Genomic DNA, 57671 nt, shown 5'->3' on the forward strand with positions numbered 1-57671 from the left:
ACCACGGGATTGCTGGTCACTGAAGATCAAAACTGTAGGAGCGAGCCTGCTCGCGATGGCGGTGGGTCAGGCTATGGAGGTGTTGCGGCTGCCGGCCTCATCGCGAGCAGGCTCGCTCCCACAGGGATCGCGGGTGACCACGGGCTTGGTGGGCACTGAAGATCAAAACTGTGGGAGCGAGCCTGCTCGCGATGGCGGTGGTTCAGGCAGTAAAAGGTATCGGTGCTGATCAGGCCTTTGTGGTCAGTGGATAGAGCGCCTCATCGAACTGCGACAGCTTCGGAAATTCCAGCGGCTGATCGTCACTGAGGTGTTGCAGACGCTGGGCGTAGTCCTTGAGGAATTGCTGGCGCGCTTCTTCGCTGATGTACGGCACATGCCAGGCCACGAACGGTTCGAGCACATCGAAGCCGACGTACGCCAGGGTCCCGCGCAGGATCGGCCGCAGCATGTCTTGCAGGGGACCATGGATCGCATCCTCGCCAAACATGTGCTCGCGCCCGCCCAGGGTCACGGTCACCAGTGCCTTTTTGCCCGCCAGCCCGCCCTGGTCGTAGAAGCGCTTGCCGCCATAGCAGATCCCCGACACCAGTACCCGGTCGATCCAGCCCTTGAGCATGGCCGGGGCGGAGAACCAGAAGATCGGGAAGTTGAGGATCAACAGGTCTGCCCACAGCAGTTTGTCCAGTTCACCCTGGATGTCCGCCGCCAGTGACTGGCTTTTCACCCCCAGGCGTTGCTCCAGCGCATACACCAGGTACTCGGGGTTTTCCCGGGAGGAGAAGTCGGCGTCGCTGGCCACCGGGTTCCAGTTCATCTTGTACAGGTCGCTGACCTGCACTTCGTGGCCCTGGGCTTCGAGGGTCGCCACGGCCTGGTCGCGCAGGGCCGCGGTGAAGGATTTCGGCTCGGGATGAGCGTGGACGATCAGTACTTTCATGGTGGTTCCTTAGACTTTTTCCAGCGTAGGGTTTGAGTTCGTTGCGCGACTGGCCAGCAGGCGGTCGAGCCAGTCCGGGTCCATCTGCGGTTCGGAGGAGAACAGCAGCCCGGTGTAATCCTGATGCGGCGGCGTGAAGATGGCGCTGCGCGAGCCATGGTCCACCACCCTGCCCTTTTGCATCACCAGCACTTCATCGGCAATCGCCCGCACAGTGGCGACGTCATGGGTAATGAACAGGTAAGCGACACCGAGCTGTTGCTGAATGCGATTGAGCAGCTTCAATACGCCTTCGGCCACCAGTTGATCAAGGGCCGAAGTGACTTCGTCGCAAATGATCAACTGCGGATCGGCCGCCAGTGCCCGGGCGATGCAGATCCGCTGTTTCTGCCCGCCGGACAGTTCGCGGGGCTGGCGATCCATGTATTTGGCCGGGTCCAGTTCGATCATTTCCAGCAGTTCGGCGACCCGCGCGCGCATCGCCTTGCCCTTGAGCCCCAGGTAGAACGTGAGCGGCCGGCCAATGATGTCGACGATGCGCTGGCGTGGATTGAGCGCGGTGTCGGGGATCTGATAGATCATCTGGATGCGCCGCAATTGCTCCTTGCTGCGCTGGCGGAAGTTCGCCGGCAGCGGCTGGCCGTCGTACAGCACTTCACCGTAGGTCGGCGGCAACAAACCGGTGATCAACCGCGCCGTGGAGCTCTTGCCGCTGCCGGACTCGCCGATCACCGCCAGGGTCTGGCCCTTGTACAGCTTCAACGACACGTCATGCAGCACCGGATGATGACCGTAGCTTGCGCAGCTGTTGCGCAACTCCAGCAGCGGTTTTTCCTGTTCCGGGCAGGCCTTGGGTTCGGTGCGGAAACTGCGCACCGCCCACAGCGACTTGGTGTACTCCTCCTGCGGATCGCCGAGCATCTGGCGGGTCTCGGCCTCTTCCACCAGTTTGCCGTGGCGCAGCACCATGATGCGGTCGGCCATCTGCGCTACCACCGCCAAGTCGTGGCTGATGTAGATCGCGGCGCTGCCATAAGTCGCCACGGCATCACGGATCGCCGCCAGCACCTCGATCTGGGTGGTGACGTCCAGCGCGGTGGTCGGTTCGTCGAAGATGATCAGGTCCGGGTGGCAGGCCATGGCCATGGCGGTCATGACCCGCTGCAACTGCCCGCCGGACACCTGATGCGGATAGCGTTGGCCGATCGTCTCGGGGTTGGGCAGGCGCAGCACCCGGTACAGCTCCACCGCTTCGGCCATCGCCTGCTCGCGGCTCATGCCGCCGTTCTTCACGGCGGTTTCCACGTGCTGGTCGATCAGCCGGTGGGCGGGGTTGAAAGAAGCCGCGGCACTTTGCGCGACATAGGCAATGCGCAGGCCGCGCAACTGGCGCAGCGCTTCGGGTTTGGCGTTGAGCAGGTCGATGCCGTCGAAATGCACCGAGCCGCCGGTGATGCGGCAGCCATCGCGGGTGTAGCCCATGGCCGACAGACCCAGGGTCGACTTGCCGGCCCCCGACTCGCCGATCAACCCCAGCACCTCGCCCCGTTGCAGGGTCAGGTCGATGCCTTTGATCAGCGGATGCCAGGCGTCTTCGTAGTGACCCTCGATATGCAGGTTGCGGATTTCCAGCAAAGGTTTGTTTGTCGTCATGTTCAGCACTCCTTGAGGCCGCTGGATTTGTGCAGCATCCAGTCGACGACGAAATTGACGCTCACGGTGATCAACGCCACGGCCAGGGCCGGCAGCAACGGGCTGATGTCGCCAAAGGTGATCAGCACGGCGTTGTCGCGCACCATGCTGCCCCAGTCGGCGGTAGGCGGTTGAATGCCAAGGCCGAGGAACGACAGCGCACTGATGAACAGGAACACAAAGCAGAACCGCAGGCCGAATTCGGCAATCAGGGGCGCTGCGGCATTGGGCAGCACTTCCCGGGTGACCAGCCACCACAGGCCTTCACCGCGCAGGCGCGCGGCTTCGACGAAATCCTGCACCACCACGTTCATCGCCACCGCCCTTGAGAGGCGGAATACCCGGGTCGCATCCAGCAGCGCGATCACCATCACCAGGGACGTGGCGTTGGTGCCGACCACGCTGAGAATCAGCAAGGCGAAGATCAGTTGCGGAATCGCCATCAGGATGTCCACTACCCGTGACAGGCCCTGATCGATGGCGCCACCCTTGATCGCCGCGATCAGGCCGCCCAGGCCACCAAGCAGGAACGCCAGCACCGTGGTCAGGAAGGCAATCCCCAGGGTGTTGCGCGCACCGTAGACCAGGCGGCTGAACATGTCGCGGCCCAGGTTATCGGTGCCCAGCAGGAACTGCCCGCCCCACGGAGCGAAGCCCTCGCCCACCACCTGGGTTTCGCCGAACGGCGCCAATACTGGCGCGAACACGGCCACCAGGACGTACAGCAAGATCACCAGCAGCCCGAATTTGGCGCTCAGCGGCGCCCGCAATAGTTGTGTTAACAGGCTCATGGCTTACCCCTTCGGATGCATCAGGCGTGGGTTGCTGGCAATCGACAGCACGTCGGCACTGGTGTTGAGCAGGATGTAGGTCGCGGCGAAGATCAGGCTGCACGCCTGCACCACCGGAATGTCGCGCTTGGCCACCGAGTCCACCAGCAACTGGCCCAGGCCCGGATAGACGAACACCACCTCGACCACCACCACGCCCACCACCAGGTAGGCCAGGTTCAGCGCCACCACGTTGACGATGGGCGCCAGGGCGTTGGGCAAGGCGTGGCGGAAGATGATCCGCGACTGGCTGATGCCCTTGAGCCGGGCCATTTCGATGTAGGGGCTGGCCAGCAGGTTGATCAGCGAGGCGCGAGTCATGCGCATCATCTGCGCGATCACCACCAGGCTCAGGGTCGCCACCGGCAGCACCGAGCGTTGCAGTACTTCACCGAGGGAGGCGTCCGGCGCCAGGTTGGAAATGCTCGGGAACCAGTTGAGCTTCACGGCAAACACCAGGATCAGGATGTAGGCGACGAAGAACTCGGGGAACGACACCGCGCTCAGGGCCGAGGTGTTGAGCAGGCGGTCGAACCAGCTGTTGCGATACAAGGCCGCGAGCATCCCCAGCAACAGGGCCAGCGGCACTGACACCAGCGCCGCCAGCAGCGCCAGGCTGAAGGTGTTGCCCAGGCGCGTGCCGACCAGTTCGGCGATAGGCCGCTGGTTGGCCAGCGACATGCCCAGGTCACCGTGCAGCAGTTGCCAGATCCAGTGCCCGAAACGGGTCAGCGGCGGCATGTCCAGACCCAGTTGCGCCCGATACGCCGCCACGGTTTCCGGAGTGGCGGACTGGCCGAGCATGGCCTGGGCGATATCGCCCGGGAGCATGCCGACCGCCAGAAAAATGATCACTGACACCGCAAACAGCGATAACAGCCCCAATGCCAAACGCTGAAGTAGCAGCTTGAAAATACTGTTCACTGCGTAATTCCTTAAATGGGCACACTCACGAAGACACACGCTTGACCTGTGGGAGCGGGCTTGCCCGCGATAGCGGACTTATGGTCGATAAATTTGTCGACTGATACACCGCTATCGCTGGCAAGCCAGCTCCCACAGGGATCTTCATTGTCCTGAAAACCGCGACGGGCCTTACGCCTGCCACCACCGCTCAATCACCCGCAACCCATCCAGCTCGCCATAGGGCGCGGTCTGCCCGCCATGCACCACGCGGTTGGAGCGCGCCGCCACGGAGCTGGCGAACAGCGGCACGATCGCCCCGCCGTCGTCGCGGCACAGCGCCTGCATTTCGTTGTACATCTCGCGGCGCAGCGGGTCGTTCATTTCGCCGCGGGCGGCGTTGAGCAGCTGGTTGAAGCGCGGGTTGTCCCAGTGGGTTTCGTTCCATGCCGCGCCCTTGGCATAGCCGATGCTGAACATGCGGTCGGCGGTCAGGCTGCTGTACCAGAACGAAGTGGTGAATGGCTGCTTCATCCAGACGTTGGAGAAGAAACCGTCGGCCGGCTCGCGCACCACCTCGATGTCGATCCCGGCGGCACGCGCCTGTTCCTTGAACAGCACCGAAGCATCCACCGCACCGGTGTACGCGGCGTCAGAGGCTTGCAGGCGCACCTTGAGGGAATCCAGGCCGGCCTGTTTCAGGTGGAAGCGCGCTTTGTCCGGGTCATAAGTGCGCTGTTCCAGCGCGGTGTTGATGAAGCGGCTGCCAGGCTGGATCGGGTGGTCGTTACCCACCAGACCATAGCCGTGCAGCACCGACGCCAGCAGGGTTTCGCGATTGATCGCGTGCTTCATCGCCAGGCGCACGTCGTTGTTCTGGAACACCTGGCTGTCGGTGAGCATCGGGAAGGTGTAGTGCTGGGCGCCCTTGGTTTCTTCGATGACCAGGTTCGGATTGCGCTTGAGCAGGGCCACGGTTTTCAGGTCGACCTTGTTGATCACGTCCACTTGCCCGGTGACCAGCGCGTTGACCCGCGCGGCGCCGTCGGCGATGGCGATCAGCTCGGCGCTGGCGAAGTGCGCGCGGCCGGCTTTCCAGTAATCCGGGCTGCGTTCCAGGGTCATGCGCACCCCCGGCTCGAAGTCCTTGAGGCGGTAGCCGCCGGTGCCAACGCCGGCCTGCCAGTCCGGGGTGCCGTCCTTGCTCGGCATGATCACCAGATGGTAATCGGCGACCACATAGGAGAAGTCGGCGTTGCCCGAATGCAGTTCGAACACCACGCTGTCACTGCCATTGGCGCTGACCTTGGCCACGTCGCCCAACACGGTTTTTGCCGCCGAGGTGGATTTTTCCCCGAGGTGATGCTGGATCGAGGCCACCACGTCATCGGCAGTCAGGGTCTTGCCGTTGTGGAAGGTCACGCCCTGGCGAACCTTGAAGGTCCAGACGCGCGCGTCGGGAGTGGAAGTCCAGCTTTCCGCCAGTTCGGGAATCGCGGTGCCGTCGACAGCGATTTCGGTGAGGGTGTTATAGACCGCCGAGAAGCCGACGAAGGTGAAGGTGTCGGCCCAGGAGCCGGGGTCCTTGGAGTCCGTGGTGCTGCCACCGGCCAGACCCAGGCGCAACACGCCACCCGCTTTCGGCGTGGCTTCTGCGGCAAAGGCGCCAAACGGCAAGCCCATGGAGAACGCCCCCGCTACTGCCGCCGCCGCTGCGCTGTACTTCAAGAAGTCGCGGCGCGGGAAGCTGAATTCGTGGTTCGCTTGAGTAATCTTGTTTTTGTTATCGCTCATTGCATTGCCCCTGATAAAAGCTAATGAAATACCTGATCAAAACCACGCAATGCACCGGGCGTGGGCCCGGTGCGCTTTATCCTTGAATCTCCAACGGTCACACCTGGATCGCCTTCACTTCAACGAACTCGTTGAGCCCCTCTTCCCCCCATTCACGTCCATTACCCGATTGTTTGTAGCCCCCGAACGGCGCCTGGTAGTTGAACGCCGCGCCATTGAGGAAGCATTGACCGGCCCGCAGTTGCCGCCCCAGTTCCAGCGCGCGCTCGGTGCTGCCGGCCCAGACGCCGCTGGACAGGCCGAACGGCGAGTCGTTGGCAATCTGGATCGCTTGCGCTTCGTTTTCGTAAGGGATCAGGCACAGCACCGGGCCGAAGATTTCCTCCTGGGCGATGCGCATGCTGTTGTTGACGTCGGCGAAGAGCGTCGGGCTGACGTAGTAGCCACGCTCGAACGCAGGCGTCGCGTCGCCGCCACACAGCAGGCGTGCGCCCTCTTCCTGGCCGATCCTGATGTAGTCGAGCACCGTGTGACGTTGCCCGGCGGAACACATCGGGCCGAGGAAGCTCTGCGGATCCAGCGGGTCGCCCATCTTCAGGCTCAGGGTTTCCTGCAGCGCAATTTCCAGCGCCTCGGCATAACGACTGGCAGGCAGCAACATGCGGGTCAAGGCGGTGCAGGTCTGCCCGGAGTTGATCATCACGTCCTGTACGCCGTAGCGCACCGCAGCGTCCAGATCAGCGTCCTCGGCAATCAGCAGCGCCGACTTGCCGCCCAGTTCCAGGCACACACGCTTGACCGAAGGTGCCGCCGCCTGGGAAACCCGCACCCCGGCGCCGGTGGAACCGGTGAACGACACCATGTCCACGTCCGGGTGCTTGGCCAGGGCTTCGCCGACTTTCGAACCCGGACCGCTGACCAGGTTGAACACCCCGGCAGGCAGGCCGATGTCTTCGATCATCTGCGCCAGCAAAAATGCGTGCAGCGGCGTGTCCTGGCTCGGCTTGACCACCACCGTGCAACCGGCCGCCAGTGCCGGGGCGAGCTTGCCGATCAACTGGTGCAGCGGGTAGTTCCACGGGTTGATGAACGCACAGACGCCCACGGCCTCGCGGATCACCAGCGAGTTGCCGACTTCGCGTACTTCGTCCATCACGCCGGCGAGTTCGACGTACTGTTCCAGGCCAATGATCGGCCCATCGACCTGCACCGAACGCGACCATTGCACGGGCATGCCCAGTTCGCTGGTGATCACCGCGGCCATTTCATCGGCCCGGGCTTTCAGTTGTTCGGCCAGGGCGCGGATGTAACCGGCGCGCACACTGGACGGCGTACGCGACCACGAGGCGAAAGCCTTGCGCGCCGCCGCCACGGCGTTGTCGACATCGCGTTCATCGCCCAACGGCACACTGCCGGCGACTTCTTCGGTGGCCGGGTTGATCACCTCGGCGATGCCCTGGCCGGACGGGGTTTGCCAGCGTCCATCAATGAACAGCGTTTTGTGATTAAGCATGAACCTGGGACTCCATCAATTCTTGTGCGCAACGGGCAATACGCTGGCAGGCATCACGCAATGGCGCGGCGCCGACCACCAGCCCGAGACGGATATGCCCGGCAGCGCTCGGACCGAAGGCCTCGCCCGCCAGTACCGAGACGCCATGGCGATCGAGCAGTCGATCAGCAAATGCTTGGGCGCTAAGCCCGGTTTCGCGGATATCGACCATCACGAACATGCCGCCATCGGGTTTCAATGCCCGCACACCGGGGCAATCGGCCAGGCTGTCGCAGACCAGATCACGGCGCTGGCGATAGGCTTCGCGCATGGCTTCCAGCTCAGGCAGCTGGGCTTCCAGGGCCACCACGGCGGCGTCCTGGATGAAATCCGGTGAGCCGTAAAGCATGCACAGCGCGAGGTTTTCCAGGTGCGCCGACAAGGATGGTGGTGCCACCACCCAACCGACGCGCCAGCCGGTCATGGCGTGGGATTTGGACAGGCTGTTGAGGGTCGCGGTGCGTTCGGCCATGCCCGGCAGACTCGCCGGGCTGACGTGCTCGCCCTCGAACAGCAGTTCGCTGTAGACCTCATCGGAAATCAGCCACAGGTCGTGGGCGATGCACAGTTCGGCCAGCGCCTGCCAGGTGCTGCGCGGCAGGCTCGCACCCGACGGGTTGTGCGGGCTGTTCAGGGCCAGGGCACGGGTACGCGGGGTGATGCGTGCGGCGACGTCTTCGGGCAGTACGCGAAAGCCATTCTCCGAACGCACCGGCACCGGCACCACCACGGCGCCGCAGGCACCGAAAACGGCTTCGTAGGTGACGTACATCGGTTCGGCGACTATCACTTCATCGCCCGGATTGAGCACGCACTGGGCCACGCTGAACAGCGCGCATTGCGCCCCGGCCAGCACCGTGACCTCGTCCGCGGTCACCGGTTGCCCGCTGCGTTGCAGGTGGCGTTTGGCGATGGCTTCGCGCAAGGCACGCTTGCCGCGCACCTCGGCGTAGTGGGTGTTGCCGGACAACAGGCTGTCGATGGCGCCCTGCACGATGGGCTGCGGCGTATCGAAATCCGGGTCGCCCACCGAGAGCAGCAGAATGTCCCGGCCCTGCTCCATCATCGCCAGTGCGCGGTAGTGAATATCCCAGGCGGCAGCGCCGTCGCCGGCGATGCGTTGAGTCAGATCGGAAAAGCGCATGGCCCTATTGCTCCCACAAAAGGTTGAACATCAGCGAACGCACGCATGCTTGAGCTCGATCAGGGTGACGCCGTTGCGATTGAAGCCGTGGCGCAGGTCCGTTTGCAGTTCCGCGAGGTTCTGCGGCTGAGTCACGGTGCAACCAAAGGCGCGGCCAAGGGCAGCGAAATCCGGGTTGCGCGGCAGCACGCCAATCGGCTCGATATCCAGGCCGAGCATGTCGTCGCGAATCTGCCCCAGGGCATCGTTGTTCCACAGCAGCACCACCAGCGGGCTGTCCAGTTCCTCGACCGCCGTCGCCAGTTCCTGCGCGGTGTAGAGGAAACCGCCATCGCCCACCAGTACCAGGCCAGGACGCTGCGGCGCACCGAACTTGGCGCCGATCCCGGCGGGCAAGCCGTAGCCGAGGGTGCCGTAGCCGGTGGGGTGCAACCAGCTGCGGGTGGCCTGGCTGGCGAAGGCGTAGTTGCCGGTGTAGGCCAGTTGGGTCATGTCGGTGCTGATGAAGGCATCGGCCGGCAGTTCGGCGGCGATGCGTTGCAAAATCGCCTGGTGGATCGACTGCAACGGGCCGTGACCGGCCTGAACCGCTTCACGCAGTGCCGCGACCTTGGCGATGGCTGCCTCGGCGTTGCGCACATCCGCCGGCAGGCGTTCCAGCAAGGCCGCCAGCGTCTGCTGTGCATCGCCCTGCAGTGCCACGGCGCAGGGATAGAAGTCGTTGAACTTGCGCGAATCGATGTCCACCCGCAGTACTTCGCCGTTGAGCGGCAGGCGTTCGCGCCAGAAATCGGTGTCGGCCATCTCCGTGCCGACCGCCAGCACCACATCCGCTTCGGCGATCAGGTTCCAGCCAGGCTCCACACACAGGGACGAGCCGGCATTCAGCGGCGCGTCCGGCGGCAGCAGGCCTTTGCCGGCGACGCTGGTGAACAGCGGCGCGGCCAGGCGATTGCTGAGTTCCTGCAACTGCGCGGCGGCATTCAAGGCGCCGCCACCGGCGATGATCATTGGCCGCTTGGCAGCCTGCAGTTTCGCCACCGCCGCCTCCAGCACGCTGGCCGCTGGCGTGCCGCGACCCGGGCGACGCACGACTTCGTTGCTCCAGTCACGGGCGACCGGTGCCGCCAGCACGTCCAGCGGCACGGAAATGTGCACCGGGCGCGGACGCTCGCTATCGAACACCGCGTATGCACGGGCGATCAGTTCCGGCAGGTCTTCGGCGGTCAAGGCAACCGCCGAGAATGCGGTAATGGGCGCGGTCATGGCGCGCTGGTCCTGGCACTCGTGCAGAATGCCCCAGCCCTTGCCGAGGCTGGCGGTGTGGTTGACGCTGGAAATCACCAGCATCGGAATCGAATCGGCATATGCCTGGCCGATACCGGTGGCGGCGTTGGTCACGCCGGGGCCGGTAATGACGAAGCACACGCCGGGTTTGCCGCTGACGCGCGCATAGCCGTCGGCCATGAAGCTGGCGCCCTGCTCATGCCGGGTCAGCACGTGGCGAATGCCGCTGCCGGGCAAGCCGCGATACAGCTCCAGGGTGTGCACGCCGGGAATGCCGAACACGGTGTCGACGCCGTAGTTGGCCAGCAGGCGCACCAGCGCCTGGCCACCGGTCAAGGTTTTATCTTGCATGTTCAGGTCCTCATTCATGGCCGAGGCGAATCAACGCGTCGACCGCGGTCGTGCCATCGGCACCGACCAACAATGGGTTCACATCCAGTTCCAGCAACTGCGCGGCGTTTTCGCAGGCGTAATCGGCCACGGCGCGGATCGCGGTCACCAGCGAGTCCAGATCCGCCTCCGGACGACCACGGAAGCCCTGCAGCAATGCTGCGCTGCGCAGGCTCAGCAAGGCCTGGCGAATCGCCCCGTCGGTGGTCGGCAGCAACAGGCTGCGACTGTCCTTGAGCAACTCCACCAGAATCCCGCCGGCGCCAATCACCAGGGCCAGGCCAAAATCGTTTTCGCGCTTGATGCCGACAATCAGCTCGGCCAGCGGCGGCTTGGCCATCGGCTCCAGCAGCAGTTGATCGAAGGCCACGCCCGGTGCGTAGGCTTTGATACTTGCGCGCATGTTTTCCAGCGCAGCACTCAGGGCGTTGTCATCCTTGAGGTTCAGCGCCACGGCGCCGGCCTCGGTCTTGTGCGGCAGCTGCGCGCTGACCGCTTTGAGCACCAGCGGGTAACCGAGTTTTTGCGCGTCCTTGAGTGCATTCGCCGGCGAACTCAACACACCGTTTGGCGTCGGCAGGCCGAACTCGCGCAGGGCCTGCTTGGAGTCCCATTCGTTGAGCAACCGGCCTTCGCCTTCCAGCGCTTGCGGGTACAGCGGCACCAGTGCAGATTCACCGAGGGCCAACAAGGCCTGACGATTGCGCTGGTAACCGGCGATGCGCCCCCAGGCGGCCAGGCCGTCTTCGACACCCTGCAACGCTGCCACGCCCTGGGCATGCAAACGCTCACGGGCGTGCGGCGGCAGCAATTCAGGGAAGGCCGAGGTGACGAAACCGGTCTTGCCATGACGCTCCAGCGCCTTGCAGTACAGGTCCAGCAACAGGTCGCATTCCTTGCGCTCGCCGGTGAACTCCGCCGGGTAGTCCAGCACCAGCATCGCCGCGTCGGCTTCGGTGCGCAGGGCGCTGTCGAGCATGCGGTTCAAGGCTTCGCCGTCGCCCCAGATCGCCGTGGTGAAATCCAGCGGGTTGACCAGGTTGGCGTAGCTCGGCAGCACCTGGGCCAGCTCGCCGACTTGTCCTTCGTCGAGCTTGGGCAGCGCCAGTTCATTGCGCTCGGAATAGTCGGCGATCAGCCCGGCGTCGCCACCGGAGCAGGCCAGCGCGATCAGGCTGTCGCCCGCCGGCAGGTTGCCGCAGGCGGCAGCCTTCAGGGTTTCGACGAAACTCACCGGGCCACTGACGCGGATCACGCCGAGTCGATCGAACAGCGCGTCGTACAGCGCATCGGAACCGGACAGCGAGCTGGTGTGACTCAGGGCCAGTTCGGCGCCGATCTGCGACACGCCGGTTTTCAGGGCGATGATCGGGATGCCCTTTTCCAGCGCCCTGTGCGCGGCGCGGGCGAAACCCGGTACGTTTTTCAAGCCTTCCAGGTGCAGGCCGATGGCGGTGACCCGAGGCTCATCGAGCAGCACGTCCATCAGTTCGGCCACGCCCAGTTGCGCCTGATTGCCCACCGAAGCCATGTAGGCCACCGGCAGCGAACGGTCGCTCATGGACAGGTTGTAGGCGAAGTTGCCGCTCTGGGTCAGCACCGCCACGCCCTTCTCCACCGCCTTGCCGCCATGGGCCACCGGCCACAGCGCGGAGCTGTGCAGGTAGTCGAGCAGGCCGTAGCAGTTGGGACCGAGCAAGGCCATGTCGCCGGCAGCGTCCAGCAGCTGGCGTTGCAAGGCCTGCCCCTCGGCACCGACCTCGGCGAAGCCCGAGGCGTAGCAGATGGCGCCACCGGTGCCGATGGCGGCGAGTTCGGCGACGCAGGTCAGAGTCAGGTCACGGTTGGTGGCGATGAACACCGCGTCCGGCCCGCAGGGCAAATCGGCAATGTTGCGTACGCAAGGCACGCCTTCGAGGCTGTCATGCTGCGGATTGACCAGCCACATTTGCCCCTGGTAACCGCCCTCGGCACAGCGCTTGAGGGCGCGAGCCATGCTGCGGCCGCCAACGAACGCCACGTGTTTGGGCGCGAGCATGCGTTTGAGGTTGTCACGAATCGATTGCGACATGGGAATTCTCCGGGGCGATCAGCGCAGCAGCGGCCGCAGCAGTTCGCGGGAAATGATGTGGCGCTGGATTTCCGAGGTGCCTTCCCAGATCCGCTCGATCCGCGCGTTGCGCCAGATGCGCTCCACCGGACCTTCGTCCATCAGTCCCATGCCGCCAAAAATCTGCACCGCCTCATCGGCCGCGCGCCCCAGCACTTCACTGGCGAACAACTTGGCCATGCCGGCTTCGCCATCGGTCATGGTGCCCTGGTCCATCTTCCAGGCGGTGTGCAGGGTCAGCAGTTCGGCGGCGCGAATCTGCGTGGCCATGTCCGCCAACTTGAACGACACGCCTTGGTAGGTACCGATCGGCTGGCCGAATTGCTTGCGGTCGGCCGCCCATTGCAGCGACACGTCCAGCGCCCGTTGCGCCTGGCCGACACAGTTGGCGGCAACCATCACCCGGCCTGCGGTCAGCCAGGCGTTGGCCACTTCCCAGCCCTTGCCGACTTCGCCAAGCACCTTGGAGGCCGGCACGCGGCAATCGTCGAAGAACATTTCGAAGGTGTGGTAGCCACGGTTGCTCACGCACTTCGGCCCACGGCGAATGGTCATGCCCGGGGTGTTGCGGTCGACCAGGAACGAGGTCACGGCGTTGCGCTTCTTGCCGTTTTGTTCGTAGGTATCAGTCACGGCGAAGACGATGGCGAAATCGGCGTGGCCGGCGTGGCTGATGAAGTGCTTGCTGCCGTTGAGAATGAAGTCGTCACCGTCACGCACGGCGCGGGTCTTGATCGCGTTGGCGTCGGAACCTGCGCCCGGTTCGGTGAGGGCGAAGCAATCGATCTTCTCGCCCTGGATGCACGGCAGCAGGTAGTCGTTGATTTGGTCGCCCTTGCAGGCCATGAGGATTTTCGACGGCCGCGCGACGAACACGTGCAGCGCCCAGGACACCTTGGACAGCTCACGCTCGATCAGCGCCTGGGACAGGTAGTCCAGACCGCCACCGCCGACCTCTTCGGGCATGTTGAAGGCATAGAAACCGGCGGCGATCGCCTTGCCGCGAATCTGCGCCGCCAGCTCCGGGGAGACTTCGTCGGCACGGTCGACCTGGTCTTCATAAGGCAGCAGTTCCTTCTCGACAAAACTGCGTACCGCGTCCACCAACATTTCTTGTTCTTGGGTCAGTTGGAAATTCATGGTGCTACCTGTTGTTCGTGTGCTGAATGAGGGGTGTGCCGGGGGCTTATCGACCGATGAAGCGCGGCGGGCGCTTTTCCATGGCGGCGCGCAGGGCTTCGTTACCGTCTTCGCTGCGACCGCACAACAGGCCGGCTGCGAGTTCCGCTTTCAGCTGCTCGGACAGGCTGCGGTCGGCGCCTTCGCGCATGAGCTTTTTGGTCTGGGCAAAGGCAAAGGTCGGCCCGGCAGCCAGGCGCGCGGCCAATTCACTGGCGACGGTGTGCAATTGATCGTCGGCGCAGACATCGCTGACCAGGCCGGCGTCGAGGGCACGATCGGCGCCCCACAGTTCGTCGAGGAACAGCAGGCGCTTGGCTTGCTCGACGCCGATCAGGCGTGGCAAGTGCCAGCTGGCGCCCGCGTCCGGCGAATAGGCCATGCTGGTGTAGCCGGCCTTGAAGCGCGCCGATTGCGCGGCGATGCGCAGGTCGCAGCACAGCGTCAGGTCCATGCCCGCGCCGACGGCGGTGCCGTTGATGGCGGCGATGGTCGGTTTTTCCAGGCTGTGCAAACGGGTCATCAGGGCGTGGGCGGTTTCGGTCCAGCCGTAGGTTTCCAGCGCGCCGCGGGCTTCGGCTTCCGCCCATTCGTCGAGATCGGCACCGGCGCAGAAGCTGCGTCCGCTACCGGTCAGCACCACGACGCGAACCGCAGGATCTGCGTTGAACGCGTCGAGCAGTTCGTGGATTTTTTTCAGCGTCGGGATGTCCAGCGCGTTGCGCTGAGCGGTGCGATTGAGGGTGATCCAGGCAACGCCTGCTTCGACCTGACTGAGCAGAGAATCGTGGGTAGTCATGCGAGTCCTCGAATTATTTTGATTGGTCTGAGGTGTTGCGACTTGGGGCCATACTAAACGAGTGTTCAGTAAGGCGGCAATTGGCGGGGAAATACGATGTAACAGGCTGATAAATTACGTATCTATCTGTTTTATATGATGTTTCTATCGATATTCGAGATTGCGCCTGTGGCGCTGTTACAACTTCGAACAACTGCCAACAGGCGGTTATCGATCACCCGCCTCCCCTGTAGGAGCGAGCCTGCTCGCGATGGACGTCAACGAAAACGCGGGCTGCCTGATGCCCCGCGGTGTCCGGACCTCCATCGCGAGCAAGCTCGCTCCTACAGAAGGACGAAAAACAACTGTGGGAGCGAGCCTGCTCGCGAAAGCGGTACATCAGTCAACGGGATGTTGAATGTGATGCCGCCTTCGCGAGCAGGCTCGCTCCCACAGGGGGGATGTGCTAAATCCGGGGTTTATGCACTCGGCAAGCTCGGCGCCAATACCTCTTCACGCTTGCGATGGAACAGGAAGTACGCGCCATAGCACAGCGCAATGAAGCCAAAGCCCCAGTACAGCGACGGCCGCTGGGTTTCGTCCAGCGCCAGGAACACGAAGAGCGAGCAGCACAGGGTGATGCACATCAGCGGCAGCACCGGGAACCACGGGGCGCGGTATTTCAGGTCGCTGAGTTTGCCGCCGTCGCGCAGGTAGGCCTTGCGGAACTTGTACTGCGCCAGGGCGATGACAATCCAGGTCACGGTGCCGGACATGCCGCTCACCGCCATCAGCACCATGAACAGCGTATCGGCGGCGACGAAACTGGTCATCAGCGACACCAGCGCGAAGCACAGAGTGATGCTCAGGGCCCGCAGCGGCACCCCGCGCTTGCTCAACGGCGACAGGCTTTTCGGCGCCATGCCGGTTTTCGACATCGCCCACAGGATGCGGGTCGAGGCGTACAGCCCGGAGTTGCCCACCGAAAGAATCGCGGTGAGGATCACGAAGTTCATCAGGTCAGCGGCGTAGGGAATGCCGACCATGTCGAACACCTGCACGAACGGGCTTTCCATCAGCCCCGCCTGCTGCCACGGCACGATCGCCGAGAGCACGACAATCGCCAGCACATAGAAAATCAGCACCCGGAACACCACGTTGCGCACTGCGCGGGGGATGCTTTTTTCCGGCTGGTCGGTTTCACCGGCGGCCACCCCCATGATCTCGCAGCCCTGGAAGGCATAGACCACGGTCATCATCACCGCGAACACCGCCGACAGACCGTTGGGGAACAACGAGTCGCCGATCAGGTTGCTCGCCATCGGCGCCGGTGCACCACTGCTCAACGGCATCACGCCGAAGATCACCAGCACGCCGACCACGATGAAGCCGAGAATCGCCGCCACCTTGATCCCCGAGAACCAGTACTCCGCCTCACCAAAGGCGCGGGTCGCCAGGGCGTTGATGCCGAACAGCACCACCACGAACAACGCTGACCAGTACCAGATCGGCACCGCCGGGAACCAGCGGGTCATCAGCATCCCGGCGGCGGTGAATTCCAGGCCTACGGTCGTCGCCCAGCTCATCCAGTACACCCAGCCGATCATGAAGCCGGTGGCCGGGCCGATGAATTGGGTGGCGTGGGTCTGGAACGAACCGGAAACCGGCATCTGCACCGACAGCTCGCCCAGGCAGACCATCACCAGATACATCAGGAAACCGGCGACCAGATAGGCCAGGATCGCCCCCAGCGGGCCGCCCTGGTTGATCGTCACGCCGGAGCCCATGAACAGCCCGGTGCCGATCACGCCGCCCAGGGACAGCATGAAAATGTGCCGGCTTTTCAGGGCGCGGGTCAGTTGGATGCCTTTGCGATCAGTGTTTGGGTTCATGTCGGCACCTCAACATTCAATGAGGTGCGAGGCGCATGACAGGACGTCACGGCGCAGGGAAGGATTAGCTTTACGGCGGTTCATTATTATTATCTCCAATAAGCTTCGAAGACCGCGCTGCGGCGGTTGCGTCGATTATTGGAAAGCCATGTAAGGCCCTGTTGAACGTAAAGATCAAAGATGTAAAAAGTCGTAACAACCTTGTACACATTTCCCTGTGGGAGCGAGCCTGCTCGCGAAGGGGACCTGACAGTCGATATTTGTGTTGACTGATACACCGCATTCGCGAGCAGGCTCGCTCCCACAGTGGATTTCGGTGTGCCTGGGATTATCTCGGCAACAGGTCCTCGAGGATTTGCAGCGCCCGCTGCATTTGCGCGTGAACGGTCGGCGCCAGCCCACGGATCGCCGCTTCATCGTTGCCCAGCGCCGCCGTTTCCAGCTCTCGCAATACCGAAGCCAGCCCACAAAAACCCAACGAATCACCACTGCCCGCCAGACGGTGCGCCAATTGCACGACCTCCGTGCAATCGTCGGCCTCGATCGCTTCGTCCAGTGCTTCACGATGCTGGAGGATCGAATCGCGCAACACGGTCAACAAACCCTGCACTTTCTGCTCCCCGAGCAAGGTGCGATGGGTTTGCAGCAGTTGCCAGTCCATGCTCCCGCCCGCTTGCAGGGGTTCCCTGGCCGTGGCCTGCCCCGCCAGCACCTGGCGCAGGCTTTCCAGCTTCAGCGGCTTGGCGAGGATGCCGTCCATGCCGGCGTCCAGGTAGCCGCGGACCAAGGCCGGCTGGACGCTGGCAGTCAGCGCGATCATCGGAGTCTGGCGATTCGGCCCGTCGCTGCTGCGCAATTGGCTGCACAGCTCAACCCCGCTCATGCCCGGCAGATGCACATCCAGCAGGATCAGATCGAAGGTCCGCCCGACACACTGGCGCATCGCATGTTCTGCATCCTCGGCGAGCCACACCCGGTGCCCGTCCCGTTGCAGCAAGCCCTCGGCGACTTCACGGTTGAGCGCCACATCCTCGACCACCAGAATGTCCAGCGCCGCACCCGGCGTACTCACCATCGCCGGCTCGATGACATCGCTGGCCGGCTGCAAGGTCAGCTCGAACCAGAAGCAACTGCCGCGCCCGACTTCGCTGCTGACCCCGATGCTGCCGCCCATGTACTCCACCAGATGTTTGCAGATCGCCAAACCCAACCCGGTCCCGCCGAAGCGCTGGGCGATTTCTTCGCTGGCCTGGGTGAAGCGCTCAAAAATCTTCGCCTGCATTGCCGGCGAAATACCGATGCCGTTGTCCGTGACGCTGACCCGCAGGTGCTGGCCGTCCTGCCCTTCAGCCTGGGTGAGCAAGGCCACCTCGACGCTGACTTCGCCGTCTTCGGTGAACTTGATCGCGTTGGCCAGCAGGTTGCTGAGGATCTGCCGTAAAAATTGCTCGGCACCGTGGTGACGCGGCGCCAGCCGCTCATCGACCCGGCACAGCAGGATGGTCTGGTTGCTCAACGCCTTGGGCTCGAGCAGCGTCAGCACTTCGTCGAGCAATTGGCGGATCGAAAAGTCCACCGGTTCCGGCAGGCTCGCGCCCTCCTCCAGCCTGGCAAAAAACAGCACTTCGTTGAGGATGCTCAGCAGCCCTTCACCGGCCTTGTGCAAGGCATCCAGGCGCTTGCTGTCCTGCTGATTGAGGCTGGCGCCACGGAGCAGTTCGGCCATGCCGAGAATGCCGTTGAGCGGCGTGCGCAATTCGTGGCTCATGGTTGCCAGGAATCGCGACTTGGCCTGGTTGGCCGCCTCGGCTTCTTCCTTGGCGCGCATCAGGCTGGCGGTGCGCCGCTCGACCTTGCGCTGCAGTTCATCGCGATTGTCCTGCAAGGCCAGGCGATCGCTTTCCCGGCGGTCGATGTCACTGAGGATCGCCCGGCGCATGTCATCCAGGGCGTGGGCCACGGTATCGATTTCGTCTGCCTGGGCGCTGCGTCGCTTGTCCAGGCGCAGCGGTTCGTGCCAGTCGCCGCTGGCAATGCGCCGGGCGAAGTCGGCCATGACTTGCAGGTGCCGGGTGACCAGGCGATAGAACAGCCCCGACAGCGCCACCGCCAGGCCGCAAAGAAACGCGCCCATCCACAACAGGCTGGTCAAACCGCTGGCGTACAGACGCTGGTAAACCGCGCCCAGATCGGTGCTGACTTCAAGTTCGCCAAGGTGGCGCAACGGGCCGGATGGCGGCTGGTAGTCGAGGGGGAAACGCTCGATGCGCAATGGTCCGACAGGGTCAGGATTGCCTTGCAGCAAGTCGTAATCGGCACTGGTCAGGTGCACCCGCGCCACGTCGGAGAAATCCACCAGGCCGCGCAATTGCACATTCAACTGTTCCTGGTTCAGATCCCACAGGCTGCGTTCCAGGCTCGCCAGATAGCCGGCGCGGATCAGCTCCATGCGCGAGTCGATATCACGCATTTCCCGACGATATTCGATGTACAGCTGCACGCTGCTGGCGAGTACGGTGAAGCACAGGCTGAACAACAGAATGAACAGCAGCAGGCGCCGTAGCAGACCACCGGGACGGGCCTTGATCATCGCGCATTCGCCGGCAGGTTGATCATGTCGCGGTAGGTCACTTCGCTTTCATTGAGCAGGCGCTCGATGTCGCCGGCATCCACCATGCGCTGCAGTTGCGCATTGATGTCCGGCATGCGCGTGGCCAGCGGCGAAAGACGCGAAACGGCGACCCGCAGGTAATCGACGCTCAGGGCATTGGGCAAGGCGACGATGTCTTGCGCGCCGGGCAGGTTTTCCACGTAGAGCTGGCCGGTGCGGCGCTCCTGGGTGATGAAATCGATGCGTCCACGGATCAGCTTGCCGAAGTTCTGGCGGCTGTCCGAAACCCATTCGATGTTGTTGTTTTGCGCCACCATGCGATCAAATTCCGGGCCGTAGCTTTCACCGAACAGCAAGCCGCCACGGTAATGGGCCAGGTCCTCGAGTCGTTCGAACTTCACCGGGTGCTGGCGATTGATGAACAAGGCCACTTCTTCGCGCAATACAGGCACCGTGGAAAACAGCATGCTGCGTAAACGCTCAGTGCTGCTGTACGCCAGCACCACGTCGACCCGGCCTTCGGCGGCATCGAGCAGGCAGCGTTTCCAGTTGCCCAGCACGACGATCTCGACCTCGTAGCCCAATTGGCCGAACAGCTTTTTCACCACGCTCGGCGCCAGGCCACGAACCTGCTTGCCGTCGCTCCAGGAAATCGGTGGATAGACCGGATAATCGCAGTAGCGCACCTTCTCCACCGCCTGCGCCTGGTTGCCGGCGACCAGCGCCAGCATCAGCCAGAGCAGTCGCCTCAACGCTGCCATGCCTTCATGCCGCCAGGCTGGCGGTGAACAGGTAACCGGCGCCGTGGATGGTGATGATCAATTGCGGTTCGGCGGGATCGTCGTGCAACTTGCGGCGCAAGCGGCCCACCAGGACGTCGATGGAGCGGTCGTTGGGCACCCATTCGCGGTTGCGGATCTGGTCCATCAACTGATCGCGACTGAGGGTGTGGCCGCTGTTGCGCAGGAACACGCTGAGCAACTGGTACTCGCCGTGGGTCAGCAGGGTTTCACCGCCCGCCGGATCGATCAGGCGGCGACGGTCGGTGTCCAGCGCCCAGTCGGCGAACTGCTTGACCGGCCGGGAGACCGCCGCCACGGGGGCCGGCGATTGCGCATGGCGAACCCGGCGAATCAGGTTCTTCGCCCGGGACACCAGTTCCCGTGGATTGAGGGGTTTGATCACGTAGTCATCGGCGCCGCATTCGAGGCCGACGATGCGGTCGACTTCATCGTTGCGCCCAGTGATCAGGATGATCCCCACCTCCGAACGCACCCGCAGTTCGCGGGTCAGGGTCAGGCCGTCCTTGCCCGGCAAGCGGATATCGAGCATGACCAGATCCACGGTCTGGCTGGCCAGGAAGGTTTCGGCCAGCTCCGCCGTGGCGGCGCAATGAACTTCGTAGCCTTCCTGGGACAGGTAGGCATGCAAAAGATCGCGAATCAGCGGATCGTCATCGACGATCAGTACCCGAGGAGTCATTGCTGGGTGTCCTGCACAGGCCCGAAGGCGTATTTCTTATTAGAGTGTTTTGTTACGTGTGCGCCAGAGAGTATCTACAGCTGAACGGTCGATCAACAGCTGCTCGTCTACGCGCTGCCTACCGTGTCGCCGTTCGTCGCTACACGGCCTTCGTCACACAAAAGCGCTGGCGACCGCCAGCCTGCAAACCGTCGACCCAGGCCTCGCAAATCTGGATGCCCTGTTCCGGGGTAAAGGTGCCCGGGTTCAGGCCGGACTCCAACCACAGGCCATCGAGCAAGGCACTGAGGCTGATCGCGGCGAGGTCGGCGTCGAAATTTTCCCAGCCTTCTTCCTGCGCCAACTCGGTCAACGCCTTGCACAGGATCGCGCGGTACTCGCCATAGGAATGGTCGTGGGCCTTGTTGATGGCCTCGGCGGTCTTCACCGCGCCCCAGAACGCCAGCCAGGCGTCGATCAGCTGCGGATCGAGCAGTTCGGCGGAGAACGAACCACGGAAAAACGCCGACAGCCGCTCGCGGGCATTGGGCGCCGCCTGCTCCATGGCATCGCGCAGCAGGGTCATGACCCGGCTGGTGATCGACATGTAGGCCTCGGCCACCAGTTCGTCCTTGCCGGAATAGTGATGGCTGATCAGCCCCACCGACACACCGGCCTCGGCGGAAATCTTGCGGATCGAAGCGCCCTGGAAGCCGTGACGCTTGAGGCACACCAGCGTCGCCTCGATCAGATTGGCCTTGCGCAACTCCGGTTCCATGCGGGAAAAACGGGCTTCCTGATTCATGGCGACATGCTCCTGGATTCAGTCATGGGGCTCGCTTTTTTTTGGCGAGCTGAACGACTGTACAGCAAGAGCCCATGCAGGAGCGAGTCTGCTTGCGATGAGGCGGCAGCTTCAACATCTTCATTGGCTGACGCACCGCATCGCGAGCAGGCTCGCTCCTACAATTGATCGGTGTCGTAAACAAATTCAGCGCCCACTGAAGATCCCCTGTAGGAGCGAGCCTGCTCGCGATGAGGCCAGCCCATTCAACCGAGAATCCCGCTCAATCCCGATACCCCGGCGCCACCCGATCCAGCATCCGCAACAACGCCGCCCACGCCAGTTGCATGGCATCCGGGTCGGTCAGCTCACCCTCCTCCAGCGGCCGCCCCGGGTCGTTGAACTGGCGCTCGGTGTGCTCGCACACCTCAGCCGGTGGCAATACCAGCTCCCCGGCAGCCTGCGCAGCCAGCTGAATTTCACAGGCCTTTTCCAGGTAATACATACGCAGGAATGCCTGGCTCACCGTCTCGCCCACGGTCAGCAAACCATGGTTGCGCAACATCAACACCGGCTTGTCGCCCATGTCCGCCACCAGCCGCCGCTGCTCGCTCATGTCCAGCGCCACGCCTTCATAGTCGTGGTAAGCGACCTTGCCGTAGAACTCCATGGAAATCTGGTTCACCGGCAGCAACCCGCACTTCAACGCGGCCACGGCACAACCGGCCTTGGTGTGAGTGTGCAATACGCATTGCGCATCCTCCCGGGCCCCGTGAATCGCGCTGTGGATCACGAAGCCTGCCGGGTTGACCGGGTATGGCGACGGCTCAACAGCCCGGCCATTCAAGTCGATTTTGACGAGATTCGACGCGGTGATTTCATCGAACATCAGCCCATAAGGGTTGATCAGAAAATGATGCTCCGGCCCCGGCAAACGCACCGAAATATGGGTGAAGATCAAATCCGTCATGCGGAAATGCGCAATCAGGCGATAACAGGCGGCCAGTTCTTCGCGCAGGCGCTGTTCAATGGTGCTGCGCACAGGCGCGGCAGTCAGGTCATTCATTGTTATGGTTCTCCAGGCAGATCGGCTGGCAGACATTACGGCTGGACGTGCACCGACGTCCAGCCGCCGTCGTTTACTTGCTGGCCCAGGCGTTGAAGCGTTCCTCAAGCTCCTCGCCATGATCGACCCAGAAGCCGACGTTCATCGACAGCGCACCCTTGAGGTTCTGCGGTGCGGTCGGCACCCACTTGGCCAGTTTGTCGTCCAGCTGCGCGGCAGCCAGGGTGTTGGTCGGCCCGTAAGGGATCAGGTTCACATAGTTGACTTGGTTATCCGGCTGATTGGTAAACGCGATAAAGCGCTTGGCCTGATCAACATGTTTGGAGCCCTTGATGATCGCCCAGTAATCCATGCCGTACAGGCTGCCAGGCCAGACCAGGCCAAGGTGGCTGCCTTTTTGCGCGGCGTCGGCGATGCGCCCGCTGTAGGTCGAGGTCATTACCACGTCGCCCGACATCAGCCATTGAGGGGGCTGCGCGCCGGCTTCCCACCACTGGATGTTGGGCTTGAGTTCGGTCAGTTTGGCGAACGCGCGGTCTACGCCTTGCGGAGTGGCGAGTACCTTGTAGACGTCTTCGGTTTTCACCCCGTCGGCAAGCAAGGCGAATTCCAGGTTGTACACCGCACGCTTGCGCAGCCCGCGCTTGCCGGGGGTTTTCTTCACGTCCCAGAAATCGGCCCACGAAGTCGGGGCTTGCGCCAGTTTGTCGGTGTCGTAGGCAATCGCCACGCTCCAGACCATTGCCGCCGATCCACATTCCTGTGCCGCTTCGGGGATCAACTGGTCGGCACGCCCCAGTCGCGTCCAGTCAAGGCGCTCGTACATGCCCTCTTCGCAACCGCGCATCAGGTCCGGGCCTTCGATCTGCACCACGTCCCAATCGACGTTGCCGGTGTCGACCATCACTTTGATCTTCGCCATCTCGCCGTTGTATTCGGCCTGCATGACCTTGCTTTGATCCAGCGTGGCAAAAGGCTGGAAGAACGCCGCGTCGAGGGCTTTCTGCCCGGCCCCGCCGTATCCGACCACCACCATGTCCGATCCTGCCTGAGCGTTGCCCAGGCCCAAGGCCATGGACAACACCAAGGGATAAAAACCGTGCTTGAGCGTTCGCGATTTCATCAAAGGTTCCTCTTGCGGGTGCCGTCCGGACTGACACCGGAATGGCCCTTTTTATTGTTGTGAGGTTAGGCCCGGGAGCGGGCTCGGAATGAAACTACTGCAAGCCACAGTAAAAAAACAAGTTGATTTTTTACTGCCGGTAAATTTCTATAGAACAATAATAACAACCGAAAACCTGATACCTCTGTAGTAGCGAGCCTGCTCGCGATGGACGTTAACGAAAACGCGGGCCGCCTGATTCCCCGCGGTGCCCGGACTTCCATCGCGAGCAGGCTCGCTCCCACAAAGGCCAGCCCGCTGGAGTAGCCGTACATGTCGACCCCTGCCTTCGCGCACCTGTTCGAACCCTTGCAGATCCGTGGCAAGCGCCTGAAAAACCGCATCATGTCCAGCGGGCACGACACCTCGATGCCCACCGACAACCTGGTCAACGAACAGTTGATCGCCTATCACCGGGCGCGTGCCGAAGGCGGTGCGGGGCTGATCGTGCTGCAAGTGGCCGGCGTGCATGACAGCGCGCGCTACACCTCCCACGTGCTGATGGCCACCGACGACGCCTGCATCGAGGGCTACCGGAAAATCGCCGACACCTGCCATGCCCACGGCACCGTGGTGCTGTCCCAGGTGTTCCATCCGGGGCGGGAAATCATGGAGTCCAGCGATGGCTTGCTGGCCGTGGCCTACTCCGCCTCGGCGGTGCCCAACGAGCGCTTCCGGGTGATGCCACGGGCGCTGGATCAAGGGATGATCGACGAGATTGTCGCCGGCTATGCCGCAGCTGCCAGGCGCCTGCATCAGGCCGGGATCGACGGCGTGGAAGTGGTGGCCAGCCACGGCTACCTGCCAGCGCAATTCATCAATCCGCGGGTCAACCGCCGCACCGATGGCTACAACGGTGAACTGGACCAACGCCTGCGTTTCCTGCGGGAAGTGATTGCGGCGATTCGCGCCAGCACCGACGAGGACTTCATCGTCGGCCTGCGGATTTCCGCCGACGAGCGCGACCCCGAAGGCCTGACCGAAGACGAATCCCTGGCCGCCGTGCAATCGCTGCAAGGGCAACTGGATTACGTGCACATCGTTGCCGGCACCTCGGCGTCCCTGGGCGGCGCGGTGCACATCGTGCCGCCGATGGCCATCGAAGCGGCGTACCTGGCCAAGGAAGCCGGCACCTTCAAGGCCAGCCTGGACATTCCCCTGTTCGTCACCGGGCGCATCAACCAGCCCCAGGAAGCCGAACTGATCATCGCCCGTGGCCAGGCCGACGTCTGCGGCATGACCCGTGCGCTGATCTGCGACCCGCAAATGCCCAACAAGACCGACACCGGCCATGTCGAAGACGTGCGCGCGTGCATCGCCTGCAACCAGGCCTGTATCGGTCACTTCCACAAAGGGCTGCCGATTTCCTGCATCCAGGCCCCGGAAACCGGGCGCGAGCTGACTTTCGGTCAGCGTCAGGCGGCAAAAACCCGCAAGCGCATCATGATTGCCGGCGGTGGCCCGGCCGGCATGAAAGCCGCTGCCGTGGCGGCGCAACGCGGGCATGATGTAACGCTGTACGAAGCCAGCTCGCAACTCGGTGGCCAGGTCCTGCTCGCGCAGTTACTGCCACGGCGCAGCGAGTTCGGCGGCGCCAGTACCAACCTGCAACGGGAAATGGAACTGGCCGGGGTGCGCGTGGTACGTAACACCCGGGTCGACCGGGCCCTGGTGGAGCAGGAAAAACCCGACATGGTGATCGTCGCGACCGGTGCCGAACCCTACTGGCCGCACTTCGAACGCGGCGGTGAATTGCAGGTAGTGGATGCCTGGCAAGTCCTGCGTGATGAGGTGAAGATCGGCCGTTCGGTGGTGGTGGTGGACTGGCGCTGCGACTGGATCGGCCCCGGTATCGCCGAGCGCCTGACCCGTGCCGGGCATCAGGTGCAACTGGCCGTCAACGGCACCCATTGCGGGGAAAACCTGCCGCTGTACGTGCGCGATCAACTGGCTGGCGAGCTGCACAAACTGGGCATCCCGATCACCCCTTACGCGCGGCTGTACGGCTGCGATGACAACACCGTCTACCTGCAGCACACCGCCAGTGGCGAAGCGATGCTGATGGAAAATATCGACACGCTGGTGCTGTGCCAGGGCCATCAGCCAGTGGATACCCTGGGCGATGAATTGAAAGGACTGGTGGAATACCGCCGCATCGGCGACTGCCTGGCGCCGCGCACGGCCGAAGAAGCGATTTATGAAGGGCTGAAGGTCGCGTGGGAGCTTTGAGGCTGTTTATACTCCGGGGCTTTGACGGCTAACACCGCCCCTGTAGGAGCGAGCCTGCTCGCGATGGACTCAAAAACGCCGCGTTGAACCAGAATGCACGCGTCATCGTTGGCGACCATCGCGAGCAGGCTCGCTCCTACAGGGTGCGGTACAGCCCCTCCCCGGTTCGGAATCGACCATGAGCAACAACAGCACGACACAACCGGCCACCGGCGCCGCCGAACAGCACTTTCTCGGCACCCGCATTCGCGGCCTGCGCAAACGCCGGGGCATGACCCTGGCGGAACTGGCGCAACAGAGCGAACTCACCGCCGGCTACATCAGCCAGCTGGAACGCAACCTCGCCTACCCGTCGATCCCGGCGCTGTTCAACATTGCCCGCAGCCTGGGGGTGACGATCCAGTGGTTCTTCGCCAGCGAAGCCAACACCAACCCCGAAGACGATGGCGTGGTGGTGCGCAAGAACAGTCGCCTGAGCGTGCATTACGAGGATGGCATCGTCGATCAGTTGCTGACCCCGCCGCCCAACCGCCAACTGGAGATGCTCCACTCGCGCTTCCCGCCGGGCACCTACAGCCAGCAAAGTTACAGCCACGAAGGCGAAGAAGCCGGTTACCTGTTGTCCGGCCAATTCGAGCTATGGGTGGGCGAGCGTTATTTCCAGCTCAACGAAGGCGACAGCTTCAGCTTCTCCAGCCAGGAACCGCACCGCTACGGCAACCCCGGCGATGTGGACGCGGTGGTGATCTGGGTGATCACCCCACCGACCTTCTAACGCCGCCCGCGCCCAGGCGCAGTGACACTCGCACGCTTGAGAGTGTCGCTGGGCAATTCCTTGAACAGCGCGCGGTAGCTGCTGGAAAACCGCCCCAGATGCCAGAACGACCAGTGCATCGCCACTTCGGCGACGGTGGTTTGCGTGGGCGTTCGGCTGAGCAGTTCACGCCGCGCACTGTTGAGGCGGCGCAGGCGCAGCCATTGGCTCGGCGCCATGCCGGTGTAGGCCTTGAAGGCGTGTTGCAACTGCCGCAATGAGACCCCGGCGACCTGGGACAGCTCCAGCAGATTCAAATGTTCTTCCGGGGTATCCGCCGCCCATTCCCCCACCCGCTTCATGATCGCCCGCTCCCCCGCCCGGCGCTGCAATGCGCCCTGGTCGAGACAGACACAGGCGTTGTCGAGGATGAACAGACAGTCCTCCAGCAACTGCTCGGTCAGCGCCTCTCTACTAGGCGGGTCGATGGTTTGCGACAAGCGCGTCAGGGTGCCGCTGAGCCAGCGACTGAACAGGCTGTTCTGTTGGGAATTGAGCGGCGCGAGGAACAACCCTTCGAGGCGGGCGATATCCAGCGCGTGACGCTGGACAAACTCCGGGCCGAACACCACGGCGATTTCCTGATAGTTCTCCGGGGTGATCCAGATGTTGCGGCTTTCGCCATTCAACACGTACAGCGCGTTGTCGCTGCGATCAAAACAGAACGCCAGCGAGCCCGGTGGCGCGCTGAAATTCTGCTCGACCCGGGTGTTCATCGACTCTTCGTAAATCTCCACGCCCTGCAAATCCAGATAGCGCACCTGCCCGGCGAAATGCCCGGGGGACATCTGCTGGTAATGCTGGACCCAGCCCGGTGTGGCGCGGATTTGCTCGGCGACATCGGCGGTGTTGAAGGCTTGCACCTGGAGTGAATTGCACACGTTCGTGAGGGTGGTCATGGGTGGCCTTACGCACTCTTTTGGTGCGCTTTGTCCTGCTTAAAGTGGATAGATGGAACTCGAAGGCTCGCCCAAGATAGTCGTCAACGCGCCACAGGGGAAGCGCCTGACAGATGAATCGACCTTCCCCCGCGTTAATAAAACCAATAACGAGGTCTTTATGAATGCCCCTTTCGATCAGCTGTTCACTTGGCTGAAAGATCACAAGATTACCGAAGTCGAGTGCGTCGTCAGCGACCTGACCGGCATTGCACGCGGCAAAATCGCACCCACCAACAAGTTCCTGCATGAGCGAGGCATGCGCCTGCCGGAAAGTGTGCTTTTGCAAACGGTAACCGGGGACTTTGTCGACGACGACATCTACTACGACCTGCTGGACCCGGCCGACATCGACATGGTCTGCAAGCCGGTTTCCGACGCGGTGTACGTGGTTCCATGGGCCATCGAGCCGACCGCCATCGTGATTCACGACACCTTCGACAAGTTCGGCAACCCGATCGAACTGTCGCCGCGCAACGTGCTGAAGAAAGTGCTGCAGCTGTACACCGACAAGGGCTGGAAGCCGATCGTTGCGCCGGAAATGGAGTTTTACCTGACCCAGCGCTGCGAAGACCCGGACTTGCCGCTCAAGGCGCCGCTGGGCCGTTCGGGTCGCGCGGAAAGTGGTCGTCAGTCGTTCTCCATCGATGCCGCCAACGAGTTCGACCCGCTGTTCGAAGACGTCTATGACTGGTGCGAGCTACAAGGCCTGGACCTCGACACGCTGATCCACGAAGACGGCCCGGCGCAGATGGAAATCAACTTCCGTCACGGCGACGCGCTGGACCTGGCGGACCAGATCACCGTGTTCAAGCGCACCCTGCGCGAAGCGGCGCTCAAGCACAACGTGACGGCGACCTTCATGGCCAAGCCGATCGGCGACGAGCCCGGCAGCGCCATGCACATTCACCAGAGCGTGGTGGACATCGCTACCGGCCAGCCGATCTTCGCCGATGCCGACGGGAAGATGAGCGACCTGTTCCGCCAGCACATCGGCGGCCTGCAGAAGTACATCCCCAAGGTGCTGCCGATGTTCGCCCCCAACGTCAACTCGTTCCGCCGTTTCCTGCCGGACACGTCGGCGCCGGTGAACGTCGAATGGGGCGAAGAAAACCGCACCGTCGGCCTGCGCGTGCCGACTTCCGGCCCCGAGGCGATGCGCGTGGAAAACCGCCTGCCGGGCGCCGACGCCAACCCGTACCTGGCCATCGCCGCCAGCCTGCTGTGCGGCTACATCGGCATGGTCGAAGGCATCGAACCGAGCGCCGCGGTCGAGGGTCGCGCCTATGAACGCCGCAACCTGCGCCTGCCGATCACCATCGAAGACGCCCTGACCCAGATGGAAGAATGTGACGCCATCGGCCGCTACCTGGGCAGCAAGTTCGTACGTGGCTACGTCGCGGTGAAACGCGCCGAACACGAGAACTTCAAGCGCGTGATCAGCTCGTGGGAGCGTGAGTTCCTGTTGCTGAGCGTCTGAGAACCCGGCGGCCTGTAAGGGCCCCATCGCGAGCAGGCTCGCTCCCACAGTTTGAAATGCATTCCCCTGTGGGAGCGAGCCTGCTCGCGATGACGGCTGCCAGAACACCAAAGAATCACCTGAAAAAAACCAATAATTCCAAGAGGTGTCGATATGCGTCTATTGAAATCCATGGTCCCGCTCGCGCTCACCGTTTTGTGCAGCGCCGTTGCCCAGGCCCAGCCCCAGGTCAGCGTCTACAACTGGACCGACTACATCGGCGAAACCACCCTCGCCGACTTCCAGGCGAAAACCGGGATCAAGGTGATCTACGACGTCTTCGATTCCAACGAAACCCTGGAAGGCAAGTTGCTTGCCGGGCGCACCGGCTATGACGTGGTGGTGCCGTCCAACCACTTCCTGGCACGGCAGGTGAAGGCCGGCGCTTTCCTCAAGCTGGACCGCGCCGAGCTGCCGAACTTCAAGAACCTCGACCCGAAACTGCTCGCCCTGCTGGAGAAGAACGATCCGGGCAACGAGCATTCCGTGCCGTACCTGTGGGGCACCAACGGCATCGGTTACAACGTCGACAAGGTCAAGCAAGTGCTGGGGATTGACCACATCGATTCCTGGGCCGTGCTGTTCGAGCCGGAAAACATCAAGAAGCTCAGCCAGTGCGGCGTATCGATGATGGACTCGGCGGACGAAGTGTTCCCGGCGGTGCTCAACTACATGGGCATGAACCCGCGCAGCGAAAACCCCGAAGACTTCAAGAAGGCCGAAGCCAAGCTGCTGAGCATCCGTCCCTACGTCACTTACTTCCACTCTTCCAAATACGTGTCGGACCTGGCCAACGGCGATATCTGCGTGGCCTTCGGTTACTCCGGCGACGTGTTCCAGGCTGCCAACCGCGCCAAGGAAGCCAAGAACAACGTGAACATCGCCTACGCCATCCCCAAGGAAGGCAGCAACCTGTGGTTCGACCTGCTGGCCATTCCCGCCGATGCCGGCAACCCGAAAGAAGCCCATGCGTTCATCAATAACCTGCTCGACCCGCAAGTGATCGCCAAGGTCAGCGCCTCGGTCGGCTACGCCAACCCGAACCCGCCGGCCAAGCAGTACATGGACGCTGAACTGGTCAACAACCCCGAGGTGTACCCGTCCCAGGAAGTCCTCGACAAGCTGTACATCTCGACCACGCCGCCGCAATCGATCATGCGCCTGATGACCCGTTCCTGGAGCAAAGTGAAGTCCAACCAATGAACCAGTACACCCAGGAACATACGCACTCTTACTACGCCGCCTCGGCCAACGGCCTGGCGCCTTTCCCCACGCTGGGCGAAGACCTGGTGGCGGATGTCTGCGTGATTGGCGGCGGTTTTACCGGCGTCAACACCGCGATAGAACTGGCCCAGCGCGGGCTCTCGGTGATTTTGCTGGAAGCCCGGCGGATTGGCTGGGGCGCCAGCGGGCGCAACGGCGGGCAACTGATTCGCGGCATCGGCCATGACGTCAGCGGCTTTGCCCGGCACGTCGGTGCCGAAGGCGTGGCTTATATGGAGCGTGCCGGTGTCGAATCGGTGGAGCTGGTGGGCCGCCGGATCCGGGAGCACGGCATTGATTGCGACCTGCGCTGGGGCTTTTGCGAACTGGCCAACACCCCGGCACAATTCGCCGGGCTCAGGGCTGAACAGGCACATCTGCAGGAATCCGGTTACGCCCACGAAACCCGCCTGGTCGAGCCCGGTCAGATCCGCGAGCAGGTGGTCAACGCCGGCGTCTATGCCGGTGGCTTGATCGACATGGGCTCCGGCCACCTGCACCCGCTGAACCTGGTTCTGGGCGAAGCCAAGCTTGCGCAATCCTTGGGTGTGCGAATCTACGAGCAGAGCCCGGTGCTGGAACTGATCCATGGCAGCACGGTGCAAGTGCGTTGCGCCGGTGGCACGGTGCGTGCCGGCAGTCTGGTGCTGGGCTGCAATGCCCATCTGGAAGAGCTCGAACCGAAACTCAGCGGCAAGGTGCTGCCGGCGGGCAGCTACATCATCGCCACCGAGCCCTTGACTGTGGAACAGGCCGCGCAATTGATCCCGCGCAACCTGGCGCTGTGCGACCAGAAAGTCGGCCTCGACTACTACCGGCTCTCGGCGGACCGGCGCCTGCTCTTCGGCGGTGCCTGCCATTACTCCGGGCGCGACCCACGGGACATCGCCGCGTACATGCGCCCGCAGATGCTCAAGGTCTTCCCGCAGCTGGCGAATGTGCGCATCGACTACCAGTGGGGCGGCAAGATCGGCATCACCGCCAATCGATTCCCCCAGGTCGGGCGCCTGAGCCAGCACCCCAACGTGTTCTATGCCCAGGGTTATTCCGGCCATGGCCTGAACGTGACGCACTGGTGCGCCAAATTGCTCGGCGAAGCGATCCATGCCGGCCACAGCCAGGGTTTCGACGTTTTCAGCGCCGTGCCGCACATGACCTTCCCCGGCGGCCGCGCCCTGCGCTCGCCACTGCTGGCCCTCGGTATGCTCTGGTATCGCATGCGCGAAGTGCTTGGCTGAAGCCAGCCAAGGCACAAACCCTGTAGGAGCGAGCTTGCTCGCGATTGGATCGTTCCCACGCTCTGCGTGGGAACGCCTCAAGGGACGCTCCGCGTTCCAGCTCTGGAAAGGGACGCGGAGCGTCCCGGGCCGCATTCCCACGCAGAGCGTGGGAACGATCAAAGCATCATCATGCGAAGACCCATGGCTTGTTCAGTGTTTCGATTTGCTCAATTCCGAGTCACTTCTATATTGAGGGGGTGCTCATCAATTCAGCATTCATCGAGCCTGGCCCATGGCAACGACAGACCAATTGATCATCTGCGAGCACTGCGACTGCGTGTACGAGAAAGCCACGCTCGCCAAACATCAGAAAACTTTGTGCACGCGCTGCGGCGGTGTGCTGCAGCGCTATAACGGCCTGACGGCGGAGCAGCGCCTGGCGCTGACCCTCACCGCCCTGATGCTGTGGATTTTCGCAAACTTCTACCCGGTCATGAGCATCAGCCTGCAAGGCCTGAAGAACAGCGCGACGCTGTGGGACTCGGTGCTGGCCCTGAGCCTGGGACCGATCACCTTCATCGCCATGGTCGCGGCGATCGCCATGATCATCGCGCCGATCATCCAGCTGGTGCTGCTGATCTGGGTCCTGGGTTACGCCCTGGGCCACCGGCGCGCCCCGGCCTTCAAGTTCTGCATGCGCTGGCTGGAAACCCTCAGGCCCTGGAGCATGCTGGAGGTCTGCCTGCTGGGGGCTATGGTCGCGGTGATCAAGCTCGCCGGTTTTCTCGATGTGCTGCCCGGTATCGGCCTGATCGCTTTGGCCATCCTCAGCCTGATGATGATCCGTATCGCCGGCCGCGATATCCGTGATCTGTGGGACCTCCCATGACCACACCTCCGACAGCCGGCGAACTCAACCTGTGCCTGTGCCACACCTGTGGCCTGGCCTGTGACATGACCTTTGATCCCCACGAATGCGAGCGCTGTGGCGCCCCGCTGCACCGGCGCAAGACCAACTCGCTGACCCGGACCTGGGCCTACCTGCTCACCTCCCTGGTGTTCTACGTACCGGCCAACCTGCTGCCGGTGATGAACACCAGGATGGTCGGCAGCGGCGCCGACAGCACGATCATGAGTGGCGTGCTGGACTTCTGGGTCCACGGTGCCTGGGATATCGCCCTGATCATTTTCATCGCCAGCATCGCGGTGCCGGGCATCAAGTTTGTCGCCCTGGGCATGCTGCTGATCACCGTGCAACGCAACAGCCTGTGGGCCCAGAAGGAGCGGTCGACGATGTACCGCTTCGTCGAGGTGATCGGCTATTGGTCGATGCTCGACGTGATAGTCGTGGCCCTGGTGGCCTCGCTGGTGAAGTTCCAGGCCCTGGCCGATATCGAGCCGCGTGCGGGCATTCTTTTCTTTGGCCTGGTGGTGGTCTTCACCATGCTGTCGGCCATGAGTTTCGACCCACGCCTGATCTGGGATGCCAGCGGCAAGGGTTCACATTTCGAGGAGGTCACGGATGAAGCAACAAGCCACTGACGGGCCACAGGCCCCCGGCCAGGCGCCCGTCAAGACCCGCCGTTTCAGCGTGTCGCTGGTGTGGATCGTGCCGATCGTCGCGGTACTGGTGGGGATCTCGCTGGTGGTGCACAACATCATGCAGCAAGGGCCGACCATCACCATCAACTTCAAGACTGGCGATGGCCTGGTTGCCAACAAGACCGAGGTCAAATACCGCAGCGTGGTGATCGGCCACGTCGAGGACGTGGAACTGAGCGATGACCAGAAAAGTGTCAACGCCACCATCAAACTGTCCAAGCAGGCCGAAAGTTTTACCCGCGAAGATTCCAAGTTCTGGGTCGTGCGGCCACGTATCGGTGCCGGCGGCGTATCGGGCATCGACACCCTGCTCTCGGGTGACTACATCGGCGCCGATGCCGGCCAGGCCAATGGCCGCGCGAAGAACTTCAAGGGCCTGGAAAACCCGCCGGCGATCACCTACGGCGAACCGGGCAAGCGCTTCACCTTGCACACCCAGGACCTGGGCTCGCTCGATATCGGCTCCCCGGTCTACTACCGCAAGATCCCCGTGGGTCAGGTGGTGGCCTACGCCCTGGACCGTGACGGCAAAGGGGTGAACATCGATCTGTTCATCCATTCGCCCAATGATGCCTACGTCACCGAAAACACTCGTTTCTGGAATGCCAGCGGTGTCGATGTCAACGTGGGCGCCAACGGTTTTTCGGTCAAGACCGAGTCCCTGTCGTCGATATTGGTCGGTGGCATCGCCTTCCGCGCGCCCGAATACAGCCCTGGCGACAAACCCGCGCCAGAAGAGTATGCCTACGAGTTGTTCGAAGACCAGCAAACCGCCCTCGCCCCGCCCAATGGCAAGCCGCAATTCCTGGCCTTGCGTTTCGATCAGGCGCTGCGCGGGCTCAAGGTCGATGCGCCGGTGGAGTTCCTCGGCGTGGAAATCGGCAAGGTGGTGTCGGTCAACCTTGACTTCGATGCGAAAAAGCGCAGTTTTCCGGTCAACGTCGGCATTGTGATTTACCCGCAGCGTCTGGGGCAGGCTCACGTCAAGATGCTTGAGGCACTCAAGCATGACCCTAACGATGAGGCCGGTGGCATCCGAATCATCGGCGCGTTCATCGAAAACGGCCTGCGCGCCCAGGCACGTACCGGCAACCTCCTTACAGGACAGCTGTACATCGCCCTGGACTTCTACCCGAAAGCGGAAAAAGTGACCTTCGACGCAAACGCCCGCCCGGTGATGATCCCGACGGTTCCAGGCAGCCTCGAACAGTTGCAGGAAAAACTCGAGGCCATGGTCAACAAGATCAACCAGCTGCCGATCGAGCGTGTCGCCGCCAATCTGGACAGCACCCTTGTCGAACTGCGTAAAGGCCTTGGCCAGTTCAACGGCAAGACCCTGCCCAGCGTATCAAGCACCCTGACGGACGTGAGCAAGACCCTGCAATCGGCCAATACCACGCTGCAATCGGCGAACTCGACCCTGGCCGACGATTCGCCGCAACGGGAAAAACTGGGGCAAACCCTCGACGAGCTCGGACGCACCTCGCGCTCTCTGCGTGACCTTGCGGACTATCTGGGACGGCATCCCGAATCGCTGATTCGCGGCCGTCCTGAGAATGCCGCGCCAATCGATATGCAGGGGCCGCCAAGCAAATGACCACAGGAGCATCATCCATGGCTTTTCCGCTGAAGGTTACGTTGATCGCTGTGCTGTCATTGCTGGCTGCATGCCGCAGCGATCCGATTCAGTTCCATACCCTGACGCCAGCCCAGTTGAGCGGCAATCCAAGGACCACGGCGGATATCCAGATCGAAAGCCTGACGGTTCCGCCACAGGTCGATCGCCCGCAAATTGTCGTGCGCCAGGGTAATACCGGCATGGCCATCCTCGAAACCCAGTGGTGGGGGGCCAGCCTGGTGGATGAATTGCGCAGCGCCCTGCTCGATCAGATGGTCAACAGCAACCCGCAACGCAAGATCTCGGTGCGGCTGGAGGTCCAGCGCTTCGATTCGATTCCCGGTCAATACGGGCTGATCGACGTGAAGTGGCGCCTGCGCACTGGCGATACCGCGCTGCTGCCTTGTCGCAGCACGTTGCAGACGCCTTCCGGGCCATCGATCGATGAGCTGGTGGCGGCGCAACAGAACAACGTCAAGCGGCTGGCCGCGCTGATCAGCAAGGCCGCCACAAGCACTCAGGCGGTTTGCCCCTCCCTGTAGGAGCGAGCCTGCTCGCGATGGACGTCAACGATAACGCGCCCAGACTGAAGGAGCGCGCTGCCGCTGCGTGGCTCGCTTCTACCAATTGAAATGCATCCCCCTGTAGGAGCGAGCTTGCTCGCGATGCACGTCAACGATGACGCGCTCTGCCTGAAGGAGCGCGTTGCCGAGGCGTTTTTCGCGAGCAGGCTCGCTCCTACAGGGGGCAGTGGTAGTAAAAGATAAAAGTTACCAATAACCAACTAAGTAACTTGCGAAAAGCCCCTCACGCTTTTTTCACATCTATTTCACCCCGCCAGCATCCACACCACTTTAATGTCCCCGCCATTACAGCAATCAACTTAGTTGCACTTGAAACTTCCAATGCAACTTTGCTTCGGCAGGTGAAAATCTTGTTTAACTCCTCAACGGGCCCCGGCAAGGCGCCACGACTGTTCAAGTTGCTGATCGCAATTTTCGGCGCCCTGCTGGTCACTGCGCTGGTGACAGGCTTTGTATTGTGGCCGCGCTCCCCCGTGAGCCTGATCAACGCCCAGCCCTCGGTCAGGGCGCAGATGCTCAAAGGATGGGAAGCCGGGGAGATGGTGGTACTGGTCCGTCACGCCGAGCGTTGCGACCAGTCCAGCAATCCGTGCCTGGGCCCGGAAGACGGCATTACCAAAGTGGGCAGCGACGCCGCACAGGTGGTCGGTCAAGGCCTGACGCGCCTGGGGATGGCACAGGCCGATGTACTGAGCAGCCCGCTCACCCGCACCACTCAAACCGCGCATTACATGTTTGGTAAAGATGCCCAGACGCAACAGTGGCTGGTTGATTGCGACAGCACCTGGCGCAACGACATCGTGGCGCACAAGCGCGCCCATCGAAATCTGGTGCTGGTGACCCATAGCAGTTGTATCGGCGACTTAGAAGCCATGAGCGGTTTCAAACATGCGGCGAAAAGTGAATACGGCAGTTCGCTGTTTGTTCATGTTGATAACAATGGCCAACTTCAGGTGTTGGGCATTGTGAATGCCGAAGACTGGCGCCCGTTATCTAACAAATAACGTTCTGACACTTATCAAGTCATTACTTCTGAGCCAAGGCCGACTCATGACGTCAAACACCCCCCTGCCTGATTATGTGGTCCCGTTAAACCCTCACCCACACAAAAAGTCAGTTGCAGAGCGCTGGATCCTTGTCGCCCTGATGGCAGCATTCGTGGCGTTCTACCTGTTACCGCTGATGAGTCATGGGTTGTGGATTCCCGACGAAACCCGCTACGCCCAGATCAGTCAGGAAATGACGCTCGGCAGTAACTGGATCGCTCCGCACTTCATGGGCATCCGTTATTTCGAAAAACCGATTGCCGGTTACTGGATGATCGCCATAGGCCAGGCCGTGTTCGGTGACAACCTGTTCGGAGTGCGTATCGCCTCGGCGCTCAGCACCGGGCTCAGTGTCTGGCTGGCGTATCTGATTGCCCGCCGGTTCTGGAACGATCCACGCAAGAGCTTCGCCTGCGCGCTGTTTTACATGAGTTTCGGGCTGATCGCCGGCCAGGCCGGCTACGCCAACCTCGATCCGCAATTCACCTTCTGGGTCAACTTGAGCCTGGTCTCGCTCTGGTTTGCCATCGACAGCCGCACGACTCGCGGTCGGCTGGGTGCCTGGCTGTCATTGGGCGTTGCCTGCGGCATGGGCTTCATGACCAAGGGTTTTCTCGCCTGGCTGTTGCCGGCACTGATCGCCCTGCCCTATATGGTTTGGCAGCGTCGCGCCGGGGAGTTACTGCGCTATGGCCCGCTGGCGGTGGTGGTCGCGGCGGTGGTCTGCCTGCCATGGGCGCTGGCGATCCACCATCAGGAACCGGATTTCTGGCGGTTTTTCTTCTGGAACGAGCACGTGCGCCGGTTCGCCGCCGACAACGCGCAACACGCGCGCCCATGGTGGTTCTACCTGCCGATGCTGGTCGCCTCCAGCCTGCCCTGGGCTGCGCTGTTGCCCACCACCTTCATCCAGGCCTGGAAAAACAAGCGCCAGCCTGTGTTTGGTTTCCTGCTGCTCTGGCTATTGTTGCCATTGGCGGTTTTCAGCATGAGCAGCGGCAAGTTGCCGACCTACATCATGCCGTGCCTGTTGCCACTGGCGTTGTTGATGGGGCATGCAGTGACGCAACTGCTGGATCAGGCGCAAAGCCGGGCGATTCGTATCAACGGGGTGCTCAACGTTGTCATTGCCAGCATTGCCCTGATTGCGCTGCTGTATCTGCAAACCACGAAAGAGGTCTTTGAAAACACCGAGATGTTCAGCCTGTCACTGGCATTCATCGTGCTGGTCGGCTGGATCATTGCCAATGCCCTGCAAGTCATGCGCCCGCTGGAATTGTGGGCCATGCCGGCCCTGGGTATCTGGCTGCTGGTAGCGCTGTTGCCGGCGGCCATGCCGAGTCAGATCGTCGACAGCAAAATGCCCGACCGTTTCATCGCCGAACATCTGGACGGCCTGAACCAGACCACATCGCTGCTCAGCAACGACCTGGGCGCCGCCTCGGCTTTGTCCTGGCTGACCAAGCGCCCGCAAGTGGATCTCTACAATGTCATCGGCGAACTGAAATACGGCCTCGGCGATCCCGCCATGGCACCACGCATAGTCACGCTGGAAAACGTCGGGCAATGGATGACAGAAGCCCGCAAAAAGGGCTCGGTCGGCGTGGTGATGCGAGTCAACAGTGTTGATGAAATTCAGGAAGTCGAAGCACTGCCCATCGACGGCAAGCGTTATCAGCGTGGCAACCTGCAGGTGCTGATTTTTCCGCAAACCCGGCCCTGATCCTGCCCGCCAAAAAAACCGAGACGCCTGATGGGCCTCTCGGTTTTTTTTATAACCATTGAAATGACAGGAAATAACTGTTTATTTGACGTTTTTTTCTCATTCGGATCTCTAAATTCGCCGGCCTCAAAACATGCAAATGATTCCTATTGATCTACAATAATCGGCGTCTTCACCGTCGAATCTGCTTGCTCAAGACCAAGAAAACAGGAGCTGCCACCGCATGATGTCCCGAATCCCGTCCTTCCTGAAAAAAGCCCTGATAGCCACCGCCCTCGTGAGCGCCAGCCACGTGTATGCCGCCGATGGCGTCGGCATTGTGGTGTACAACGCACAGCACGAAGGCCTGACCAAGGCCTGGGTTGAGGGCTTCACTCAGGAAACCGGTATTCCGGTCACCCTGCGCAATGGCGATGACACCGAGATGGGCAACCAGCTCGTGCAGGAAGGCGCCGCCTCGCCGGCGGACGTGTTCCTCACCGAAAACTCGCCCTCCATGGTCCTGGTCGATAACGCGGGCCTGTTTGCACCGATCGACAAGGCCACCCTGGAACAAATCGATTCCGCCTATCGCCCGGCCCATGGCAAATGGGTGGGGATCGCCGCACGTTCGACGGTATTCGTCTACAACCCGAGCAAGTTGACTGAAGCGCAACTGCCAAAATCGATCATGGACCTCGCTGATCCTTCCTGGAAAGGTCGCTGGGGCGCGTCGCCAGGCGGCGCCGACTTCCAGGCCATCGTGGCCGCGATGCTCGAGCAGAAAGGCGAAGCCGCAACCCTGGACTGGCTCAAGGCGATGAAAACCAACTTCAGCGCCTACCGCGGCAACAGCTCCGTGCTCAAGGCGGTGAATGCTGGGCAGATCGACAGCGGCGTGATCTATCACTATTACAGCTTCGTCGATCAGTCCAAGACCGGCGAGAACAGCAAGAACACCGCCCTGTACTACTTCAAACACAAGGATCCGGGTGCGTTTGTCAGCATCTCCGGCGGCGGCGTCCTGGCGTCCAGCAAACATCAGGAACAAGCCCAGGCGTTCCTCAAGTACATCACCGGCAAGGACGGCCAGGCCGTGCTCAAGGACGGCAAGTCGTTTGAATACGCCGTTGGCAAGGACGCGCAATCCAACCCGAAACTGGTGCCTTTGCAGCAGCTCGATGCGCCAAGCGTCGATGCGTCGAAACTCGACAGCAAAAAAGCCGTGGAGCTGATGACTCAGGCCGGACTGCTCTAAATTGATGCCTGAATCCCTACCGGCGCGTGTCGCGGACGCGACACCCGCCAACCTGCGTCGACGATCACGCGGCATTTTCGCGAGCCGTGGCGGTGCGTGGGTGGTCAGCCTGTCGGTGCTGGTTTCGTTGCTGGCGCTGTTGCCCATCGCGTTTGTCATCGGCGTCTACCTGGATACGGGCTGGAGCAAGGTAGTGCCGCTGGTTTTCCGGCCACGGGTCGGCGAACTGATGGTCAACACCGTGCTGCTGGTGATCATCACCGTGCCGTTGTGCATTGCGCTGGGGGTCACGCTGGCGTGGCTCACCGAACGCACCAACCTGCCCGGACGCCGCGGCTGGTCGCTGCTGGCGACCGCGCCGCTGGCGGTGCCGGCGTTCGTGCACAGCTATGCCTGGGTCAGCCTGGTTCCGCCGATTCACGGGCTGTTTGCCGGGGTCCTCGTCTCGGTCATCGCCTACTTCCCGTTCCTGTACCTGCCGGTTGCCGCGACTTTGCGTCGACTCGACCCGGCCATCGAAGATGTTGCCGAGTCCATGGGCCTCAAGCCCTGGGCCGTGTTTTTCCGTGTGGTGCTGCCGCAACTGCGCCTGGCCATCTGCGGTGGCGCCTTGCTGGTGGGCCTGCATTTGCTGGCCGAGTACGGCCTGTACGCGATGATCCGCTTCGACACTTTCACTACGGCGATCTTCGATCAGTTCAAATCCACCTTCAACGGCCCCGCCGCCAACCTGCTGGCCGGCGTGCTGGCGCTGTTCTGCCTGGTGATGCTGACCATCGAATCCGCCGCCCGTGGCCATGCGCGCTATGCCCGCGTCGGCTCCGGCAGCGCCCGGGAACAACGCGTGGTCAGCCTGAACCGGCCGATAACACTGCTCGCCCTGGTCTTGCAACTGGCCACCTGTGCCCTGGCCTTGGGCGTGCCCTTGATCACCCTGGGCAAATGGCTGATTGCCGGGGGCCTTGAGGTCTGGGATTTACCCGAGCTGCTGCCGGCGCTGGAACAAACCCTGCTGTTTGGCGTTGCTGGCGCGGCCCTGACCACCTGCGCGGCGATTCCGATTGCCTGGCTGTCGATTCGCTCGCCGGGCCGGCTGCAACGGCTGCTGGAAGGCTGTAACTACATCACCAGCGCCTTGCCGGGAATCGTCGTCGCGCTGGCGCTGGTGACCGCGACCATCCATTTCGCCCGGCCGATCTACCAGACCACGATCACCGTGCTGCTGGCGTACCTGCTGATGTTCCTGCCCCGCGCGCTGGTCAGCCTGCGGGCGGGCATCGCCCAGGCTCCGGTGGAACTGGAAAACATGGCCCGCAGCCTCGGCCGCTCGCCGACCCATGCGCTGTGGCTGATCACCCTGCGCCTGGCGGCACCGGGAGCCGCGGCAGGCGCCGCGCTGGTGTTCCTGGCGATCACCAATGAACTGACCGCCACCCTGCTGCTCGCCCCCAACGGCACACGCACCCTGGCTACCGGTTTCTGGGCGATGACCAGCGAAATCGATTACGCCGCTGCTGCGCCCTATGCCCTGATGATGATTGTGCTGTCGCTTCCGTTGACCGGAATCCTTTATCACCAATCCAAAAAAACGGCTGGCCGATGAACACTCTGGAATTGCATTCACTCTCCAAACACTACGGCACGCAAAAGGCCCTGGATAACGTCAGTCTGTCGGTCCCGACCGGCAGCCGCACGGTGATTGTCGGCCCGTCCGGGTCGGGCAAGACCACCCTGTTGCGGATGATCGCCGGCTTCGAATTCCCCGACTCCGGGCGCCTGTCGCTCAACGGCCAGACGCTGGTCGACAGCACCCACGAGGTCCCGGCGCATCAGCGTCTGATCGGCTACGTACCACAGGACGGCGCGCTGTTTCCGCACATGACGGTGGCGGCCAACATCGGCTTCGGCCTGGCGACCAAGGGCAGCGAGCGGCAGCAGCGAATCGCCGAACTGATGGACAGCGTTGCACTGGATTCGAACATGGCCCATCGCTGGCCCCATGAGCTGTCCGGCGGGCAGCAGCAGCGTGTGGCCCTGGCCCGCGCCCTGGCCCAGCAACCGCGACTGATGCTGCTCGACGAACCCTTCTCGGCCCTCGACACCGGCCTGCGCGCCAACATGCGCAAACTGGTGGCGCGCCTGCTGGCGGAAGCCGGGGTGACCACCATCCTGGTCACCCACGACCAGAGCGAAGCGCTGTCCTTCGCCGACCAGTTGGCGGTGATGCGTCACGGTCGCCTGGTGCAGTCGGGGCATCCGCTGGATCTCTACCGTTATCCCGGCGATGTCCAGACCGCGCTGTTCCTCGGTGATGCCGTGGTCATGCCGGCGCGTATCGAAGCCGGCTGGGCCCATTGCGACCTGGGCCGGATCCCGGTCAACAACCACCGCAACAACAGTGCCGCGCAGATCATGCTGCGCCCCGAGCAACTGCAACTGGCCAGCATCATGCCCCATACCGCGGAAGTCACTGGCTGTCGCGCCGTCGTGACCGACCGGGATTTCAGCGGCAACACCTGCACCCTGACCGTGGAACTGCAAGCCTCGGCCAGCGGCGAGCAGTCGGGTCGATCACTGCTGGTACGCAGTTCCGGCATGTACGCGCCTCCGGCCGGTAGCGCGGTGCATGTCTCGACCATTGGTCATGCTCATGTCCTGAGCGAGGCATAAACCAAACGCAACACCCCTGTAGGAGCGAGCTTGCTCGCGATGGAAGTTCAGACACCGAGGACATTCAGACAGCCCGCGTTATCGTTGACCTCCATCGCGAGCAAGCTCGCTCCTACAGGGGATCTCGCCATTCAAAGATCGAAGCGATCCACCGCCCTGCGCCGTTCGTTGTCATCGCGAACGTCATAGTTGGCCGTCGTCTGGATATTGCTGTGATGCGCCAGCTTCTGCGCAATCGACAGGTCATGCTCCTCGATCACCCGGGTGATGAACGAACGACGGAAGTCATGGGGCATGATCTTTACCCCCACCTGCGTCCCGCGCTGGCGGGCGATGTAGTAGATGGCATGCTTGGTGATGCGCTCGCGGGTGATGTGGCTGCCACGGCGAATGCGGTTGAACAGGAACGTATCGTCCTCCTCCCCTTCCTTGAGCTGTGAACGGCGAAATTCCAGCCAGGCCTCGAGCTTGGCGAACGCCCAGGCCGGGGCGTATTTGATCAGCTGTTTGTTACCCTTGGCCGTGACCCGCAGGCTGCGCTCGGTGAAATCGAGCTGGCTCAGCTCCAGGTTCACCGACTCCGACTTGCGCATGCCCGAGCCGTACAGAATCGCGATGACCGCCGCGTCCCGCAGGCCCTGAGGCCTTGGGTCGGCCGCGCAGACGTCCATCAATTCGCGGATCAGGGAGCGTCGCAGATTGCGTCCCTGGGACAGACGCGTACCGGTAATGCCCTTGACCGAGCGCATCTTCAGCAAATGCTCCTGGCTGATAAGGCTCATGCGCCATGCCTCGTTCATCACCCCGCGCACTGCGTTGACGTACAGCGACGAAGTGTTGGGCGCGTAACCGTCGGCGCGCAACGTCGCGACCAACGCAATCACATCCTCGGGCTGCAGCCCATGCCAGGGAATTTCCTCGATGTTCACATCTTCGAAGCCCAGGCGGTCGGCGGCGTCCTGCAACACGTAGCGCATGGTCAATTGGCTGGAGGGCGCCAGTCGCGCCAGATACACCGTCAGCGGGTTGGCTTTTGGTGCATGAGAATCAGAAACGGGTAAGTCAATCAAACGAAACAGCCTTAAGTAAAAACAATCCGGTCAAACAACTAAGAAATGAAACGTGGTTCATGTAAAGCGGCACTTGCGCAGTACGTTCGCGAAATGAGCGGCGATGGACGGGAGAAGGCTGAACAGTCGCTTAATCACCACGAGATAAATGATCCGCCTACCGTTTTTTGATGTTTCTTTCACAAAAACAAGCCTAACCTCTTGGCGATGCGGCGAGCCACCATGGGCGCCAACCTGCTGTTCAAGGCGGATAAACTCAAATCAAGCAGTTTCTCACCTAGTTCAACTAACTCGTTGAAGCAAATCCAATTTATGGTCTACGCTGACCTTGGATCCATTTGTCTAGCCTCCAGGGCTACTTACCTTTGAGCTATGAGGTTTGCATGAGTCAGGCGTTTCTCCCCTTCTCCCGTCCCAGTATCGGCGATGAAGAAATTGCCGCGGTCGAACAAGTTCTGCGCTCTGGCTGGATCACTACCGGCCCCAAAAACCAGGCATTGGAAGAACACTTCGCGAACTATATCGGATGCCGCCATGCCGTCGCACTGTCCTCGGCGACGGGCGGTATGCACATCACCCTGTTGGCACTCGGGATCGGTCCCGGCGATGAAGTCATCACGCCTTCACAGACTTGGGTGTCCACGGCGAACATGATTTGCCTGCTGGGTGCGACCCCTGTGTTCGTCGATGTCGACCGCGACACCCTGATGACGGATGTAGCGAGCATCGAAGCGGCGATCACCCCGCGTACCAAGGCCATCATTCCCGTGCATTACGCCGGTGCGGCGTTCGATCTCGATCCGCTGTACGCATTGGCCGACAAACATGGCATCGCGGTGATCGAAGACGCCGCCCACGCCGCCGGCACCCGGTACAAGGGTCGCCACGTGGGCAGCCAAGGCACGGCGATTTTCTCGTTCCACGCGATCAAGAACATGACCTGCGCCGAGGGCGCGATGTTCGTCACCGACGACGAAGCCCTGGCTTCGCGGGTGCGCATGCTCAAGTTCCACGGCCTGGGCGTCGACGCCTACGACCGCATGACTCACGGGCGCAAACCCCAGGCCCAGGTGATGGAGCCCGGCTTCAAGTACAACCTGGCCGACATCAATGCCGCCATCGCCCTGGTGCAACTGGAGCGACTGGACGAAATCAACGCCAAGCGCGCGCAACTGGCGAGCACTTACCTGCAACGGCTGGAAGGCTTGCCGGTTCAACCGCTGACCGTTCCGGGTTATGCCCAGCAGCACGCCTGGCACCTGTTCATCCTGCGCATCGACGCCGAACGCTGCGGGCTGGACCGCGAGGCGTTCATGAAAGCCTTGCAGGAACAGAACATCGGCACCGGTATTCACTTCATCGCCACCCACCTGCATACCTGGTACCGCCAGCGTTTCCCCGACGTTCACCTGCCCAACACCGAATGGAACTCGGCTCGACTGTGTTCGATCCCGCTGTTCCCCGACATGACCACCGACGACGTCGAGCGCGTTGTCGGCGCCATTGAAAACTGCCTGGACAAACGCCTGTGAGACCTTACCCGATTAACTCCGTATCGATCGTGATCCCGGTCTACAACGAAGAAGACAGCCTGCCGGAGTTGTTGCGGCGCACCGAGGCGGCCTGCGAGCAATTGAACCACGCCTATGAAATCGTCCTGGTCGACGACGGCAGCCGCGATGACTCCGCGCACCTGCTGGAGGAGGCCGCCGCCCGCCCCGGCAGCCCGGTGGTAGCGGTAATCCTGAACCGCAACTACGGCCAGCACGCGGCAATCATGGCCGGTTTCGAACAATGCAAGGGCGACGTGATCATCACCCTCGATGCCGACCTGCAAAACCCGCCCGAAGAAATCCCGCGCCTGGTCGCCCAGGCCGAACTCGGCTACGACGTCGTCGCCACCGTGCGCAACAACCGTCAGGACTCGGCCCTGCGCCGCTGGCCGTCGAAACTGATCAACCTCGCCGTGCAACGATCCACCGGTGTGGCCATGACTGACTACGGCTGCATGTTGCGCGCCTATCGCCGCACCATCGTCGACGCCATGCTCGCCTGCCGCGAACGCAGCACTTTCATCCCGATCCTGGCCAACAGCTTCGCCCGCCACACCACGGAAATCCTCGTAACCCACGCCGAGCGTGAACACGGTGAGTCCAAATACAGCCCCATGCGCCTGGTCAACCTGATGTTCGACCTGATCACCTGCATGACCACCACGCCCCTGCGCCTGCTGAGCATCGTCGGTTTCGCCATGGCCGGCCTGGGCGCGCTGTTCGCCATCATGCTGATCTTCTTGCGGCTGGTGTTTGGCGCCAGTTGGGCCGGTGACGGTACGTTCGTGCTGTTTGCCGTGCTGTTCGTGTTCACCGGCGGCCAATTCATCGGCATGGGCCTGCTGGGTGAATACCTGGGCCGCATGTACAGCGATGTGCGCGCACGCCCCCGGTTCTTCATCGAGAAAGTCCTGCGTAGCCAACCGGCGGCTCCCGCTCCTGCGGTCACCGTCGACGGCTTAGTTTCCACCTCTACAGATCAGGTTCATTCATGAGTGCAAAAGCAGTTGTCTTCGCCTATCACGATATCGGTTGTGCTGGTATCGAATCCCTGCTCGCCGCCGGTTACGAGATCGCGGCCGTGTTTACCCATGCCGATGATCCGAAAGAGAACGCGTTCTATGGGTCCGTGGCGCAACTGTGCGCACGCCACGGCATTGCCGTGCACGCGCCGGAAGATGCCAACCACCCGCTGTGGGTCGAGCGCATTGCCAAGCTGCAACCTGACTTCCTGTTCTCCTTCTACTACCGCAACCTGCTGAGCGAGCCGCTGCTGGCCACCGCAAGCAAGGGCGCGTTCAACCTGCACGGTTCCCTGCTGCCCCGCTACCGGGGTCGTGCGCCGGCCAACTGGGTACTGGTCAACGGTGAAACCGAGACCGGCGTGACCCTGCACCGCATGGTCAAGCGTGCCGATGCCGGCGCCATCGTGGCCCAGCAACGCGTAGCGATCGAGCGCAGTGACACCGCGCTGACACTGCACGGCAAACTGCGCGTCGCCGCCGCTGACCTGCTGCGCGACACCTTGCCTGCACTGGCGCAAGGCAAAATCAGCGAAACACCACAGGACGAATCCAAAGCCACGGTGTTTGGACGCCGCACGCCCGCCGACGGCAAGCTGGTCTGGAGCCAGCCGGCGGAAAAACTGTTCAACCTGGTCCGCGCTGTGACCCAGCCGTATCCGGGCGCTTTCTGCGCGGTGGGCGAGCACAAGCTGATCGTCTGGAGCGCCGAAGTCGCCAAGGGCAACGAAGGCCAGGCACCGGGCCGGGTGATCAGCGTCGATCCGCTGCGCATCGCCTGTGGCGAAGACTCTCTGGTGATCAACGCCGGACAACGCAACGACAACGGCCTGTACCTCAGCGGCCCGCAACTGGCCAATGAACTGGGCCTGGTGGACGGTTCCGTCCTGCGCGGTGCCGAGTCCGGCCGCGCGCCACGCCGCACCCGCGTGCTGATCCTCGGCGTCAACGGTTTCATCGGCAATCACCTGTCCGAACGCCTGTTGCGCGATGACCGCTACGAAGTCTATGGCCTGGACATTGGCTCGGACGCCATCGAGCGCCTGCGCAGCCACCCCAACTTCCACTTCGTCGAAGGCGACATCAGCATTCACTCCGAGTGGATCGAGTACCACATCAAGAAGTGCGACGTGGTCCTGCCGCTGGTGGCCATCGCCACGCCGATCGAGTACACGCGCAATCCGCTGCGGGTATTCGAACTGGACTTCGAAGAGAACCTGAAACTGGTTCGCTACTGCGTCAAATACAACAAGCGGGTGATCTTCCCGTCGACCTCGGAAGTCTATGGCATGTGCCAGGACAACAACTTCGACGAAGACAACTCCAATCTCATCGTCGGTCCGATCAACAAGCAACGCTGGATCTATTCCGTTTCCAAGCAACTGCTCGACCGCGTGATCTGGGCCTATGGCCAGAAAGGCCTGAACTTCACCCTGTTCCGTCCATTCAACTGGATGGGTCCACGTCTGGACCGTCTGGACTCGGCACGTATCGGCAGCTCCCGCGCCATTACCCAGCTGATCCTCAACCTGGTGGAAGGCACGCCGATCCGCCTGTTCGACGGTGGCGAGCAGAAACGCTGCTTCACCGACATCGCCGACGGCGTCGAAGCGTTGGCACGAATCATCGACAACGACAACGACGTCTGCAACGGCCAGATCATCAACATCGGCAACCCGGACAACGAAGCCAGCATCCGTCAGTTGGGCGAAGAGTTGCTGCGTCAGTTCGAAGCTCACCCGCTGCGCGCCAACTTCCCTCCGTTCGCCGGCTTCCGCGACATCGAGAGCAAGGCGTTCTACGGCACCGGTTACCAGGACGTGTCGCACCGCAAACCGAGCATCGCCAACGCCAAGCGCCTGCTGGACTGGACACCGACCGTGGAGATGAGCGAGACCATCGGCAACACCCTGGACTTCTTCCTGCGTGAAGCCATGCTCGAAATCGCGGACAAGCGCTAATGCAGGCAGGATTGCGCATCGATGTCGACACCTACCGGGGCACCCGTGAGGGGGTGCCCCGGCTGCTGGAAATCCTTGATGAAGCACAGGTCAAGGCGACGTTCTTTTTCAGCGTCGGGCCGGACAACATGGGGCGCCACTTGTGGCGCCTCATCCGTCCGCAGTTTCTCTGGAAAATGTTGCGTTCCAATGCCGCAGGCCTTTATGGCTGGGACATTTTGCTGGCCGGCACCGCATGGCCGGGCAAACCGATCGGTCGCGACCTGGGGCATCTGATGCGCCAGGCTCGCGATGCCGGGCATGAGGTCGGCCTGCACGCCTGGGACCACCACGGCTGGCAGGCCAATGCCGGACGCTGGGATGACGCGCAGCTGATCGAACAGATCCGCCAGGGCGTGGACACGCTCAGCGACATCCTCGGGGAAAAAATCGACTGCTCGGCTGCCGCTGGCTGGCGAGCAGACGAACGTGTGATCGAAGCCAAGCAACGTTTCGGCTTTCGCTACAACAGCGACTGTCGCGGCCAGAACCTGTTCCAGCCACGGTTGGCCGACGGCTCACTGGGCACCCCACAGATCCCGGTGGACCTGCCGACCTTCGACGAGGTCGTCGGCCCGAACATCGCGGCCAGTGACTTCAACCGTTTCATCATCGACCGGTTCACCCCGGAAAAACTCAACGTCTACACGATCCACGCGGAAGTAGAAGGGATTCTGATGGCCAATGATTTTCGCCAGCTGCTGGTCGATGCACGCCAGCGCGGCATTCGTTTCCAACCCTTGGGCGATCTGCTGCCCGACGTTCCCGGCAACCTGCCCAGCGGCCGCGTAGTGCGTGGCGCACTCGAAGGCCGCGAAGGCTGGCTGGGAGTGCAAGGCGCATGAGCAGACGCTGGGCATTCCCCTTGTTGCTGGCGATCATGGCGCTGGCGTACCTGCTGCCACTGGGCACCCATGGTTTATGGATACCTGACGAAACCCGCTACGCCCAGATCAGCCAGGACATGCTGCTGAGCGGCAATTGGGTCTCGCCGCATTTCATGAGCGTGCGTTACTTCGAAAAACCGGCAGCCGGTTACTGGATGATCGCCCTGGGCCAGGCAATATTCGGGCAGAACCTGTTCGGTGTGCGCTTCGCTTCGGCGCTGAGCACGGCCTTGAGCGTGGTGCTGTGCTACCTGATCGCCGGCAGATTGTGGAACCAGCCGCGCAAGAGTTTCGCCTGTGCGCTGCTCTACATGAGCTTGACCGTGATCGCCGGCACGGCCGGTTACGCCAATCTCGACCCGCAATTCACCTTCTGGGTCAACCTGAGCCTGGTGGCGCTGTGGTTTGCGCTGGACAGCCGCACTCGGGGTCAGCGCCTGCTCAGTTGGGCGGTACTGGGACTGGCTTGCGGCATGGGCTTCATGACCAAGGGTTTTCTCGCCTGGCTGCTGCCGGTGCTGATCGCCCTGCCCTGGATGATCTGGCAGAAGCGCTGGCGCGAGTTGCTGACCTATGGCCCGCTGGCGATTGGCGTGGCGATTATCGTCAGCCTGCCCTGGGTCTTGGCGGTACACGCCCGGGAACCGGACTACTGGCGCTTCTTCTTCTGGCACGAACACATCCGCCGCTTTGCCGGGGACGATGCCCAGCACGAAGCTCCCTTCTGGTACTACCTGCCGCTGCTGGTGGGGTTCAGCCTGCCGTGGCTGGCCTTGCTGCCCCCGGCGCTGAAGCAGGCCTGGCTCAGCCGGCGTCAGGCCAATATCGCCTTCCTGCTGTTGTGGTTGTTGATGCCACTGTTCTTTTTCAGCCTGAGCAAGGGCAAGTTGCCGTCCTACATCCTGCCGTGCCTGCTGCCACTGGCCTTGCTGCTGGGCAACGCGCTGGCTGATCGCTTGAGTCTCGAGCAGGAACGCAGCCTCAGGGTCAACGGCCTGCTGAACTTGGGTCTGGGTGTGCTGGTCCTGCTGGCCCTGATCTACCTGCAACTGAAGAAACCGATCTACGACCACGAACTGCATAACCTGGTGCTGGTGTTCATCGGCCTGATCGGCTGGATCATGAGCAACCTGCTGCAAGCCTTCCGCCCCTTGCAATGCTGGGCCGCCCCGGCCTTCGGCAGCCTCTTGCTGATCGGCTTGCTGCCGGCGGGCCTGCCCAAGTCAGTGGTCGCCAACAAGATGCCCGACCAGTTCATCCTCGATCACGTCGCAGAGCTTGGCCAATCTCGTCAGCTTCTGAGCAATGACCTGGGCGCTGCATCGGCCCTGTCGTGGCGTCTTCAGCGCCCGAACGTGGCTTTGTTCAACACGATAGGCGAATTGAAATATGGTCTTGCCTATCCTGACGCGCTGAAGCAGCGCGTCGACCCCGGCCAGATCGAACAGTGGATGCAGGATGCCCGCCAGCAAGGCCCGGTGGGCGTCGTGATGCGGGTCAAGGGCGACGACGAACTGCGCGAACTTGAGCAATTGCCCAAGGAAGGCAAGCGTTACGAACAAGGCAATATTGTGATTCTGATCATTCCACAGGCGGCGCCATGAGCCTCGCCTTGCTGCTGACCGCCTGCCTGCTGACCTGCCTGGGCCAGATCGCCCAGAAATACGCGGTGGAGAGCTGGCGCGGGCGTGTCTCCGGCTGGGGCGAGAAATTACGTTCGCCGTGGCTGTGGCTGGCGCTGGCGGCACTGGGTTCGGGCCTGCTGGTGTGGTTGCTGGTACTGCAGCGCCTGGAAGTCAGCATCGCCTACCCGATGCTCAGCCTCAACTTTGTGCTGATTACCCTGGTCGCCCGCTTCGTTTTCCGCGAACACGTCGACCAGCGCCACTGGCTGGGCGTCGCCCTGGTGATCGGCGGCGTGGCCTTGCTGGGGCAGCACGCATGAATGCCCGTCGCGGTATCACCTTCGCCCTGGGCAGCGTGCTGCTGGTCAGCGGCGCCCAGTTGGCCATGCGCTGGAGCATGAGTCGCCTGCCGTCGCCCGAGCACTGGCTCAGCGCCGACATTCCGCTCGGCCCGCTGGCCGTGGTGCTGGGCGCAATTGTCGCCTATGCCCTGTCGATGCTCTGCTGGCTCATCGCCCTGCGCGATCTGCCCCTCGGCCGCGCCTACTCGCTGCTGAGCATCAGCTATGCACTTGTGTACCTGGCAGCCGCCAGCCTGCCGCTGTTCCACGAAGATTTCAGCCTATCGAAAAGCCTTGGAGTGGCCCTGGTCATCCTCGGCGTCATCACCATCAACTCTCGACCTGTTCACGCACCTGAACACAGGAGTGCCCCATGAAAATCAGTGTATTTGGAAGCGGTTATGTCGGCCTGGTCCAGGCCGCCGTTCTGGCTGAAGTCGGTCATGACGTGGTTTGCATGGATATCGATGAGAAAAAAGTCGAGTTGCTGCAACAAGGTGTAGTGAGCATTTTCGAACCGGGGCTCGCCAGCCTGGTACGCGAAAGCCTGGACGCCAAACGCTTGCAGTTCACCGCCGACGAAAAATTTGCCGTGCAGCACGGGCAGGTATTGTTCATCGCGGTGGGCACGCCGTCGGGCGAAGATGGCTCGGCGGACCTGCGTTACGTGATGTCGGTGGGTGACGCGGTGGCGCGCCACCGCGAACAACCGGTGATTCTGGTGGAGAAATCCACGGTACCGGTGGGCACGGGGGATGCGCTGCGCGAGCACATCGATAAATGCCTGGTCAAGGCCGGGCGCCTGTTGCAATTCGATATCGTCTCCAACCCCGAGTTTCTCAAGGAAGGCTCGGCCGTGGCCGATTGTCGCCGCCCGGACCGCATCATCATCGGCTGCGAACGCGATGAGGTACGCGACGTGATGCGTGACCTGTACGCGCCGTTCAACCGCAACCATGACCGCGTCATGTTCATGGACCTGCGCAGCGCCGAACTGACCAAGTACGCCGCCAACTGCATGCTGGCGACCAAGATCAGCTTCATCAACCAGATCGCCGAACTGGCCGAGCACCTGGGGGCCGATATCGAATCGGTACGCCTGGGGATCGGCGCCGATTCGCGCATCGGTTACCACTTCATCTACCCCGGTTGCGGTTATGGCGGTTCGTGCTTCCCCAAGGACATGCGCGCCCTGATTCATAGTGCCGAGCAAGCACACTGCTCCAGCGACCTGCTGCAAGCGGTGGAAGCCATCAACGAACGGCAAAAACACAAACTGTTCGAGCGCGTCAAAGCCTTCTACAAGGGCGATTTGCAAGGCAAGACCTTTGCCCTGTGGGGCCTGGCGTTCAAGCCCAATACCGACGACATGCGCGATGCGCCGAGCCGCGCGCTGCTCGAAGCACTGTGGGCCGCCGGTGCAAACGTCCGGGCGTTCGACCCCGAAGCGATGCAGGAAACCCAGAAGCTGTATCCGGATGAAGCGAAACTGATGCTCATGGGCACCCCGGAATCGGTGTTGCACGGTGCCGATGCGCTGATCATCTGCACCGAATGGCAGCAGTTCAAGGCGCCGGACTTCGATCTGATCCGCCAGCGCCTCAAGGCCCCGGTGATCTTCGACGGCCGCAACCTTTACGACGCCGAGCGTCTGGCACGCAACGGCTTCACGTACTACCCCATGGGTCGCGGCGAGTCGCGCAAGTTGCCGATTCCGCATCAACAATGGCCTGCTGCGTCGGTAGTCGCTTAACGTCATGACCTCGAGTATTCGCCGACAGTCCTTTGTAGTCGGACTGTTGGCGCTACTGCTGTTCAGCGCCGGGGTCTACCAACAGGCGCCAATAGGTTTCGATTCGCGCTTCGTGCTGTTTGCCCAGGAGATGTTGCGCCACGGGCCATCGTTTTTTCCCACCACTTACGGCCAGCCCTATGCTGACTATTCGTCGCTGACGACGGTGTTCATCTGGCTGCTGTCCCTGCCGTTCGGGCAGGTCAACAGCCTGAGTGCCTGGCTGCCGAGCGCCATCGCCGGGGCCGTTATCGTCACCTTGATGTATCGGTTGCTGGCGCCCTGGTCCACACGCTGGGCGCTGCTGAGCATCGCCCTGATGCTGTTTACCAATACCTTCATCACCGAAACCCGTGCAGTGTCCCAGGACCTGATGCTCGCGGCGGTGGCCTTTTCGGTTTTCTACCTAGGTTACGCCAGCGATCATTTCGCGGCGAAGCGCCGGTGGCCGTTGATTTTTGCCTTGCTGGTGCTGGGCTTCGGCATACGCGGTCCGATCGGGCTGGTGATCCCCACCGGCATGCTGTGCAGCTACCTGTTGCTCAATCGTGACTGGAAACGCCTGATCGGATTCGGCCTGGCGGCGGCGCTGCTGCTGGCCCTGTGCGTTGGCGTTCTGCTGTGGCTGGCCAAAACCAGTGGCGGCGTGGATTTCATGCAGGACGTGGTTCGCATGCAGTTCATGGGACGCATGGATGGCAGCGAAGGCGAAAGTGGCTTGCTGTTCTACTTCACCAGCTCGATAGGCGACTACGCCCTGGCCTACCCCTTGGCGCTGCTGGCGTTGTTGGCCATCTGGCTGAGCCCTTCGCGCCCCGCACTGCCGTCGCTGCGCCTGGTGCAGTATTGCGCGGCAGCGGGGTTGATCGTGATGCTCGGGCTATCGATCCCGCAGGCGAAAAAGGTCCGCTACCTGCTGCCGATGCTGCCCATGGCGGCGATCATTGCCGCGTACCCCTTTGCAATGGCTCAGGGTCGGTGGTTTGCGGGGCTGCGTACCTTGATGCAAGGGATATGGTTGCTGATGCCGGTCATGCTGATGGTCGCTGTGCTGGTCGCACGACAACGGTTTGCCGGTGATGTGACGAACTTCGCGGCCTTGATGACCCTGCTCGGACTGCTGCAGGCCGTCGCCCTGGCGGTGCTTTTGCGCCCGAAATGGCGAGTGCTGGGGCTGGCCTTCAGTGCGGTATTGGCGCTTTGGTCGTTCTACATCCTGTTATTCGAGCCAATGGATCGACAGCTCTACGACAGCCGGACATTCAGCGAGTCCGCGTTCGCTCTGGTGCAACAAGACCCGGCCCCACTGGTGCTGCACGCCATGGGCAAGGACGCCAGGGCCATCAAGTTCATGGTCAATATCGGGCAGGACTTGCAGCCGGTTTTCACCCACTCGCCCCAGGAGCTGGAAAACCTGGCCAGACCTGCGTGGTTGATGATGGGCATGAGCGACTTCAAAGCCCTGCAAGGAACGCCCCTGGGTGCATTGCAACCGGTATTGAGTGGCCAGTTCGATAAAAACGAGTTCGTGCTGTTGCACCTTAAACCGTAAGCTAGGGTCCTCAAGCAGGTCGCCCATTGCTATCTGAATAAGGACATTTACCCCGCCGTGGCCACTTACTCGCTCGTTATCCGCAGGTTGCTGATCTGCTCGCTGACCATCGTCATCAGCCGCGCCATCACCAGCCCCATGCTCACGCTGTTTCTAAGCAACAAGCTTGGCCTTGACCAACAGGACGTTGGCTTGCTGCTGGGGATCGCGCTGTTTATCGCGACCCTGCTCGCGCTCTATGGCGGCTATATCATCGACCGCCTCGAAAAGCGCCGCCTGCTGATACTGACGATGCTTTCCAGTGCAATCGGTCTAGTGTTGCTGACCTTGGCCAATAACCTCTACCTGACCACCGTCATCCTGGTGGTGACCGAAACCGCCTCGGCGCTGTTTCTGATCGGCTCCAAGGCGATCCTCAGCGAGAACCTGCCGATGGGCCAACGGGCCAAGGCGTTCTCCCTGACCTACACCCTGACCAATATCGGCTATGCCGTCGGGCCGATGATCGGCGTGGTGATCGCGGGCATCTATCCCATCGCGCCCTTCCTGGTGGCTGGCGGCATTGCGTTTTTCAGCATCTTTTTGATGACCGGGATTGCGCGCGAGCCTGCGTTGACGCCGGCTATTACTCAGGCGCAGAGCTTCCTGAAAACACTGATCACGCTGAAAAACGACCGCACCCTGATCATTTTCACCTTGGGTTGCCTGCTCATTACCGTGGTACACGGCCGTTTTACCTATTACCTGTCGCAGTACCTGCTGGTCACCAGCGATGACCAGAACACCCTGAAAGTCATGGCCGCCCTGCTCGCCTGCAACGCCATCAGTGTGATCCTGCTGCAGTATCAGATCGGGCGTTTCCTCAAGCGCGAACATTTGCGCTACTGGATCGCCGCGGGCACCGGCCTGTTCACCTTCGGAATGATCGGCTTCAGCCTGGCCGACAGCGTGCTCAGCTGGTGCGTGGCAATGTTCATCTTCACCCTCGGGGAGATCATCATTTATCCGGCCGAATTCCTTTTCATCGACACCCTGGCCCCGGAAGAGCTGCGCGGCAGTTACTACGGCGCGCAGAATCTGGCCGCCGTAGGGGGTGCCCTGAGTCCGATCATTTGCGGTTTCCTGTTGATGCACACGCCGGCGCCGACGATGTTCTACGCCTTGAGCGCACTCGCTGCGATAGGTGGTGCCCTGTGCTACATGAGTGGGCGGCGCGTGGCACTGCATCAAAATTAATGAACTGAAGCTTCATTAATATGAATTTGTCAGCAGCACATGATGTCGGCAAACTATCGTCGTTCCTCCCCCAATAGTTGGAACAACTTCAAGGGCTTTCTGGGTATTCCCGGCAAGCCTTTTTTTTACTTAAGGTTTTTGTCATCGGAACGGTTTTCATCATGCTCGCTCGCTGGTTACCCGCCGCCATCAATACCCGCCCCACTGAATGGAGCCGTGCCGCCATCGGCATGGCCTTCGGCACCCTGTTCAGTGTGTGGCTATGCAGTCTGGTGTTCGGCATCGAAGTGGCCCAGCATCTGATCGGCCCGCTTGGCGCCTCCGCGGTGTTGCTGTTTGCGGTGTCTTCCGGTGCGCTGGCGCAACCCTGGTCGATTGTCGGCGGCTACCTGTGCGCCGGGGTGATGGCCCTGCTGGTGGCCCATGTGCTGGGCCGGACGCTGGGCAGTGCCTGCCTGGCGGCGGGCATGGCGGTGATCCTGATGTGCTGGCTGCGTTGCCTGCATCCCCCGGCCGGCGCGGTCGCGGCGACCATGGTGCTGGCTGACCCTGCAACCATCGCCCTGGACTGGATGGCGCTGGGCCCGGTGATGCTCAGCGCCTTCGCCATGCTGCTCTGCGCCCTGGCCTACAACAACCTGACACGCATCCGTTACCCCAAGCGCCCCAGCGAGCCGGTGCCCATGGTGCCTGCCGATCACCCGCCCATCGACAGTCAGGCGATTACCGCCGAAGACTTGAAACTGGCCCTGGCCGATATGGACGCCTTCATCGATGTCACCCCTGAAGACCTGGAGCAGTTGATTCACACCAGCGAAATGCACGCCAGGCGGCGCAGCATTGGTGAAGTCCTCAGCCGCACCAGCGCCTGAGTCCCACCCCCTGTAGGAGCGAGCATGCTCGCGATGGTCGTGAACGATTACGCGGGCAGCCTGACACCCAGCGGCGTTCTTGCGGCCATCGCGAGCATGCTCGCTCCTACAGTGGGGGATACAGCAATTGCAAAAATGCAGACAGCACCTGCACATATCCCCGTTGTACATCACAAATTTGCACTGTTACGATCCTGCATCGCTCGCGCGCGAGCTTATTGATAAAGAACAATAAAAGCAGGGAGTTAGTGATGACTGCTCAGGTTACATCGCAGGCAAGCCGGCCCATGGATGCCACGCAAAATGACGTGCTGGCCGAAGTCCGCAACCACATCGGTCACCTGACCCTCAATCGTCCCAGCGGCCTCAACGCCCTGACCCTGGACATGGTTCGCCACCTGCACCGCCAGCTCGACGCCTGGGCGCAGGATCCGCAGGTCCACGCAGTGGTCTTGCGCGGCGCCGGCGAAAAAGCCTTCTGCGCCGGTGGCGACATTCGCTCGCTGCACGACAGCTTCAAAAGCGGCGACACCCTGCACGTCGACTTCTTCGTCGAGGAATACGCCCTCGATATCGCCATTCACCGCTACCGCAAACCCGTACTGGCCCTGATGGACGGCTTTGTCCTGGGCGGCGGCATGGGCCTGGTGCAAGGTGCCGATTTGCGGGTGGTCACCGAAAGAAGCCGCCTGGCGATGCCGGAAGTCGGCATCGGCTACTTCCCGGACGTCGGCGGCAGCTACTTCCTGCCACGGGTTCCCGGCGAACTGGGGATCTACCTGGGGGTCAGCGGCGTGCAGATCCGTGCTGCCGACGCCCTGTATTGCGGCCTGGCCGACTGGTACCTGGACAGCAGCAAGCTGGCTGCGCTGGACGAAAAGCTCGACCGCTTGCAATGGCGCGACACGCCACTCAAAGACCTTCAGAGCCTGTTGGCGACACTCGCCGTGCAGCATCTGCCCGACGCTCCGCTGGAGGCCCTGCGCCCGGCCATCGACCACTTCTTCGCCTTGCCCGATGTGCCGAGTATTGTTGAACAACTACGCGAAGTGACCGTTGCCGACAGCCATGAGTGGGCCTTGAGCACCGCCGACCTGCTGGCCACCCGCTCGCCGGTGGCCATGGCGGTCACCCTGGAAATGCTCCGTCGCGGCCGGCAATTGAGCCTGGAACAATGCTTCGCCCTTGAGCTGCACCTGGACCGCCAGTGGTTCGAGCGCGGCGACCTGATCGAAGGCGTGCGCGCCTTGCTGATCGACAAAGACAAGAACCCGCGCTGGAACCCGCCGACCCTGCAGGCGCTGGACGCCGCACACGTGGCGAGTTTCTTCACCGGGTTTGACCAGAGCGGGAACTGAGCCATGCACGATATCGAACTGAGCGAAGAACAAATCATGATCCGCGACATGGCCCGGGATTTTGCCCGCGGCGAGATCGCGCCCCACGCCCAGGCCTGGGAAAAAGCCGGCTGGATCGACGACGCCCTGGTGGCGAAGATGGGTGAGCTGGGCTTGTTGGGCATGGTGGTCCCCGAGGAATGGGGCGGCACCTATGTCGATTACGTCGCCTATGCCTTGGCGGTGGAAGAGATTTCCGCCGGCGACGGTGCCACCGGCGCGTTCATGAGCATCCACAACTCCGTGGGCTGTGGGCCGGTTCTCAACTACGGCAGCGAAGAACAGA

General features: G+C 62.2%; 47 protein-coding genes (1 of these 47 running past the window's edge). 27 read left to right on the top strand and 20 right to left on the bottom strand.

Translation table 11 applies throughout. The features are described from left to right. Positions 1 to 229: 229 nt before the first annotated feature. The 18 genes from ABTV29_RS16575 to ABTV29_RS16660 all read right to left on the bottom strand — a co-directional run bounded on the left by ABTV29_RS16575 (position 230) and on the right by ABTV29_RS16660 (position 23536). On the bottom strand, positions 230 to 940 hold the full coding sequence (locus ABTV29_RS16575) for an NAD(P)H-dependent oxidoreductase (protein ID WP_433765517.1): 711 nt from the start codon (positions 938 to 940) through the stop codon (positions 230 to 232). A 9-nt stretch (positions 941 to 949) separates the two neighbouring features. Further along, complete coding sequence (locus ABTV29_RS16580) at positions 950 to 2593, bottom strand: ABC transporter ATP-binding protein (RefSeq protein WP_433765518.1); 1644 nt, start codon at positions 2591 to 2593, stop codon at positions 950 to 952. A gap of 2 nt (positions 2594 to 2595) precedes the next feature. Continuing rightward, positions 2596 to 3423, bottom strand: a complete 828-nt coding sequence (locus ABTV29_RS16585) for an ABC transporter permease (RefSeq protein ID WP_433765520.1) — start codon at positions 3421 to 3423, stop codon at positions 2596 to 2598. Positions 3424 to 3426: 3 nt separating this feature from the next. Next, complete coding sequence (locus ABTV29_RS16590; RefSeq protein WP_433765521.1) at positions 3427 to 4386, bottom strand: ABC transporter permease; 960 nt, start codon at positions 4384 to 4386, stop codon at positions 3427 to 3429. Between the two features lie 171 nt (positions 4387 to 4557). Then, positions 4558 to 6159 carry an ABC transporter substrate-binding protein gene (locus ABTV29_RS16595; protein WP_433765523.1) on the bottom strand — a complete coding sequence of 534 codons (1602 nt, stop codon included), beginning with the start codon at positions 6157 to 6159 and terminating at the stop codon, positions 4558 to 4560. Positions 6160 to 6256: 97 nt separating this feature from the next. Beyond that, positions 6257 to 7672, bottom strand: a complete 1416-nt coding sequence (locus tag ABTV29_RS16600) for an aldehyde dehydrogenase family protein (protein ID WP_433765525.1) — start codon at positions 7670 to 7672, stop codon at positions 6257 to 6259. Further along, complete coding sequence (locus ABTV29_RS16605; protein WP_433765527.1) at positions 7665 to 8855, bottom strand: pyridoxal phosphate-dependent aminotransferase; 1191 nt, start codon at positions 8853 to 8855, stop codon at positions 7665 to 7667. The genes ABTV29_RS16600 and ABTV29_RS16605 overlap by 8 nt, the downstream gene beginning before the upstream one ends. A gap of 30 nt (positions 8856 to 8885) precedes the next feature. Then, the gene (locus ABTV29_RS16610) at positions 8886 to 10493 is read right to left on the bottom strand and encodes a 5-guanidino-2-oxopentanoate decarboxylase (RefSeq protein WP_433765529.1); all 1608 of its coding nucleotides are present in this window, start codon (positions 10491 to 10493) and stop codon (positions 8886 to 8888) included. A 10-nt stretch (positions 10494 to 10503) separates the two neighbouring features. After that, entirely contained in the window at positions 10504 to 12603 is a 2100-nt protein-coding gene (locus ABTV29_RS16615) for an acetate--CoA ligase family protein (protein ID WP_433765531.1), read from the bottom strand. An 18-nt stretch (positions 12604 to 12621) separates the two neighbouring features. Then, a complete protein-coding gene (locus tag ABTV29_RS16620) occupies positions 12622 to 13782 on the bottom strand; it encodes an acyl-CoA dehydrogenase family protein (protein WP_433765533.1) in 1161 nt (386 codons plus the stop codon). 46 nt (positions 13783 to 13828) lie between these two features. After that, on the bottom strand, positions 13829 to 14620 hold the full coding sequence (locus ABTV29_RS16625; protein ID WP_433765535.1) for an enoyl-CoA hydratase/isomerase family protein: 792 nt from the start codon (positions 14618 to 14620) through the stop codon (positions 13829 to 13831). A 458-nt stretch (positions 14621 to 15078) separates the two neighbouring features. After that, on the bottom strand, positions 15079 to 16491 hold the full coding sequence (locus ABTV29_RS16630; RefSeq protein WP_433765537.1) for an amino acid permease: 1413 nt from the start codon (positions 16489 to 16491) through the stop codon (positions 15079 to 15081). A 328-nt stretch (positions 16492 to 16819) separates the two neighbouring features. Beyond that, a complete protein-coding gene (locus ABTV29_RS16635; RefSeq protein WP_433765539.1) occupies positions 16820 to 19081 on the bottom strand; it encodes an ATP-binding protein in 2262 nt (753 codons plus the stop codon). Further along, complete coding sequence (locus ABTV29_RS16640) at positions 19078 to 19863, bottom strand: substrate-binding periplasmic protein (protein ID WP_433765541.1); 786 nt, start codon at positions 19861 to 19863, stop codon at positions 19078 to 19080. Before ABTV29_RS16640 ends, ABTV29_RS16635 begins: the two co-directional genes overlap by 4 nt. Positions 19864 to 19867: 4 nt before the next feature. Next, entirely contained in the window at positions 19868 to 20584 is a 717-nt protein-coding gene (locus tag ABTV29_RS16645) for a response regulator (protein WP_433765543.1), read from the bottom strand. Positions 20585 to 20723: 139 nt separating this feature from the next. Further along, positions 20724 to 21368, bottom strand: a complete 645-nt coding sequence (locus ABTV29_RS16650) for a TetR family transcriptional regulator C-terminal domain-containing protein (protein WP_433765545.1) — start codon at positions 21366 to 21368, stop codon at positions 20724 to 20726. Between the two features lie 262 nt (positions 21369 to 21630). Beyond that, entirely contained in the window at positions 21631 to 22413 is a 783-nt protein-coding gene (locus ABTV29_RS16655; protein WP_433765547.1) for a class II aldolase/adducin family protein, read from the bottom strand. 73 nt (positions 22414 to 22486) lie between these two features. After that, on the bottom strand, positions 22487 to 23536 hold the full coding sequence (locus tag ABTV29_RS16660) for an ABC transporter substrate-binding protein (RefSeq protein WP_433765549.1): 1050 nt from the start codon (positions 23534 to 23536) through the stop codon (positions 22487 to 22489). 312 nt (positions 23537 to 23848) lie between these two features. Between ABTV29_RS16660 and ABTV29_RS16665 the strand changes: the two genes are divergently transcribed. After that, positions 23849 to 25804: an FAD-dependent oxidoreductase gene (locus ABTV29_RS16665; protein WP_433765551.1), complete on the top strand. Its 1956-nt coding sequence runs from the start codon at positions 23849 to 23851 to the stop codon at positions 25802 to 25804. Between the two features lie 178 nt (positions 25805 to 25982). After that, positions 25983 to 26579: a cupin domain-containing protein gene (locus tag ABTV29_RS16670; RefSeq protein ID WP_433765553.1), complete on the top strand. Its 597-nt coding sequence runs from the start codon at positions 25983 to 25985 to the stop codon at positions 26577 to 26579. On the opposite strand, the gene ABTV29_RS16675 is transcribed toward ABTV29_RS16670, so the two are convergent. Then, complete coding sequence (locus tag ABTV29_RS16675) at positions 26576 to 27517, bottom strand: helix-turn-helix domain-containing protein (protein ID WP_433765555.1); 942 nt, start codon at positions 27515 to 27517, stop codon at positions 26576 to 26578. The genes ABTV29_RS16670 and ABTV29_RS16675 overlap by 4 nt on opposite strands. 160 nt (positions 27518 to 27677) lie before the next feature. On the opposite strand from ABTV29_RS16675, the gene ABTV29_RS16680 reads away from it, so the two are divergent. From ABTV29_RS16680 to ABTV29_RS16735, 12 genes are all read left to right on the top strand, one after another. Then, entirely contained in the window at positions 27678 to 29036 is a 1359-nt protein-coding gene (locus tag ABTV29_RS16680; protein ID WP_433765557.1) for a glutamine synthetase family protein, read from the top strand. 153 nt (positions 29037 to 29189) lie between these two features. Further along, positions 29190 to 30278, top strand: coding sequence for a polyamine ABC transporter substrate-binding protein (locus ABTV29_RS16685; protein ID WP_433765559.1), 1089 nt, complete (start codon positions 29190 to 29192; stop codon positions 30276 to 30278). Then, positions 30275 to 31576 carry an NAD(P)/FAD-dependent oxidoreductase gene (locus tag ABTV29_RS16690; protein ID WP_433765561.1) on the top strand — a complete coding sequence of 434 codons (1302 nt, stop codon included), beginning with the start codon at positions 30275 to 30277 and terminating at the stop codon, positions 31574 to 31576. Before ABTV29_RS16685 ends, ABTV29_RS16690 begins: the two co-directional genes overlap by 4 nt. Before the next feature lie 274 nt (positions 31577 to 31850). Continuing rightward, positions 31851 to 32447, top strand: a complete 597-nt coding sequence (locus ABTV29_RS16695; protein WP_433765563.1) for a paraquat-inducible protein A — start codon at positions 31851 to 31853, stop codon at positions 32445 to 32447. Beyond that, a complete protein-coding gene (locus ABTV29_RS16700; protein ID WP_433765565.1) occupies positions 32444 to 33100 on the top strand; it encodes a paraquat-inducible protein A in 657 nt (218 codons plus the stop codon). Before ABTV29_RS16695 ends, ABTV29_RS16700 begins: the two co-directional genes overlap by 4 nt. Further along, positions 33081 to 34757, top strand: a complete 1677-nt coding sequence (locus tag ABTV29_RS16705; protein WP_433765567.1) for an intermembrane transport protein PqiB — start codon at positions 33081 to 33083, stop codon at positions 34755 to 34757. Before ABTV29_RS16700 ends, ABTV29_RS16705 begins: the two co-directional genes overlap by 20 nt. A 17-nt stretch (positions 34758 to 34774) precedes the next feature. Further along, positions 34775 to 35320 carry a PqiC family protein gene (locus tag ABTV29_RS16710; RefSeq protein WP_433765568.1) on the top strand — a complete coding sequence of 182 codons (546 nt, stop codon included), beginning with the start codon at positions 34775 to 34777 and terminating at the stop codon, positions 35318 to 35320. Positions 35321 to 35712: 392 nt separating this feature from the next. Further along, on the top strand, positions 35713 to 36366 hold the full coding sequence (locus tag ABTV29_RS16715) for a histidine phosphatase family protein (protein WP_433765570.1): 654 nt from the start codon (positions 35713 to 35715) through the stop codon (positions 36364 to 36366). Between the two features lie 46 nt (positions 36367 to 36412). Further along, a complete protein-coding gene (gene arnT, locus ABTV29_RS16720) occupies positions 36413 to 38131 on the top strand; it encodes a lipid IV(A) 4-amino-4-deoxy-L-arabinosyltransferase (RefSeq protein WP_433765572.1) in 1719 nt (572 codons plus the stop codon). Positions 38132 to 38354: 223 nt separating this feature from the next. Next, positions 38355 to 39368 (top strand): iron ABC transporter substrate-binding protein, encoded by a 1014-nt coding sequence (locus tag ABTV29_RS16725; protein WP_433765574.1) that lies wholly within the window; start codon positions 38355 to 38357, stop codon positions 39366 to 39368. 4 nt (positions 39369 to 39372) lie between these two features. Then, positions 39373 to 40971 carry an ABC transporter permease gene (locus ABTV29_RS16730; protein ID WP_433765576.1) on the top strand — a complete coding sequence of 533 codons (1599 nt, stop codon included), beginning with the start codon at positions 39373 to 39375 and terminating at the stop codon, positions 40969 to 40971. Next, the gene (locus ABTV29_RS16735; protein WP_433765578.1) at positions 40968 to 42038 is read left to right on the top strand and encodes an ABC transporter ATP-binding protein; all 1071 of its coding nucleotides are present in this window, start codon (positions 40968 to 40970) and stop codon (positions 42036 to 42038) included. Before ABTV29_RS16730 ends, ABTV29_RS16735 begins: the two co-directional genes overlap by 4 nt. A 131-nt stretch (positions 42039 to 42169) precedes the next feature. Here the strand turns inward: ABTV29_RS16735 and ABTV29_RS16740 are convergent, their stop codons facing one another. Then, positions 42170 to 43108 (bottom strand): site-specific integrase, encoded by a 939-nt coding sequence (locus tag ABTV29_RS16740; protein WP_433765580.1) that lies wholly within the window; start codon positions 43106 to 43108, stop codon positions 42170 to 42172. Positions 43109 to 43491: 383 nt separating this feature from the next. On the opposite strand from ABTV29_RS16740, the gene arnB reads away from it, so the two are divergent. The 13 genes from arnB to ABTV29_RS16805 all read left to right on the top strand — a co-directional run. After that, positions 43492 to 44640 (top strand): UDP-4-amino-4-deoxy-L-arabinose aminotransferase, encoded by a 1149-nt coding sequence (gene arnB, locus ABTV29_RS16745; RefSeq protein WP_433765581.1) that lies wholly within the window; start codon positions 43492 to 43494, stop codon positions 44638 to 44640. Further along, positions 44637 to 45656, top strand: a complete 1020-nt coding sequence (gene arnC / locus ABTV29_RS16750; protein WP_433765583.1) for an undecaprenyl-phosphate 4-deoxy-4-formamido-L-arabinose transferase — start codon at positions 44637 to 44639, stop codon at positions 45654 to 45656. Before arnB ends, arnC begins: the two co-directional genes overlap by 4 nt. After that, positions 45653 to 47644 (top strand): bifunctional UDP-4-amino-4-deoxy-L-arabinose formyltransferase/UDP-glucuronic acid oxidase ArnA, encoded by a 1992-nt coding sequence (gene arnA, locus ABTV29_RS16755; protein ID WP_433765584.1) that lies wholly within the window; start codon positions 45653 to 45655, stop codon positions 47642 to 47644. The genes arnC and arnA overlap by 4 nt, the downstream gene beginning before the upstream one ends. Next, on the top strand, positions 47644 to 48528 hold the full coding sequence (arnD, locus tag ABTV29_RS16760) for a 4-deoxy-4-formamido-L-arabinose-phosphoundecaprenol deformylase (RefSeq protein ID WP_433765585.1): 885 nt from the start codon (positions 47644 to 47646) through the stop codon (positions 48526 to 48528). Before arnA ends, arnD begins: the two co-directional genes overlap by 1 nt. After that, positions 48525 to 50174 carry a lipid IV(A) 4-amino-4-deoxy-L-arabinosyltransferase gene (arnT, locus tag ABTV29_RS16765; RefSeq protein ID WP_433765586.1) on the top strand — a complete coding sequence of 550 codons (1650 nt, stop codon included), beginning with the start codon at positions 48525 to 48527 and terminating at the stop codon, positions 50172 to 50174. The genes arnD and arnT (ABTV29_RS16765) overlap by 4 nt, the downstream gene beginning before the upstream one ends. After that, positions 50171 to 50515, top strand: a complete 345-nt coding sequence (gene arnE, locus ABTV29_RS16770) for a 4-amino-4-deoxy-L-arabinose-phosphoundecaprenol flippase subunit ArnE (RefSeq protein WP_433765587.1) — start codon at positions 50171 to 50173, stop codon at positions 50513 to 50515. The genes arnT (ABTV29_RS16765) and arnE overlap by 4 nt, the downstream gene beginning before the upstream one ends. Continuing rightward, entirely contained in the window at positions 50512 to 50913 is a 402-nt protein-coding gene (gene arnF / locus ABTV29_RS16775; RefSeq protein WP_433765588.1) for a 4-amino-4-deoxy-L-arabinose-phosphoundecaprenol flippase subunit ArnF, read from the top strand. Before arnE ends, arnF begins: the two co-directional genes overlap by 4 nt. Next, the gene (locus tag ABTV29_RS16780) at positions 50910 to 52289 is read left to right on the top strand and encodes a UDP-glucose dehydrogenase family protein (protein ID WP_433765589.1); all 1380 of its coding nucleotides are present in this window, start codon (positions 50910 to 50912) and stop codon (positions 52287 to 52289) included. The genes arnF and ABTV29_RS16780 overlap by 4 nt, the downstream gene beginning before the upstream one ends. 4 nt (positions 52290 to 52293) lie before the next feature. Next, positions 52294 to 53880, top strand: coding sequence for an ArnT family glycosyltransferase (locus ABTV29_RS16785; RefSeq protein ID WP_433765591.1), 1587 nt, complete (start codon positions 52294 to 52296; stop codon positions 53878 to 53880). A 57-nt stretch (positions 53881 to 53937) separates the two neighbouring features. Next, positions 53938 to 55116 carry an MFS transporter gene (locus tag ABTV29_RS16790; RefSeq protein WP_433765592.1) on the top strand — a complete coding sequence of 393 codons (1179 nt, stop codon included), beginning with the start codon at positions 53938 to 53940 and terminating at the stop codon, positions 55114 to 55116. Between the two features lie 161 nt (positions 55117 to 55277). Next, positions 55278 to 55988: an HPP family protein gene (locus tag ABTV29_RS16795; protein WP_433765594.1), complete on the top strand. Its 711-nt coding sequence runs from the start codon at positions 55278 to 55280 to the stop codon at positions 55986 to 55988. 251 nt (positions 55989 to 56239) lie between these two features. After that, the gene (locus tag ABTV29_RS16800) at positions 56240 to 57346 is read left to right on the top strand and encodes an enoyl-CoA hydratase/isomerase family protein (protein ID WP_433765596.1); all 1107 of its coding nucleotides are present in this window, start codon (positions 56240 to 56242) and stop codon (positions 57344 to 57346) included. A gap of 3 nt (positions 57347 to 57349) precedes the next feature. Next, positions 57350 to 57671 carry the 5' portion of an acyl-CoA dehydrogenase family protein gene (locus ABTV29_RS16805; protein ID WP_433765598.1) on the top strand. 830 nt of this gene lie beyond the right edge of the window, so 322 of the gene's 1152 nt are visible here — the first part of the coding sequence; the start codon lies at positions 57350 to 57352; its stop codon lies off the right edge, out of view.

The sequence above is a fragment of the Pseudomonas putida genome, from assembly GCF_050989985.1.
GTDB lineage: Bacteria > Pseudomonadota > Gammaproteobacteria > Pseudomonadales > Pseudomonadaceae > Aquipseudomonas > Aquipseudomonas putida_AI.

Coding starts and splice junctions, on each gene's coding strand:
- arnD (WP_433765585.1), top strand. CDS start 47,644: ATGCAGGCAGGATTGCGCATCGATGTCGACACCTACCGGGGCACCCGT.
- ABTV29_RS16625 (WP_433765535.1), bottom strand. CDS start 14,620: ATGACTACCCACGATTCTCTGCTCAGTCAGGTCGAAGCAGGCGTTGCC.
- ABTV29_RS16635 (WP_433765539.1), bottom strand. CDS start 19,081: ATGATCAAGGCCCGTCCCGGTGGTCTGCTACGGCGCCTGCTGCTGTTC.
- ABTV29_RS16785 (WP_433765591.1), top strand. CDS start 52,294: ATGACCTCGAGTATTCGCCGACAGTCCTTTGTAGTCGGACTGTTGGCG.
- ABTV29_RS16650 (WP_433765545.1), bottom strand. CDS start 21,368: ATGAATCAGGAAGCCCGTTTTTCCCGCATGGAACCGGAGTTGCGCAAG.
- ABTV29_RS16675 (WP_433765555.1), bottom strand. CDS start 27,517: ATGACCACCCTCACGAACGTGTGCAATTCACTCCAGGTGCAAGCCTTC.
- arnT (WP_433765572.1), top strand. CDS start 36,413: ATGACGTCAAACACCCCCCTGCCTGATTATGTGGTCCCGTTAAACCCT.
- ABTV29_RS16615 (WP_433765531.1), bottom strand. CDS start 12,603: ATGTCGCAATCGATTCGTGACAACCTCAAACGCATGCTCGCGCCCAAA.
- arnF (WP_433765588.1), top strand. CDS start 50,512: ATGAATGCCCGTCGCGGTATCACCTTCGCCCTGGGCAGCGTGCTGCTG.
- ABTV29_RS16665 (WP_433765551.1), top strand. CDS start 23,849: ATGTCGACCCCTGCCTTCGCGCACCTGTTCGAACCCTTGCAGATCCGT.
- ABTV29_RS16690 (WP_433765561.1), top strand. CDS start 30,275: ATGAACCAGTACACCCAGGAACATACGCACTCTTACTACGCCGCCTCG.
- ABTV29_RS16620 (WP_433765533.1), bottom strand. CDS start 13,782: ATGAATTTCCAACTGACCCAAGAACAAGAAATGTTGGTGGACGCGGTA.
- ABTV29_RS16730 (WP_433765576.1), top strand. CDS start 39,373: ATGCCTGAATCCCTACCGGCGCGTGTCGCGGACGCGACACCCGCCAAC.
- ABTV29_RS16645 (WP_433765543.1), bottom strand. CDS start 20,584: ATGACTCCTCGGGTACTGATCGTCGATGACGATCCGCTGATTCGCGAT.
- ABTV29_RS16680 (WP_433765557.1), top strand. CDS start 27,678: ATGAATGCCCCTTTCGATCAGCTGTTCACTTGGCTGAAAGATCACAAG.
- ABTV29_RS16795 (WP_433765594.1), top strand. CDS start 55,278: ATGCTCGCTCGCTGGTTACCCGCCGCCATCAATACCCGCCCCACTGAA.
- ABTV29_RS16710 (WP_433765568.1), top strand. CDS start 34,775: ATGGCTTTTCCGCTGAAGGTTACGTTGATCGCTGTGCTGTCATTGCTG.
- ABTV29_RS16725 (WP_433765574.1), top strand. CDS start 38,355: ATGATGTCCCGAATCCCGTCCTTCCTGAAAAAAGCCCTGATAGCCACC.
- arnA (WP_433765584.1), top strand. CDS start 45,653: ATGAGTGCAAAAGCAGTTGTCTTCGCCTATCACGATATCGGTTGTGCT.
- ABTV29_RS16705 (WP_433765567.1), top strand. CDS start 33,081: ATGAAGCAACAAGCCACTGACGGGCCACAGGCCCCCGGCCAGGCGCCC.
- ABTV29_RS16685 (WP_433765559.1), top strand. CDS start 29,190: ATGCGTCTATTGAAATCCATGGTCCCGCTCGCGCTCACCGTTTTGTGC.
- ABTV29_RS16610 (WP_433765529.1), bottom strand. CDS start 10,493: ATGCAAGATAAAACCTTGACCGGTGGCCAGGCGCTGGTGCGCCTGCTG.
- ABTV29_RS16630 (WP_433765537.1), bottom strand. CDS start 16,491: ATGAACCCAAACACTGATCGCAAAGGCATCCAACTGACCCGCGCCCTG.
- arnT (WP_433765586.1), top strand. CDS start 48,525: ATGAGCAGACGCTGGGCATTCCCCTTGTTGCTGGCGATCATGGCGCTG.
- ABTV29_RS16605 (WP_433765527.1), bottom strand. CDS start 8,855: ATGCGCTTTTCCGATCTGACTCAACGCATCGCCGGCGACGGCGCTGCC.
- ABTV29_RS16575 (WP_433765517.1), bottom strand. CDS start 940: ATGAAAGTACTGATCGTCCACGCTCATCCCGAGCCGAAATCCTTCACC.
- ABTV29_RS16585 (WP_433765520.1), bottom strand. CDS start 3,423: ATGAGCCTGTTAACACAACTATTGCGGGCGCCGCTGAGCGCCAAATTC.
- ABTV29_RS16600 (WP_433765525.1), bottom strand. CDS start 7,672: ATGCTTAATCACAAAACGCTGTTCATTGATGGACGCTGGCAAACCCCG.
- ABTV29_RS16670 (WP_433765553.1), top strand. CDS start 25,983: ATGAGCAACAACAGCACGACACAACCGGCCACCGGCGCCGCCGAACAG.
- ABTV29_RS16580 (WP_433765518.1), bottom strand. CDS start 2,593: ATGACGACAAACAAACCTTTGCTGGAAATCCGCAACCTGCATATCGAG.
- ABTV29_RS16780 (WP_433765589.1), top strand. CDS start 50,910: ATGAAAATCAGTGTATTTGGAAGCGGTTATGTCGGCCTGGTCCAGGCC.
- arnE (WP_433765587.1), top strand. CDS start 50,171: ATGAGCCTCGCCTTGCTGCTGACCGCCTGCCTGCTGACCTGCCTGGGC.
- arnB (WP_433765581.1), top strand. CDS start 43,492: ATGAGTCAGGCGTTTCTCCCCTTCTCCCGTCCCAGTATCGGCGATGAA.
- ABTV29_RS16735 (WP_433765578.1), top strand. CDS start 40,968: ATGAACACTCTGGAATTGCATTCACTCTCCAAACACTACGGCACGCAA.
- ABTV29_RS16695 (WP_433765563.1), top strand. CDS start 31,851: ATGGCAACGACAGACCAATTGATCATCTGCGAGCACTGCGACTGCGTG.
- ABTV29_RS16595 (WP_433765523.1), bottom strand. CDS start 6,159: ATGAGCGATAACAAAAACAAGATTACTCAAGCGAACCACGAATTCAGC.
- ABTV29_RS16800 (WP_433765596.1), top strand. CDS start 56,240: ATGACTGCTCAGGTTACATCGCAGGCAAGCCGGCCCATGGATGCCACG.
- ABTV29_RS16655 (WP_433765547.1), bottom strand. CDS start 22,413: ATGAATGACCTGACTGCCGCGCCTGTGCGCAGCACCATTGAACAGCGC.
- ABTV29_RS16640 (WP_433765541.1), bottom strand. CDS start 19,863: ATGGCAGCGTTGAGGCGACTGCTCTGGCTGATGCTGGCGCTGGTCGCC.
- ABTV29_RS16660 (WP_433765549.1), bottom strand. CDS start 23,536: ATGAAATCGCGAACGCTCAAGCACGGTTTTTATCCCTTGGTGTTGTCC.
- ABTV29_RS16700 (WP_433765565.1), top strand. CDS start 32,444: ATGACCACACCTCCGACAGCCGGCGAACTCAACCTGTGCCTGTGCCAC.